The sequence below is a fragment of the Laspinema olomoucense D3b genome, from assembly GCF_025370785.1.
Classification (GTDB): Bacteria; Cyanobacteriota; Cyanobacteriia; order Cyanobacteriales; family Laspinemataceae; genus Laspinema; species Laspinema olomoucense.
Window position 1 is genome coordinate 1 of the sequence record NZ_JAMXFA010000045.1, and the last position, 52,968, is coordinate 52,968.

At 47.6% G+C, this 52,968-nt stretch carries 43 protein-coding genes, 2 tRNA genes and 1 pseudogene; 24 read left to right on the top strand and 22 right to left on the bottom strand.

What is annotated here, in order from left to right; all coding sequences use genetic code 11:
• Window positions 1–48 precede the first annotated feature (48 nt).
• The 5 genes from NG792_RS24250 to NG792_RS24270 form a co-directional block, all read right to left on the bottom strand.
• Window positions 49–3,216, bottom strand: a complete 3,168-nt coding sequence (locus NG792_RS24250; RefSeq protein WP_261237093.1) for a CHAT domain-containing protein — start codon at window positions 3,214–3,216, stop codon at window positions 49–51.
• A gap of 70 nt (window positions 3,217–3,286) precedes the next feature.
• Window positions 3,287–4,036: a hypothetical protein gene (locus NG792_RS24255; protein WP_261237094.1), complete on the bottom strand. Its 750-nt coding sequence runs from the start codon at window positions 4,034–4,036 to the stop codon at window positions 3,287–3,289.
• A 26-nt stretch (window positions 4,037–4,062) separates the two neighbouring features.
• The gene (locus NG792_RS24260) at window positions 4,063–4,791 is read right to left on the bottom strand and encodes a helix-turn-helix domain-containing protein (RefSeq protein WP_261237095.1); all 729 of its coding nucleotides are present in this window, start codon (window positions 4,789–4,791) and stop codon (window positions 4,063–4,065) included.
• Window positions 4,792–4,796: 5 nt separating this feature from the next.
• Window positions 4,797–5,198 carry a type II toxin-antitoxin system RelE/ParE family toxin gene (locus NG792_RS24265; protein WP_261237096.1) on the bottom strand — a complete coding sequence of 134 codons (402 nt, stop codon included), beginning with the start codon at window positions 5,196–5,198 and terminating at the stop codon, window positions 4,797–4,799.
• Between the two features lie 50 nt (window positions 5,199–5,248).
• The gene (locus tag NG792_RS24270) at window positions 5,249–5,620 is read right to left on the bottom strand and encodes a helix-turn-helix domain-containing protein (protein WP_261237097.1); all 372 of its coding nucleotides are present in this window, start codon (window positions 5,618–5,620) and stop codon (window positions 5,249–5,251) included.
• A 170-nt stretch (window positions 5,621–5,790) separates the two neighbouring features.
• Between NG792_RS24270 and NG792_RS24275 the strand changes: the two genes are divergently transcribed.
• Together NG792_RS24275 and NG792_RS24280 are read left to right on the top strand one after the other, a co-directional pair.
• Window positions 5,791–7,143: a DUF3370 domain-containing protein gene (locus tag NG792_RS24275; protein WP_435387613.1), complete on the top strand. Its 1,353-nt coding sequence runs from the start codon at window positions 5,791–5,793 to the stop codon at window positions 7,141–7,143.
• Between the two features lie 238 nt (window positions 7,144–7,381).
• A complete protein-coding gene (locus tag NG792_RS24280; RefSeq protein WP_261199188.1) occupies window positions 7,382–7,582 on the top strand; it encodes a hypothetical protein in 201 nt (66 codons plus the stop codon).
• A gap of 292 nt (window positions 7,583–7,874) precedes the next feature.
• Here the strand turns inward: NG792_RS24280 and NG792_RS24285 are convergent.
• From NG792_RS24285 to NG792_RS24295, 3 genes are all read right to left on the bottom strand, one after another.
• Window positions 7,875–7,946, bottom strand: a tRNA-Lys gene (locus NG792_RS24285).
• Between the two features lie 55 nt (window positions 7,947–8,001).
• Window positions 8,002–8,814 carry an alpha/beta fold hydrolase gene (locus NG792_RS24290; RefSeq protein WP_261237099.1) on the bottom strand — a complete coding sequence of 271 codons (813 nt, stop codon included), beginning with the start codon at window positions 8,812–8,814 and terminating at the stop codon, window positions 8,002–8,004.
• 49 nt (window positions 8,815–8,863) lie between these two features.
• Complete coding sequence (locus tag NG792_RS24295) at window positions 8,864–9,589, bottom strand: lysophospholipid acyltransferase family protein (RefSeq protein WP_261199190.1); 726 nt, start codon at window positions 9,587–9,589, stop codon at window positions 8,864–8,866.
• Between the two features lie 663 nt (window positions 9,590–10,252).
• Here NG792_RS24295 and metG point away from each other — a divergent pair.
• From metG to lptC, 3 genes are all read left to right on the top strand, one after another.
• Window positions 10,253–11,860, top strand: coding sequence for a methionine--tRNA ligase (gene metG, locus NG792_RS24300; RefSeq protein WP_261237114.1), 1,608 nt, complete (start codon window positions 10,253–10,255; stop codon window positions 11,858–11,860).
• Window positions 11,861–12,103: 243 nt separating this feature from the next.
• The gene (locus NG792_RS24305; protein ID WP_015146666.1) at window positions 12,104–12,715 is read left to right on the top strand and encodes a LabA-like NYN domain-containing protein; all 612 of its coding nucleotides are present in this window, start codon (window positions 12,104–12,106) and stop codon (window positions 12,713–12,715) included.
• Window positions 12,716–12,754: 39 nt separating this feature from the next.
• Window positions 12,755–13,897, top strand: a complete 1,143-nt coding sequence (lptC, locus tag NG792_RS24310) for an LPS export ABC transporter periplasmic protein LptC (protein WP_261199191.1) — start codon at window positions 12,755–12,757, stop codon at window positions 13,895–13,897.
• Between the two features lie 294 nt (window positions 13,898–14,191).
• On the opposite strand, the gene NG792_RS24315 is transcribed toward lptC, so the two are convergent.
• Entirely contained in the window at window positions 14,192–14,392 is a 201-nt protein-coding gene (locus NG792_RS24315) for a hypothetical protein (protein WP_261199192.1), read from the bottom strand.
• A 967-nt stretch (window positions 14,393–15,359) separates the two neighbouring features.
• Between NG792_RS24315 and NG792_RS24320 the strand changes: the two genes are divergently transcribed.
• From NG792_RS24320 to NG792_RS24335, 4 genes are all read left to right on the top strand, one after another.
• Complete coding sequence (locus NG792_RS24320) at window positions 15,360–17,864, top strand: MASE1 domain-containing protein (protein WP_261237100.1); 2,505 nt, start codon at window positions 15,360–15,362, stop codon at window positions 17,862–17,864.
• 490 nt (window positions 17,865–18,354) lie between these two features.
• On the top strand, window positions 18,355–19,746 hold the full coding sequence (locus NG792_RS24325; protein WP_261237101.1) for a malic enzyme-like NAD(P)-binding protein: 1,392 nt from the start codon (window positions 18,355–18,357) through the stop codon (window positions 19,744–19,746).
• A gap of 151 nt (window positions 19,747–19,897) precedes the next feature.
• Window positions 19,898–21,370, top strand: coding sequence for a 9,9'-di-cis-zeta-carotene desaturase (gene zds / locus NG792_RS24330; protein ID WP_261237102.1), 1,473 nt, complete (start codon window positions 19,898–19,900; stop codon window positions 21,368–21,370).
• 214 nt (window positions 21,371–21,584) lie between these two features.
• A complete protein-coding gene (locus NG792_RS24335) occupies window positions 21,585–22,034 on the top strand; it encodes an SRPBCC family protein (protein ID WP_261199196.1) in 450 nt (149 codons plus the stop codon).
• Here NG792_RS24335 and NG792_RS24340 read toward each other — a convergent pair.
• From NG792_RS24340 to NG792_RS24355, 4 genes are all read right to left on the bottom strand, one after another.
• Entirely contained in the window at window positions 22,025–23,875 is a 1,851-nt protein-coding gene (locus NG792_RS24340) for a CBS domain-containing protein (RefSeq protein ID WP_261199197.1), read from the bottom strand. The genes NG792_RS24335 and NG792_RS24340 overlap by 10 nt on opposite strands.
• Before the next feature lie 284 nt (window positions 23,876–24,159).
• Window positions 24,160–24,399 (bottom strand): 2Fe-2S iron-sulfur cluster-binding protein, encoded by a 240-nt coding sequence (locus tag NG792_RS24345; protein ID WP_261199198.1) that lies wholly within the window; start codon window positions 24,397–24,399, stop codon window positions 24,160–24,162.
• Between the two features lie 105 nt (window positions 24,400–24,504).
• Window positions 24,505–25,986: a cobyric acid synthase CobQ gene (gene cobQ / locus NG792_RS24350; RefSeq protein WP_261199199.1), complete on the bottom strand. Its 1,482-nt coding sequence runs from the start codon at window positions 25,984–25,986 to the stop codon at window positions 24,505–24,507.
• A gap of 28 nt (window positions 25,987–26,014) precedes the next feature.
• Complete coding sequence (locus NG792_RS24355; protein ID WP_261199200.1) at window positions 26,015–26,428, bottom strand: Npun_F0494 family protein; 414 nt, start codon at window positions 26,426–26,428, stop codon at window positions 26,015–26,017.
• Between the two features lie 410 nt (window positions 26,429–26,838).
• Here NG792_RS24355 and NG792_RS24360 point away from each other — a divergent pair, with 410 nt between their 5' ends.
• The 3 genes from NG792_RS24360 (at window position 26,839) to NG792_RS24370 (ending at window position 30,784) form a co-directional block, all read left to right on the top strand.
• Complete coding sequence (locus NG792_RS24360) at window positions 26,839–27,279, top strand: peroxiredoxin (RefSeq protein WP_261199201.1); 441 nt, start codon at window positions 26,839–26,841, stop codon at window positions 27,277–27,279.
• Window positions 27,280–27,700: 421 nt separating this feature from the next.
• On the top strand, window positions 27,701–30,064 hold the full coding sequence (locus tag NG792_RS24365) for a C39 family peptidase (RefSeq protein WP_261237103.1): 2,364 nt from the start codon (window positions 27,701–27,703) through the stop codon (window positions 30,062–30,064).
• Window positions 30,065–30,310: 246 nt separating this feature from the next.
• A complete protein-coding gene (locus NG792_RS24370; protein WP_261237104.1) occupies window positions 30,311–30,784 on the top strand; it encodes a Tic20 family protein in 474 nt (157 codons plus the stop codon).
• A 58-nt stretch (window positions 30,785–30,842) separates the two neighbouring features.
• On the opposite strand, the gene NG792_RS24375 is transcribed toward NG792_RS24370, so the two are convergent.
• Entirely contained in the window at window positions 30,843–31,634 is a 792-nt protein-coding gene (locus tag NG792_RS24375; protein WP_261199204.1) for a fumarylacetoacetate hydrolase family protein, read from the bottom strand.
• Window positions 31,635–32,291: 657 nt separating this feature from the next.
• Between NG792_RS24375 and rpsF the strand changes: the two genes are divergently transcribed.
• The 5 genes from rpsF (at window position 32,292) to NG792_RS24400 (ending at window position 36,288) form a co-directional block, all read left to right on the top strand.
• The gene (rpsF, locus tag NG792_RS24380; protein WP_261199205.1) at window positions 32,292–32,621 is read left to right on the top strand and encodes a 30S ribosomal protein S6; all 330 of its coding nucleotides are present in this window, start codon (window positions 32,292–32,294) and stop codon (window positions 32,619–32,621) included.
• 206 nt (window positions 32,622–32,827) lie between these two features.
• Complete coding sequence (gene rplU / locus NG792_RS24385) at window positions 32,828–33,211, top strand: 50S ribosomal protein L21 (RefSeq protein ID WP_254563386.1); 384 nt, start codon at window positions 32,828–32,830, stop codon at window positions 33,209–33,211.
• Between the two features lie 142 nt (window positions 33,212–33,353).
• The gene (rpmA, locus tag NG792_RS24390; RefSeq protein ID WP_015146648.1) at window positions 33,354–33,641 is read left to right on the top strand and encodes a 50S ribosomal protein L27; all 288 of its coding nucleotides are present in this window, start codon (window positions 33,354–33,356) and stop codon (window positions 33,639–33,641) included.
• 554 nt (window positions 33,642–34,195) lie between these two features.
• Window positions 34,196–35,185, top strand: coding sequence for a porphobilinogen synthase (hemB, locus tag NG792_RS24395; RefSeq protein ID WP_261237105.1), 990 nt, complete (start codon window positions 34,196–34,198; stop codon window positions 35,183–35,185).
• Between the two features lie 629 nt (window positions 35,186–35,814).
• Window positions 35,815–36,288, top strand: a complete 474-nt coding sequence (locus tag NG792_RS24400) for a GNAT family N-acetyltransferase (protein ID WP_261199207.1) — start codon at window positions 35,815–35,817, stop codon at window positions 36,286–36,288.
• On the opposite strand, the gene NG792_RS24405 is transcribed toward NG792_RS24400, so the two are convergent.
• From NG792_RS24405 to NG792_RS24430, 6 genes are all read right to left on the bottom strand, one after another.
• Window positions 36,245–37,270 (bottom strand): sensor histidine kinase, encoded by a 1,026-nt coding sequence (locus NG792_RS24405; RefSeq protein WP_261199208.1) that lies wholly within the window; start codon window positions 37,268–37,270, stop codon window positions 36,245–36,247. The two genes, NG792_RS24400 and NG792_RS24405, sit on opposite strands and share 44 nt — an antisense overlap.
• An 11-nt stretch (window positions 37,271–37,281) precedes the next feature.
• A complete protein-coding gene (locus NG792_RS24410; RefSeq protein ID WP_261237106.1) occupies window positions 37,282–37,893 on the bottom strand; it encodes an L-threonylcarbamoyladenylate synthase in 612 nt (203 codons plus the stop codon).
• A gap of 23 nt (window positions 37,894–37,916) precedes the next feature.
• On the bottom strand, window positions 37,917–38,846 hold the full coding sequence (prmC, locus tag NG792_RS24415; protein ID WP_261237107.1) for a peptide chain release factor N(5)-glutamine methyltransferase: 930 nt from the start codon (window positions 38,844–38,846) through the stop codon (window positions 37,917–37,919).
• 84 nt (window positions 38,847–38,930) lie between these two features.
• A complete protein-coding gene (locus tag NG792_RS24420; protein WP_261237108.1) occupies window positions 38,931–39,752 on the bottom strand; it encodes a Tic22 family protein in 822 nt (273 codons plus the stop codon).
• Between the two features lie 650 nt (window positions 39,753–40,402).
• A tRNA-Pro gene (locus tag NG792_RS24425) sits at window positions 40,403–40,476 on the bottom strand.
• 446 nt (window positions 40,477–40,922) lie between these two features.
• Window positions 40,923–41,141 (bottom strand): hypothetical protein, encoded by a 219-nt coding sequence (locus tag NG792_RS24430; protein WP_261199212.1) that lies wholly within the window; start codon window positions 41,139–41,141, stop codon window positions 40,923–40,925.
• A gap of 771 nt (window positions 41,142–41,912) precedes the next feature.
• Between NG792_RS24430 and NG792_RS24435 the strand changes: the two genes are divergently transcribed.
• Window positions 41,913–42,725 carry a carbon-nitrogen hydrolase family protein gene (locus tag NG792_RS24435; protein WP_261237109.1) on the top strand — a complete coding sequence of 271 codons (813 nt, stop codon included), beginning with the start codon at window positions 41,913–41,915 and terminating at the stop codon, window positions 42,723–42,725.
• 298 nt (window positions 42,726–43,023) lie between these two features.
• Entirely contained in the window at window positions 43,024–44,463 is a 1,440-nt protein-coding gene (locus tag NG792_RS24440) for a cation:proton antiporter (RefSeq protein ID WP_261199214.1), read from the top strand.
• 295 nt (window positions 44,464–44,758) lie between these two features.
• Here the strand turns inward: NG792_RS24440 and NG792_RS24445 are convergent, their stop codons facing one another.
• Window positions 44,759–45,145: a BON domain-containing protein gene (locus NG792_RS24445; RefSeq protein WP_261199215.1), complete on the bottom strand. Its 387-nt coding sequence runs from the start codon at window positions 45,143–45,145 to the stop codon at window positions 44,759–44,761.
• Window positions 45,146–45,706: 561 nt separating this feature from the next.
• Here NG792_RS24445 and ilvN point away from each other — a divergent pair.
• The 3 genes from ilvN to NG792_RS24460 all read left to right on the top strand — a co-directional run bounded on the left by ilvN (window position 45,707) and on the right by NG792_RS24460 (window position 49,583).
• Window positions 45,707–46,237 carry an acetolactate synthase small subunit gene (ilvN, locus tag NG792_RS24450; RefSeq protein WP_015146637.1) on the top strand — a complete coding sequence of 177 codons (531 nt, stop codon included), beginning with the start codon at window positions 45,707–45,709 and terminating at the stop codon, window positions 46,235–46,237.
• A gap of 632 nt (window positions 46,238–46,869) precedes the next feature.
• Window positions 46,870–48,306: a hypothetical protein gene (locus NG792_RS24455; protein WP_261237110.1), complete on the top strand. Its 1,437-nt coding sequence runs from the start codon at window positions 46,870–46,872 to the stop codon at window positions 48,304–48,306.
• A 113-nt stretch (window positions 48,307–48,419) separates the two neighbouring features.
• Window positions 48,420–49,583, top strand: coding sequence for an ARPP-2 domain-containing protein (locus NG792_RS24460; protein ID WP_261237111.1), 1,164 nt, complete (start codon window positions 48,420–48,422; stop codon window positions 49,581–49,583).
• Between the two features lie 445 nt (window positions 49,584–50,028).
• On the opposite strand, the gene NG792_RS24465 is transcribed toward NG792_RS24460, so the two are convergent.
• Complete coding sequence (locus tag NG792_RS24465) at window positions 50,029–50,517, bottom strand: hypothetical protein (RefSeq protein WP_261237112.1); 489 nt, start codon at window positions 50,515–50,517, stop codon at window positions 50,029–50,031.
• A gap of 186 nt (window positions 50,518–50,703) precedes the next feature.
• On the opposite strand from NG792_RS24465, the pseudogene NG792_RS24470 reads away from it, so the two are divergent.
• Window positions 50,704–51,360: pseudogene (locus NG792_RS24470) on the top strand (IS630 family transposase); the annotation flags it as partial.
• A gap of 131 nt (window positions 51,361–51,491) precedes the next feature.
• The gene (locus tag NG792_RS24475) at window positions 51,492–52,883 is read left to right on the top strand and encodes an ISKra4 family transposase (RefSeq protein WP_261237113.1); all 1,392 of its coding nucleotides are present in this window, start codon (window positions 51,492–51,494) and stop codon (window positions 52,881–52,883) included.
• Window positions 52,884–52,968 lie beyond the last annotated feature (85 nt).

The window sequence follows — 52,968 nt, forward strand, 5'->3', positions numbered from 1 at the left end:
CCAGACGGCTGTGCTCTAACTCTATAATTTCTCCTTGTCAAGTACAATTTATACCAAATTAGATGAGCTTACCCTGAATGTAATACTCCCATCGCTGAGAACTAGCTTGGATTCCAAGGGGCGATCAATCCGTAACTGAGCATGGTGGCTGCAATGTAGGACTTGGACTTGTTTAGCGAGTTCTCGATATTGACTAACCGTAGCTTGGTTCCCACCTCTTAAACGAAGACTGTCAGGAATTTCGTAGAGTTTGGAAATTTCTTCTCCTTCAAAGCTGGCACAAGCTAAATCTTCCGTTGCATTTTCTACAGTGCCATAAGCCAGCTTATCGCTTAAGGGTTCCCGTTCTTGACAAAACTTTAAAATTTGGCAGCTAGGAACGTAGCGAATAATAAACTTGTCACCCAAATACTTATGGTGTGCGTCTTGGAGCGGCAAAGCGGCAAAAGGAACCTGGTGCAGATACAAATAGGGGACAATAATCAATTCTTCAATGCTTTGAAGATGTAAATCAATCAACTCATCCAGTTGAAGCCTTTGGGCAATCTGACTCAAAATCGAACTGAGCGACTCTTTCCATTCTTCCCTGGCATACTGATACGGCACTACCCAGTTTTGACCAATCCAATTTTGCAGAGTTAGTTCGCCTTGTTCGTTAGGTCTCATAACCGCGAAATTTTCTTGTTTCGGTCCAGCTTCGGCTTCTTGGGGATCAACCCACCATCCTTGTCCAGTTAAAAGTCCTTCACCTTTACAAGTGTGGCACGAAATATTATCCTGTTTGATGACAAAAATGTAGGTATCTTGAAAAGTCGTATAAAAACTGAGAATTGCAGTGTTGGGTGTCTCGATCAGTCGTTGCAAACTACAAATATCCAGAGATTCTACCTGCACTTCTCCAGCTAACACTGGATCTAATTTACGGATTTCTTCCCAAACTTTTTGTTTTTGGGTTTCTAAAAATTTGATAGCTTCGTTAGATTGTTGTAAAAGTGCCCGAGTCATCACTTTTCGATCTGAAATTTTCCCGATCTCGGTTGATTCACTCTCATTAATCAAACCTATTTCATCTATTTGCTTTCGGATAGCGTCAAATTTTAGTAATAATTGATTAACTTCTGGTGAAACGGCTTCCTCTTGGCTAAAACTATGGCTTGCCATCAAATCCACCAGGCGCTTAGAACGGGAACGCTCTACATATTCAAATGCTTTGTCTAACTGTTCGTTTTTGATACAGGCTTCGACTGCCAATTTGTAAAGGTCGCTGTATGATTCGACCAGAGCTTGGCGATCAGATTCAGAACCGATCCAAGTCCGAAGCTGCTCAATTGCATCAATAGCAGCACCATAACCTTGAATTGCATCAGCCCACCGCCCTGCGTCCTTAGCTATATCGCCAAGTTGACGCCCGCAATCAACACAGCGCGAGGGAAAAGTCGTAGGCTGATAAATCGCTAACGCTAATTGAAAGCACTCAATAGCCTCTGATATTTTTTTCTGTTGTTTATACGCAAGACCAAGATATTGCTGAGTGCTGGCCCAGGATTCTGGAAGCGTGTCTTTTTGATACACTCGTAAGCTGTCTTGGTAATATTGAATGGCTTGCTGTAGATTCCATTCTGGATTTCCTTTAAGAACACTGGCATGAAGTAGACCTAAGCTAAAATGAACTCCTGCCCAATCTCGGGGAAAATTTTCCTCAGTATGAACCTGTAAGGCATTGTTATAGCACTGAATCGCTAATTCTTGATTGCGCCATTTATCTCCCATACGGCGCTGACTATAGGCATCTCCCAAACTGCTCTGAGTATTTGCCCACAAATGCGGGAATGTTTCGCGAGTCCGAACCTGTAAAGCATTTTGATAGCAGGCGATCGCTTTTTCTATATTCTCCGTTCTATCGGTCCAGACGTTGCTCAAATAAGCATTTCCTAGATTATGTAGGGTCATAGCCCATTTAACTGGAAATGCCTCTCGGGTACGAACTTCTAAAGCGCTTATGTAGTATTTGATGGCTTGTTCTACATTTTGAGATTGCAATCCTCGAACCCGCGAGATATAAGCTTTTCCCAGATTATGTTCTGCCATTGCCCATTTTTCTGGCATCGCTTGACGAGTCCGCACCTTTTGGGCATTCTTCAAGCACTCAATTGCTAATTCAACATTCTCGACTGGATTGCCCATGATTCGATCTAAGTAGGCATCTCCCAACGCATTTTGAGTCATTGCCCACTTTTGTGGAAGAGCTTCATAGGTCCGAAATAATAAGCCATTATGGAAGCAAGTAATGGCTTCCTCCAGATTGGTGGCGCGATCGCCTTTAATTCTCTCTTTATAAGCGAGTCCCAGGTTATGTTGCACCCTAGCCCATTCTTCGGGCTCAGTGTTTTTAGTACGCACCTGCAACGCATTGTTGTAGCAGGTTATAGCTTGCTCTAGATTTTCGGCGCGATTACCTGCACTAAGTTTTCTATAAGATTCTCCTAGATTATTTTGAGTGCCAGCCCATAATTCAGGGAATTTTTCACGAGTAAAAACTTGCAAAGCCTTTTTCAGGGCTTTAATAGAAATTTCAAAGTTTTCTGTCGGGTTGCCACGGATACGCTCGCTGTAATTATCCCCCAAATTAAGGTGAACCATAGCCCAGGCCAATGGAAAATTTTCAAGAGTATAAAAATCTAAAATGCTTTCTTGACCGGCAATTGCAATTTCTATATTGCTTGCTCTACTCCCCAAGGGGAAATTGCCAATCACTACGCTAAAATAATGAATGGCATTCGCCATTTCTTTGGCTTTTGTTGGGTCCGAACAGTCTACTACATTAATTTTCACCCATTGCCGCAAATCTTTGGCAAAATTTTCCGTTAATTTTGCTAAGTGTTTTTGTAAAACTTGGTAGAGGGCAGTGCTATCTAAGCTACTCTGCCGGGAAGCTGTTAAGGCTTCTTGAATTATTTGTTTCGATTCATCACTTATGCTATTAGCAGATAATTTACTGACAATATTAGCTATCTTTGAATATAATCCTTGAAGTTGATTATGGGTCTCCAAATCCCCAGATTCTAGTAATCCATCCGCGACTTCTTCTATCACTTGTAACAAGCCCGAGTCTAACAGGTGTTTGTTGCCTTTCAAAATCTCTGCTTCTTTCCCGGGTGACTCCAGAAGAGATTTAATCAGTTTTAGATAATCATTTTTGCGGTCCTGATTCATCATTATTAAGATTCGGATGTAAATTATTAAAAATCAATGATTGGACTGGTGGTCAATAAAACCGACAGACAAATTAATCGGTTAAAAAGAATTGTTTTCCCAAGATTGCTACCATATCATTTTTCATTTTAACCAGCGATTTTCTGACAAAGGAATCGGGAGTATCTACCGCTGAAAGAGTAACCCAGGGCAATTCCAACAAGACTTCTTTGCCTTGATCGCGCAAAATTTCTTCATCAGGCTCTCCTGCGGTAGAACCCCATCCCTGAATTGAATTCAAATAAGCTTTAGCTGCTCTTGGGGTGAGGGTTTGCTGTTTCAGCATCATCATAGCTCCCAAATGTTTTAATACAGACGGATCTTGGGCGGGCCAAAATGCTAAGACACTGTAAGGATTATCTGGGTTTAGATCCAAATCATGGTCTGTAACCCAGAGTTCACTATCATACAGTGCATATTTGATTGACAACAGTAGCGCATTGACTTGAATGGCAAGTTCAGCCTCTTTGAGCTTACCCGCTGGAGCCAAAACTTTATATACGCTGCTATAAAGAGCCGCCCAAGTCGGCATTTCCTGAAAGAGGCGATCGTAAATTTCTAAAGCAACATCAAATTCTCCTGCTCGCTTATGAGCAACTGCCTGAGAAACTTGGAGATAGGCACGCCTCCTATACCAAATATCTACATCTTCTTGATAAGATATGACGCTATGTCGTTCTTCAAGGGTTTTGGCTATCCACTGGAATGCCTCTTCTACAGGCAAGCTAAGAAAAGCTGGTAAAGAGAGGTAAGGTTTATTCGCTCTGACCAATTCTGATTTCATTTGTCTCCTGTTTAAATTAAAGTTGGCTATGGATATAAATTCACAATTTCGTCCAACTTTTTCTCTAAATTTTTCGCTAGGTTTAAGAGTTCCCTTTTATCAGACATTTCCGTTATAGAGCGTGGGTCGGTTGAAGAACGGGTAGCGCCTACTGCATTTACGCCTCCTCCCAAGAAAGTCGTAAGAGCCATAACGCGATCTTCTTTGGGTAAGCTATAGCATTTTTCTAGTTCTCTAGCTATTTCCTCAATCGATTTCCCTCCTAGCCTCTCCCGTACTCTTACCGCTACCTCTTCATCACTTTTCAGAAATGATTCTATGCCAGAGACAGTTTTCGGGGAGAAATTTTTGATCGCAGCATGAACGTACTCGCGCAATGTCATCCCCTCTGCTGCTGCTTTGAGTGCCACTTCCTCCGGTACGTCTACCAGCATCACCCCATCATTGTCGCTGACTTGATAGATTTCGTCCCCCTGCTTTACCGCCATCAGCAATTCTGCATCCAAGGTATGTAGGTACTGCAAAACCGATTCTAATTTCCGATCTTTGAGTGCTGATTCTAATTTGGATACCGCCGCTTGCTGCACTCCCAGTTTTTCGGCGAGTTGCGCCTGGGTCAATCCGGCTTTTTCCCGCAACTGGCGCATCGCATCGGTCAGGTACAGCCGCAAATACTCCAGTTTTCCGGCTAAGATTACCTCGGGATCGTCACTGATTTTTTGATTGAGCCAGTTTTGAAAGTTGTAGTGCGTCATTGTTTTTATCTACTCCTTAAATCGCGCAATCTTTGTCTGGCGGGTTCTATATCGCGATCGCGAATCCCTCCGTCATATTTCTTCATAAAAGCGTGAAGCACGATGAACCGTTGCGGTGTTTCCGGTGTCAGGATAAACCGAGGATTGTGTTCGCTTTTTGTCATCTTGAACTCATATAGCTCATCCTCTAGCTTGTCGAAAATATCACTGGCTAACGATGCCAGACCTTTATCACACAAATATCTGAGATTAACCTGAAGTCTCTTAGTTTCCGATGGGCTCAACACCGGCTGGGGCGGTTTTGGGGGCTGTTCGTCTTCTGGCATCAGTCTGATAAAGAATGCCAGCAGATCTTTAGGGATATCCCCAGTTGCATCCTGATACAGTTCCCATGTCCAAGCCATCATGCGCTTACCTCTTTCTACTCTATTATTCTTTCGGCGGAATGTCAAGGGGTTTATTCCTTTTGTGGAATATCGGCGGAACCCTGCTGCAATCTGGGGGTGAGGAACTCCCGTTCCCGTGGTTGTAAGTTCTCCACAAGGGGAATAAAGTTGACTTCACCGGCATAACCCGCAGCCGTCGCTAGTTTTTCCAAGGTTTCCAGTTTCGGAATGGACTTGCCCGATTCAATTTGGGCAATTTGAGATCGCTTCATGCCCACTCGTTCGGCAAATTCTCTCTGATTGAGTCCGGTAGAAGCTCTAATGGCGATCGCTCGATTAGCCCTTTCAAATTCATCCTCTAAAGCATCGTATTCGGCTTTTACTTCTGGGTTGGCTAAAACGCGATCGCGAATCGACTCCCAGGGAATCGGTTGCTGTTTCATGTTTAGGCTTATTTTTATAACTGACTATTTCTCGATTCCATGACTGCTATCATAACCACACTAAAGTGTCTCCAATCTAAAAAAAATTTTTTATAGTTAGATCCCTTCTATGCGCTGCCTCCCCTACAATAGAAAACCGATCGCATCCCCCTAATATCCACCCCATGCATATCCTTGCCCTCTTGTCAAGCATCTTAATTGCTCAAGCTCAACCTGCACCAGAACCGCAGGAAATTGTCCAACCCCAGGAAGTTCGCCCCTTACCGGGCGGCCTGGATAATGTGCCGATGTTTAATAGCAACAGTCCCGAAAAAATCGGCAGCGAAGGCATTTTACTCTCCACCTTCCCCCCCGATCGCAAAGCAGTTCCCTCGGCCCATTTAAACTTCCCCTTTCAAGGTCGCTTTGATATCTTTGCTCATCATGTGTTTGGAGACAGAGAACTGGCTGATTTAACCCCCATGTATGTGGGAATTCTTGTCCATAATCCCACCAATGAACCCGTTACCCTGAATATCCTCCAGGGGGCAAGTTATCTCTCTCAACCCGATGCACCGTTTGTGCAATTGCAGCCCTTAGTCGCCAATCCTCTGGGGGAGGTTTTCGCCGGACCTGGGGGGCGAGTGACCAATGAAATCTTGCGGGGACAACGCCAAGATATCTGGCCCGCGCAACTGGTGATTGAGCCCCAGTCGAGTCAAATGTTGATGAATCTTCCCATTCCAGTCCGTACTTTAGAACCGCCTCTGAATGGTCGTTCGACCTTACTGCGGTTATCCAGTAGTGGACGGGTGTATGTGGCGAGTTTGGCGATGTATGCGCGGCAGGATGCCAATGGGAATGAGCGAGCACCGACTCTGGAAGAATGGCAGCAGCTTTTACAGACGGCAGATGTGGCAACGCCGCGCGATCGCACTCCCACTCCCCCAGACCAAACCGAGGGCCAAAGAATCTACGGGCGAGTCGCTGGGGTGTCCCAGGGGTCTAGTTGGGTGGGTCAAGTGGTCGATCGCCCGGATATTCAAGGATTGAGTATTCCTCCCTCGGGAAAAAGCTTTTCTTATGCGATCGCTACCTTACCCGGAGGACAAATGGGAACGGATCAATCCCAAAGTGCGCCCATGTTGGTGCGTTACCCAGATACGGCCTATTCTGCTCATGGGAATTATGCCTTAGAATACCGTTTACGTTTACCCCTAATTAATGAAACGAATGCCACAGAAACCGTGACCGTGAGTTTACAGACGGCGTTAAAAGAAGAGACTTTAACTCAACAAGGGTTACGCTTTTTAGAACCGCCAGGACCCCAGGTATTTTTTCGAGGAACGGTGCGGGTTCGCTATACCAATGATTTGGACGTACCGACCACGCGCTATTGGCATTTAGTGCAGCGTCGGGGACAAATTGGGGAACCCTTGGTGACCTTGGAAATGCCCCCGGGCAGTCGCCGTCTGGTAGAGGTAGATTTGATTTATCCCCCGGATGCCACCCCACCCCAAGTCCTCACGATTCAGTCTCGCTGAGTCGGGGATCAACGCTTCTGTCTCTCATTCAGGGTGATTAATCATGCACTAAATTCGTGAATTTTAGGAGTTAAAATAGGGGGCGGCGATCGCGCCTCTTTTGCCCTGCACAGGGTGAGTTCACTTGTGATATAAATCACCCCAAATCTCGATGAACATCACCGCTGATTTTTCTTTAGATCACTGGATATTCCCTAGTTTTAGGTAATAGTCTAAGGATCACTTTTTATTGGTCGTGATGCCAGTTCACGCTATGCTTTATCAATCCAGAATTTCAGACGTATTTTTTCAAGCCTGGAAAGCCGGTTATATTACCCGGTATGAACACACTCAACTCATTAATGTGGGATTAGTAACTCGACTTAACGAAGAAGACCGGGCGGCCCTCCATCGCCTCTCCCACGCGATTAAGCGGGGATGGCTGGAAGTTATTGATTAATATCTTCAAGCTGTAGTTAAAGGGGGGATTTGATAACATTTCGGTGGTCTGCTTTGACTGCAAACGGGGCTTTAAAACTTTTTCGGTTTTTATTCAGTTAAACTCTGCCGGTTGTTTAGGCAATTTTTGATTGATTGAGGTCAAAGGGCTTCAACAACCTGAAAAATTCCTTAAAAACCAGGCATCCTTGAGGATGCCTGGTTTTTAAAAGCTGTGTAGGGTAGGGAATAAAGCCTAGAGATCAACCTTTTTCAGGTGGGGAGATCAGCCGGATGAATCGGGGGATAAAAAATGGGTCACCGGGGGCTCGAACCCCGAACCAACGGATTAAGAGTCCGATGCTCTACCATTGAGCTAGTGACCCAGATTAATCACAATAACATAGTTTTAGGCTTTAAGTCAAGAGGCCGATTCCCATCTCAGGCGACGGCGCTGATGGGTTTGGGATGGGTTAAAAAATCATGGTCTTTAAGGAGTTTGTAAAGATTGACATCAGTTTCCAGTAAACAGGCATGACCGCTATTAGGTAATAAAACTTGTTTGGCGTTGGGAATGCAATAGGCCAAACGAGTGGCTTCGGCAGCGGAGGGTAATAGCCGATCGTCGGTACTGGCGATCGCCAACACAGGTTGACGGATGCGACTTAACTCATGCGAGTCCATTTCAAACTCTCGGAGTAAATTGACGCGCCAAGTGCTAGTAGGCTGGGGAACGGACTGCATTGCCGCTAACAAATCATTGCGTTCCGAACGGGCGATGCGACCGAGGGAGGCTAAAAAGGGTAATAAACCCATGACTGATAAGGCGTAGATCGGGGGGGGTAACCATCCGGTCAAGTGGGAGCCAAAATGCAACCAAGCTTGGCCCATAAAACAAGAGGCGGGATTGATTAAAATCAGGCGATCGAACAGTTCTGGGGCATCAATGGCAATTTTCAGGGCCAAGCAACCGCCAAAAGACTCGCCACAGAGATAAACCATATCGGGGCGAGTGCGACGAAATTGCGATCGCAATAAACCCACGACTTTTTCGGTTATTTGGTCCCAAGAGGATAAATCATGGGCAGGCATGGCAAGACATTGGATATTAAAGGCGTTAGAGAGACCTTTATTAATTTGCGAGCGCAGGAGTTCTCCGGTTCCATCCATGCCCGGTAAATAAACAAACAATGGTAAGTCAGGTTGGAGAGTCGAGGGGGTTGAAAAATGAAACCGCTCGTTAAAATTGTGCATTAGTGAACCCATATCTTTCTTCCCTAAAATTCTTCCTTTTCAACCCCGTTTAATAACAGCCTTGCCGGAGTAAACCGGCAATTTCTTCGCGGCAGCGATCGGTAATTTCATTCACCACCCGTTTTCCCGATTTACCAGGATAGCCCTGTTTTTGCGCCTGAGTAATCCAAGAGGGGCGACCCACGAGGACATTAACGCGACGATAAATCACCATAGGGTGGAATCCGTCTTGTTGAAAATGAGGTTCAGTGGGGTCAAATAGACTCAACATCCGAACGGGGAGACCGGAAAGCACTTGTTCTTCCATCGAAGCGATCGCCACCGGCACGATCGCCAGTTCCGACACCTTGGCACTCAAGGCTAAATGAGCGAACCCGCGATGAAACTCCCCAACTTCTGACGGAGGGGTTAACCGGACCATTGGCGTTGCGCCTTCGGGAAAGACCCCGATCGCCGCTTGTTGTTGGAGCAGCTTGCTCCCTTGACGAAAAAAGCGATGCTGTTGTGGGCCGTATGCCTCTAAGACCAAACAGCCCAACTCTGTCACAAATTCTCGTAACAGGGGGACTTGGCCCATGTAATGATGGCAGGCAAAGTGGATTGAGCGACCTGTTCCGGCCATCAGTAAGGGGGCATCCATAAAGCTGCGATGATTGCTCACGATCAGCGCGGCACCTTCTTGGGGAATGCGATCCCGGTAGTAGAGAAAGGTGCGCGTGCCAAAGGCCGTGAGAAACCCGTGGGAAATTTGGAGTGGCCTATCTTTTAATGACATTTTCACCGGCGCGATCGATTAACAGCCTGGGGAAATTTTAGAACTTCCCAGCAGCTTTACGTTTCGTCAGAGGTTTTGTAAACAATTATAAAGTAAAAATCCGTTTGATTAGTTTTTAGACTGCCCGAATTCGCAGCCTGAACCCCCCATTCTGGGTCCTGAACTAACCCGCTGTGTCAGGGTCCAGGCGAAACAAAGCTTTGAGGTTTTGGGGTCACCATGCCCTAGAAGTTTCCCCCCTGGAACCACTGGGTGCGACGGGAGAAGGTGTCATTACCCCAGGAGCAAGGGAGTCGGGTCCGGGGTTCTAAAACTTGAGTAAAAGAGGGCAGCACCCCTGGGGTTTGCGGGTTCAATCTTTCTCCTTTTTTGATAAAAAAAGGATGAGCGCGGGGCAGTTCAAAACCGTTGATCGCCGGACAACCTATTCCCGAATCGACTGCCGTGGGGGTGTCATTCCTGGATAATCTATAGAAAATCTTTAAAAATCTAAGCAAGAAATGGAAACAATTTTTATAAAATCTTTATATCTTAGAGGCATAACTCCCTGTCCAACCCCGGAATCGTGGTAAAAATTTGGTGAAATGTCGAGTAGAATGGAAGTTTGCCGTCCCTCATGTTACCATCGAAATAAAAGAATGGGGGTCGTTTTTAACCGAATCCATGAACTCTACCAAGACCAGTAAGAATACATTTGCTATTACAACACCGCTTTACTATGTGAACGATTTGCCTCACATTGGCAGCGCCTATACCACGATTGCCGCCGATGTTGTAGCGAGATTTGAGCGACTTCGGGGGAAATCAGTCCTGCTGATTACCGGAACCGATGAACATGGGCAAAAAATAGAGCGGACGGCAGAAGCATTGGGGCGATCGCCCCAAGAACACTGCGATACAATTGCCGCCGGATTTGACCGATTATGGCAAAAGCTGAATATTGCCTACGACAGGTTTAGTCGGACCACTAATCCCCGTCATGGAGCGATCGTTAAGGAATTTTTCCAGCGTGTCTGGGACAATGATGACATTTATTTAAGCCAGCAAACGGGGTGGTACTGTGTGGCTTGCGAAGAATTTAAAGAAAAACGGGACTTGCTAGAAGACAATCGCTGTCCGATGCATCCTAACCGGGAAGTTGAATGGCGGGACGAGCAAAATTACTTTTTTCGCCTTTCCAAATACCAATCCCAGCTAGAGGCCCTTTATCAAGAGCGTCCTGACTTCATTCGCCCAGAGATGCGACGCAACGAAGTCTTGAGCTTTGTGCAACAAGGACTGCAAGATTTCTCTATTTCTCGCGTCAATGTGGCTTGGGGTTTTCCGGTGCCAGTGGATCCAAAACAGACCCTTTATGTGTGGTTTGATGCCCTATTGGGATATGTGACGGCCCTGCTAGAACCCGAGGAAGAACCAACCCTGGAGAATGCCTTATCCAAATGGTCGCCGATTAATCTGCACTTGATTGGTAAAGATATTTTGCGGTTTCATGCAGTGTATTGGCCTGCTATGCTAATGTCAGCAGGGGTTCCCATTTCCGGTGGGGTGTTTGGACATGGGTTTTTAACCAAAGACGGTCAGAAAATTAGCAAAACTTTGGGTAATATTATTGACCCGTTAGACTTAGTGGAACGGTATGGATCTGATGCACTGCGTTACTACTTTCTGAAAGAAATTGAATTTGGACGGGACGGGGATTTTAACGAAACTCGATTTATCAATATTCTCAATGCAGATCTGGCCAACGACTTGGGGAATTTACTAAATAGGACCCTGGGCATGGTGAAAAAATATTGTCAAGGTCAGGTGCCGAAGGTGAATCCCGAGGAAATTGGCGATCACAATGGGTTAAAAGCAGCGGGGGTAACTTTAGGCGATCGCGTCACCTGTGCTTATGATGGCCTGCAATTTAGCCAAGGATGTGAAGAAATTCTGTCCTTGGTGCGCAGTTGTAACAAGTACATTGACGAACAGGCACCCTGGAAACTTTATAAGCAGGGGGAACAGCAGGCCGTTGAGCAAGTGCTCTATGCTGTTTTAGAATCCGTGAGACTCTCGGCGTACTTACTCTCGGCGATCATTCCAAATATCAGCACGGCGATTTATCAGCAACTGGGGTATTCGATTGATTTTAATGACCAAACCTCGATCGCCAGTGCGCTGAACTTTCCCACTCATTCGAGTTGGGGGATTCTCAGCAGCGATCGCCTGCTGGGAGAAGCTAAACCCGTATTTGCTCGCCTGGAGTTGAGCAATCCAGCGTCTTCATAGTTGGGCGATCGCCAATGTTCACCCAAAAAGAGCGAGTAGAATTAGCGATTATAGGGGGTGGGGTTACAGAGGGGTCCCCATCCCATTGCCAAAGAAACGATGATCGGGGCGTTAGGGCACCGTTCCGGTATATCATCAATGGCCTGATGTTCACCACCTTCAGGTGACAACCGGGCGATTCCCTCTATCATAGATAATATGAAAAATCAATTTTCCGATAAAAAAAACTGAGGAATAACAACCATGTTGCATCATCATCCAGAAAACAACAACATATTTACCCCCGAACAGGTTTTAGAAAATCGCGGTCGAGTTGCCATTTTTATTGATGGCTCAAATTTGTTTTATGCCGCTTTGCAGTTGGGCATCGAAATCGACTATACCAAGCTGCTGTGTCGCTTAACAGCCGGTTCGCGACTCCTGCGTTCTTTTTTCTATACCGGCGTCGATCGCACCAATGAAAAACAACAGGGATTTTTATTATGGATGCGTCGCAATGGTTATCGCGTGATCTCGAAAGATTTAGTGCAGCTTCCTGATGGCTCTAAAAAAGCAAATTTGGATGTAGAAATCGCCGTGGATATGATGGCATTAGTCGGCTCTTATGACACTGCCGTATTAGTCAGTGGGGATGGAGACCTCGCTTATTCAGTCGATGCGGTGAGCTATCGGGGAGTCAGAGTGGAAGTAGTTAGCCTCCGTTCCATGACCAGCGATAGTTTGATTAACGTGGCCGATCGCTATATTGATCTAGAATCCATCAAGGAAGATATCCAAAAAACCCCAAGACAACCGAACTATACCTACCGACCCCTTTCTAGTATTGGCATGATGGATGATGTGGAAGACCGCTAAATCCTGGTGGATTGAGACATCAACACTACCTATTAAAAAGTGAAAAATTCTGGTTTTTTCCTTTTGTTTTTATACGCCTTACTGGGACTGGGTTTACCCAGTTGTTCCTTTTTTAAAAAGGGTGATACTCCAGTTGGAACCGAGGGAGAAGAAGGGCAGGATCAAGCGTTAACATTTAACGATGTGACCCTGGAACAAGCCAATGCGGAGGGGGAAATCGTATGGAAAGTGCGATCGCCCTCCGCTCGGTATAATGATGAACAGAAAATTACTTATTTAGAGACACCAACCGGAGAACTCTTCCAGGAAGGTCAACTGGTTTATAAGATCCAGTCCAAAACGGGCCAGGTGCATGGTGACGGATCGAAAATTGTTCTCCAGGACCAGATTGTTGCCACTGAACTCCAAAATCAAGCCGTACTCCGTGCTCAGGAATTAGAATGGTTACCCGGACAAGATTTACTAATCGTTCGGAATAACGTAAGCGGTACCCATCCGGACCTGCAAATTACCGCCAATGAAGCAAGGCTGAAAAGTCAAGCCCAGCGCATGGAACTGCTGGGGAATGTCGTGGCTACAACTCAAAAAAATCCCGCCGCCTTACAGATGCGTTCTGAGGCGGTAGTATGGCAGATGGAGACGGACCAAATCATCAGCGATCGCCCGGTGCAAATCGACCGTTATCTGTGTGAAAATCCCCAAAATTGTCCCGCTAGTGATAAAGCAGTGGGCGATCGCGGTGAACTGAACCTGGAAACAAATGTTGTGACCCTGGAACAAGAAGTTCAGATTACCTTGAGTAAACCCCCACTCACAATCAACAGCGACTTGATGCGCTGGAATATTGATGCTCAAAACGTCACCAGTGAACGTCGGGTCACCATCGTCCATCCGAAGCAAACCTTGACCTTAATGGGCGATCGCGGCACCCTGGAACTCGCATCTTCCATCATCTCTTTAGTGGGGAATGTCAGCGGAGTCCGCGATCGCCCCTCATCCGAATTCAAAGCCGATCGCATGACTTGGGTAATTCCTACTGAAGAGTTCCAAGCCGAGGGCAATGTCTTTTATCGCCAAGCCAACCCACCATTTACAGTCACTGGACCCAAGGCAGTGGGCAAACTTCAGAACCAAAGTATTGTGGTGACGGGGGGTGATGTGGTAACCGATGTAATTCCCTAGAACCTCCATCCACCACAGATTAGAAACTGGGTTGCTTGAGAAAATCTCTGCCTCAACAGTAACTTTCTGTGGGCCAGAAATCTGGTTTCTTCTCCTGGAAATCTAAAACTGTACTAATTCCTAACATATTCCCCTACAAATCGAGTGAGGGGTGAGTGGTGACATCCCCCGTAAAACTGATTACCTGTGATAACCACGCGTCCTTACTTTATTTAGATTTTATATCTTGTTTTTAAGCGGATGGGAGGCCCAAAAGGGACAGAAACAGAAGACCCGGAAATTGCTCAAGGCCATTTAGTCCGCTAATTTTAACCATCCCCGGCGTACAGCGTAGATGAGGCGATTAATTGAGCTTTGTTCTTCTTCGCTGAGACTATCTTTTAAAAGGGTCGCTCTGAGAGATTGTCGGTGCTCCTGGGTGAGCCGTCCTGACCAATAAATTTGAAAGAATAGTTCAGAAAGATTGCAGGGAGGAATCAAGGATTGAGTGTTCATGATTGAAGATATTAAATTTTTAATTTTCAATTCTAATATGGCCCTTATGTAAAGCTTTGACTGCGATCGCATCCCTTCTGCTCCGGTGATATCGATCGGCTCAGGGCGTGATTTGCCCCCAAGGCTCCCCGGGAAGTCTTCGACTCAAAACTATCACCGGGGATGATCTAAGGCCGCTCAAAACGGAGCAATTTCAGCCATAGAGATGAGAAAGGGAATTTGAGAGAGTGTGAAATTTTAAAAGTTAAATTTTGGGGGATAAATCCCTACCCAAATTTGAACTCTGGACGGTTAAATAGGAACCAAAAAATTCTTAAAAAGAGACAGGTTCCAAAGTAACGAAGCGAGGGAATATTAGGATCAGGTTTACCTGGACCCCAGGAAGTCCATGCTCGGGACCCTAGGGAGGCGGGGGAGTAAGGGGCCGAATAGACCTCTTGCTTTCATTCCCGCTTCATCCCCCTTTCCCCCCCTTATTAACGCCAATCCGCTTAAGAGATTTATGCAAGAGGTTTAATGAGTCAGTCAGAGTACAGTGAGGATTGACCCGGAGTCCAGAAAAGTTAAAAGTTGTTGTCAGGGAGAATTAAAGTTTGTTAGCCTGAAGAGCGCCAGTCTAAGGGTAGAAAGTTTTTGTCAGAAAGAATTAAGGTTTGTTAGCCTGAATATTCCAAGTCTAACTGAATGGAACAATTCTCCACCGGAGTGGAAGCATCTTGCTGCCTACTGCGGAGCGGGAGCAAGATGCTCCCCCGGATCAATTCGCGGCTCAGACTGCTGCAAGATGCGCTATAGAATGATCTGAATTCTATTACCTAAATCGGCTATCATAACCTTGAAGGGGGCGGTTTAAAGCGGGCGATGCACTGCCTATCCGCCCGCTCCAGTCTGGCGGCTTTCATCCCTAGTTCTCGTCAGTTAGCGTTTGTTTTTTCCCCTCTCTACTCACCCCTTGAATCGAAAACTTATGATTCGGACCCAGGGACGGTTCTGGCAATACTTGATACCCATAGGCATACTGGCGGCAAGTTACTTGATCGCGGCTATGTTAGCGAGATGGATTCCAGGATTGGATCAAAATCTATTACCGTTTGGACCCCCGGCGGGAGTTGCCTTAGGGGGACTGGTGTTATGTGGGGTGAAAGTGTGGCCCGGAGTGGCAATCGGGGCGTTTTTATTTGCACAATCCCAGGGATTACCCTACTGGGTAGCGGGTGTTGGGGCGATCGCCTGCGTTGTTCAAGCCATAGTAGGAACGCACCTCCTGCGAAAGGTTGAGTTTGATCCGGCCCTGGAAAGGCTGCGGGATGTGGGGGCATTCATCGGCATCGGCGCAATCCTTTCGACCCTAATTAACGCTACGGTGTCTGTAGTGCTGGTTACCCTAGGTGGACTGCAAACCTGGGCGGAGGCGGCGGCCCAGTGGGAAATGTGGTGGTTAGAAGATGCAATGGGAGTATTGTTAATTGCCCCAATCCCATTGACCTGGAGCCGATTCCGTAAGATTAATATCAAATCGAGAGGGTGGGTCTTACTTGCCAAAATCGTAGAAATCATCGTCTTATCAATCTTGCTGCTGGCGATCAGTTGGCTGGTGTTTTGTTCGCGAACTCGGGTTTATATTGCAGACTATCCCCTAGAATATTTACCCTTTCCCCTGGTGATGTGGGTGGCCCTGCGCTTTGAATTACGCGGGACGGTACTGGCGAACCTGTTAGTAGCGAGTATGGCAATTTGGGGAGTAGCCCGAAAAAGTGGACCCTTTCTCAAACACGCCAGTAATGTTGAACAGGCCATTTTCTCCCTGCAAATCTTTATGGGAGTGGTGGCGGGCACAGCCTTGATCTTTGCAGCAGTCATGGCTAGAAGGCGACAAGCTGAAGAGTTGCTTCGCCAAGGGGAAGAAAGGCTGAATAATGCTCAACGGATCGCTCAGGTGGGCAACTGGGATTTAGACCGCGATCGCAAAGTGCTCCATTGGTCCGATGAAATTTATCGGATTCTGGGAGAAGAACCTCACAGCTTTGTGCCCAGTCACGAACAGTTTCTGAAATACGTGCATCCGAGCGATCGCACCGAAGTCCGCAAAGCATTTAAAAACGCCATCACTCAGGATCAACCCTACTCCTTGGAATATCGACTCGTGCGCCGGGATGGGGAAGATCGCATCGTTCATGAACAGTGCGAAATTAGTTTGTTTCGGATTACGGCTACAGTTCAAGATATCACCCCTCGGATTCGGGCCGAAGCCGCCTTACGCGCCAGTGAGGAACGCTTCTCGAAAGCCTTTCAAGCCAGCCCCCTGGGCATCAGCATCACTACCCGAGATCAAGGCCGGTTTGTGGATGTGAATCACACCTTTTTACACCTGCTGGGATATTCTCCGGCAGAAGCGATCGGCAAAACCTGGGAAGAACTCGATGTCTGGGTACATCAAGGAGATTACCTTAACCAAGTTCTCAGTAAATTAGAGCAATTTGGCTCAATCCGTGACCTTGAACTCCAGTTTCGCACCCAATCGGGAGAAATTCGCGATGCACTGCTGTCCATTGAACCCATTGATCTGGAGGGAGAACCCTGTCTACTGACAATGGTCAGTGACAACACCGAACGCAAACGCGCCGACGAATTCCGCAAGGCGAAAGAAGCAGCAGAAGCAGCGAACCTAGCCAAGAGTGCCTTTCTGGCGAATATGAGTCACGAACTGCGCACCCCCCTCAATGCCATCATCGGCTACAGCGAAATTCTCCAGGAAGATGCGGAAGATTTGGGTCAATCTGATTTCATTCCTGACCTGCAAAAAATTCACGGCGCAGGGAAGCAGTTACTTTCCTTAATTAGTGATATTCTCGACCTTTCTAAGATTGAAGCGGGTCGAATGAGTTTGGAATTAGAAAATTTTGCCATTGATACCCTAATTTGGGAAGTAGTCACCACCATTCAACCCTTAATTGATAAAAATGGCAATCAGTTAGCGATTGAATGCCCGGAAGATATCGGCCCATTTCATGCTGATATTACCAAGGTGCGTCAAATGCTGCTCAATTTAATGAGCAATGCGGCTAAATTTACGAAACAAGGTCAGATTGAACTCCGGGTGAGGCGCACCCTAGAAAAACCATTAAAAGGGGAAAATTCCTCGCTCCAAGACCGTTCCCCTTATGAAGTGGAAGGTCAAGAATGGATTTTCTTCCGCGTTAAAGATACCGGGATTGGTATGACTCGGGAACAGTTGGAGCAAGTGTTTAAACCCTTTACCCAAGCCGATGCATCGACGACGCGCAAATATGGAGGGACGGGTTTGGGCTTGACGATTACCCAGAAATTCTGTCAAATGATGGGGGGAGATATTAAGGTTGAAAGCGAGTTAGGTCAGGGGTCTCAATTTACCCTGTGGCTACCGGCGACTGTGGTTGCTCCCGTAATATCAAGGGAGGATGAAAACGCAATGGTTGGGGGTAATGATTCGTGAGAAGAGTGAGGTGGGAGATGGGTTGAGTGCGGTGAAGAAAGCCTCAGCCTGAAAACCCATCCGTAGAGGTTAGAAACCCGGTTTGGGGAACCAAGTGGTGACGAATTAGCAGAAATTTAGTCAAGAAACCGGGTTTTTGGTCCTAGGAATTTAATGCTATGTCGAGGTTTTAAAATCGCCGAGCATTACGGAAATAGTTCTACCTGTTGTTGCGGATTTTTTTCGGGTGTGGCAGTAGGGATGGCGCGGGAAAATACCATCAAAATTTTAACATTTATTATTGTTCCATAGAAATACTTAATATTTTTTCTTAAAACCTGAGAAGAGCGGGGGTTTGGGAATTATCAAATTTAGGCCATAATTTAGAGTTTTGCTGACGTAATCGAGGAGCAAATCAGGGTAAAATATAAACCTTGATGGAAAAAACCACAGCAGGCGCGACGGAGCGTCTAAGAGGTTTGGTGAATTGTTGGAGGACAACAGCAGTAAGATGGTCGCATTAACACCCAATTCTAGCTTTAGTGTAACGATTCGCTTGCAACTTCTCAACCGAGCCGGAACCCTGGCAACCGTGACCCAGGCGATCGCCTCCGTGGGGGGGAATCTCGGCCAAATCGACTTGATCGAACAAACCCGTGCTCATACAACTCGGGATATTACCGTCGATGCTTCTAGTACGGAACACGCCGAAGAGATTGTCCAAAAAATCAAGGGCATCTCAGACATTAAAGTGCTTAACGTTTACGATCGCACTTTTAACCTGCATCGGGGCGGAAAAATTAGCATTGAAAATAAAATTGCTCTAAAAACTCAAGCCGATTTAGCGATGGCATACACCCCCGGAGTGGGGCGAATTTGTATGGAAATCGCCACCAATCCTGAACAACTCTACAATCTGACCATCAAGCAAAATACGGTAGCGATCGTCACTGATGGGTCAGCAGTGTTAGGCTTAGGAAATTTGGGTCCCGGTGGTGCACTTCCAGTCATGGAAGGCAAGGCGATGTTATTTAAAGCATTTGCGGGAATTGATGCATTTCCCATTTGTTTGAATACCCAAGATAGTGACGAAATTGTAGAAACCGTAAAACGGATTGCTACAGTATTTGGGGGGGTAAATTTAGAAGATATTAGTTCCCCCCGCTGTTTTGAGATTGAAGCACGATTGCGCCGGGAATTGGATATTCCCGTGTTTCATGATGATCAACATGGAACGGCGATCGTTACCCTCGCCGCCTCTATCAATGCCTTGAAATTAGTGGGTAAAGCGATGGAAGATATCCGGATCGTCATGAATGGGGCGGGGGCCGCAGGGGTGGCGATCGCCCGCTTATTACGCCAAGCTGGTGCACGCTATATGATCTTGTGTGATTCCAAAGGCATCCTCAGTCACGATCGCACTGATTTAAACGAGGAAAAACGGGAATTTGCTGTAGAAAAAGGCGGCAGTTTAGCCGATGCCATTAAAGGAACGGATATGTTTATCGGCGTCAGTGCCCCGGGAGTATTAACTCCGGAAATGGTGCGATCGATGGCACCGGATCGGATTGTCTTTGCGATGGCAAATCCCATCCCGGAAATTCAACCCGAATTAATCATGGATGATGTCGCCGTAATTGCCACGGGACGCAGCGATTATCCTAACCAAATTAACAACGTTTTGGCATTTCCTGGCATCTTCCGGGGCGCCCTCGATTGTCGGGCCCATACGATTACCGAAACCATGTATTTGGAAGCCGCTAAGGCGATCGCCTCCTTGGTTAAACCCTCGGATCTCAGCCGGGAAAATATCATTCCCTCGGTGTTCGACGATCGCGTAGTTACCGCCGTCTCGGCAGCAGTGCAACAGGCAGCGCGTCAAGAAGGTTCCGCCCGCCATTAAGTTTGCACAATAAAAACCCGCACCCTTCAGGGTGCGGGTTTTTTATAGACGCCTGGGCCCAAATCGCCATCACCTCGCAACCTGATCTGGGATGGTACAGCGATCGCGACTTATATTACAATCTGTAAAGAACCATTACAGGAAAGGCAGAATGCGGGTAGCGATCGCAGGGGCGGGACTAGCCGGAATGTCCACCGCCATTGAGTTAGTTGATGCGGGTCACGAAGTGGAAATCTTCGAGTCTCGTCCCTTTGTCGGCGGGAAAGTCGGCAGTTGGGTAGATGCCGAAGGCAATCACCTCGAAATGGGATTGCACGTCTTTTTCGGCTGCTATTACAACCTTTTCGACTTAATGAAAAAAGTTGGTGCAATCGACAGCTTGCGCCTAAAAGACCATACTCATATCTTTGTCAACGAGGGTGGCAAAACCGGGGAACTGGATTTTCGGTTTATTACCGGCGCACCCTTCAACGGTTTAAAAGCCTTTTTCACGACTTCTCAACTCTCGGTATCCGATAAACTCACGAATGCGATCGCCCTCGGTACTAGCCCCATTGTCCGGGGTTTAGTGGACTTCGATGGCGCGATGAACACGATTCGCAACCTCGATCGCATCAGCTTCGCCGACTGGTTCCGCAAACATGGCGGTTCTAATGGTAGTCTCAAGCGGATGTGGAACCCGATCGCCTACGCCTTGGGTTTTATCGACACGGAAAACATTTCCGCCCGCTGTATGCTCACCATTTTCCAGTTTTTTGCTGCAAAAACGGAAGCTTCGGTCCTGCGGATGTTAGAAGGGTCCCCCGATACCTACCTCCATCAACCGATTATTAAATATTTAGAAGCCAGAGGCGCTAAAATCCATACCCGCAGACGGGTCCGGGAAATTCTCTTTTCAGAAGAGACTGGGGAAACGGAAGTCACGGGATTGATTGTGGCGCAAGGGGAAACAGAAGAAACCATCACCGCTGATGCTTATGTCTTCGCCTGTGATATCCCCGGCATTCAGAAAGTCTTACCCCCGGCATGGCGCAAATGGCCGGAGTTCGATAATATCTACAAACTCGACGCGGTACCCGTGGCTACGGTGCAATTGCGCTTTGATGGGTGGGTAACGGAATTGCATGATCCGGCGAAGCGTCAGCAGGTGGAGGAAGCAGCAGGCATTGACAATCTGCTTTATACCCCGGATGCAGACTTTTCTTGTTTTGCAGATTTAGCCTTGACTTCGCCCTCGGATTATTATCGCCAAGGGGAGGGTTCGTTAATGCAATTGGTGTTGACGCCGGGAGATCCGTTCATCAAGCAGAGTAACGAGGCGATCGCCAATCATGTGCTCAATCAGGTGCATAAGCTATTCCCCTCGTCGCGAGACTTGAATATGACCTGGTACAGTGTGGTTAAGTTGGCGCAATCCCTCTATCGCGAAGCGCCAGGGATGGACCCCTATCGCCCCGCACAACAGACTCCCGTGGGGAATTTCTTCCTAGCTGGAAGCTATACCCAACAGGATTATATTGACAGTATGGAAGGGGCAACCCTTTCGGGACGGCAAGCGGCAAAAGCAATTTTAGGGCGAGTGAATGAACTCACCGCGAGTCCTAAACCCTTGGCGATCGGTTAATTGAAGGAAACGCCCACACCCTGAAGGGTCTGGCTCCACGGACGAAGCCCGCCTGCGCGGGCTAGTCTATAAAAACGACTTTTCATATCAAATCCGGTTGTCACAAACCCGCTTTATTCTTGAGCCTGCGTAGGCAGGCTTTGTCTGTATAGCCCCACCCTTTAGGGTGCGGGTTGTTACCCTATAAACTATCAATTTAAACCTTTAAATTCTGATGACAAACTGGTTAGAACATAGCGTCTTAGTAGAAGTCAATACCCCCATTGATCATGTGTGGAGTCTCTGGTCGGATTTAGAGCAGATGCCGCGCTGGATGAAATGGATCGAATCGGTGCATATTTTAGAGGAAGACCCAGAATTATCTCGCTGGAAATTAGCCTCGGGTGGATTTGAATTTAGTTGGCTGTCGCGGATTTTGAAAATTGTTCCGAACCAAATTATTCAATGGGAATCCGTGGACGGATTGCCCAATCGCGGGGCAATTCGCTTTTACGATCGCCATCAAGAAGGCAGTATGGTTAAACTCACCGTCGCCTATGCCATTCCCGGCCTTCTGGGGCAAATTATGGATAATTTATTTTTAGGTCGCGTCGTAGAATCTACAATTCAAGCGGATTTAGAACGATTTCGGGAGTATGCGATCGCGGACTATTCTCAACCGTAATCGACCCAGGAACCCTCAGCATTCTCCCTCAAATCACCCGCTGATTCTGGAGTTAAGGGTAAAGTTACGGTAAAGGTTGTCCCCACATTGACTTCACTCTCTACTGCAATCTCACCGTGATGAGCTTCTACGCAGTTTTTCACAATCGTCAGTCCTAGTCCCGTTCCCGGGATTGTACCCACATTTCTCGCCCGGTGGAAGGACTGGAACAAGCGTTTACGGTCCTCTACCGGAATCCCGATCCCACTATCACGAATTTTAAAAATAGCCTGATTGTCTTGACAAATTAAATCAAAATAAATGGGACTCGTAGAAGGGGAATATTTGCAAGCATTGGTGAGCAAATTGCCCAGAATGTAGCGCAGCAGCTTTTCATCCAGACAGGCATCCTGAGTCGCACCGACTGCCTGAAAGATAATAGAATGATTTTCGATATCGCTAAATTGCCGTTCTTCGACCAAATCCTGACATAATGTGACTAAATCCAGGGGCTGTGGTTCATACTCTAATTGTCGATTTTCCACCCGACCCAGAACCAACAAATCATTAATCATTTGTTCCATATATTCGGCAGTTCTCTGAATCATTTGCAGGTAATTAAACCGTTGTTCTTCGGTTATTTTATCGGCAAATCGTTCCAATAATTGGGAGGCACATAAAATCGAAGTGAGGGGATTTCGGAACTCGTGAGTCACCATTGAAGTGAAGCTCGATTTCAGTTCATTCAGTTCCTTTTCTTGAGCAAGGGCCCGATTTAATTCTTCCTGGGCCTGTTGACGTTCTAAAATCTCTTTTTGCAAGAGTTCGTTGGTCTCGGTGAGTTCAACAAGCTGTTCTTCAACGGATTGCTGCAAGATCTCAATCACCCGATACATTTCCATTGGATCAAAGGCTTGCAGCAGGGTAGATTGGGTGACAATTCCTAACAGTTCCCCCTGTTCCGAGACGACAACCAACCGGCGTACAGACCACTGTTTCATGATCTGATGAGCATTCCACAGGGAGTCATGGGGTTTGAGGGAAAATAAAGGTTGACTCATCACCATCGCCGCCGAGGTGTTGTTCAAATCCAGATCTAGGGCATGAAATTGCACGAGGTCCCGTTCTGTGACCATCCCGACGGCTAGGGCTCGGATTTCCCGGAAATTCTCGGCTTGAGGGTCCGATTTTGGGGGAGAAATGGGGACGCCTTGAACGGAACCCTCGGGTAGGTTAGGGTTCAGGGTGTCTGGCATCTGGGTAATCACCACACAGCTAACCTTGTGTCGAGACATCAATTCCGCCAGGGACAGCAAGGATGCAGTCGGGGGTGCGGTCACTACCCCGCGTATCATCACTTCTAAGACCGATCGCGCCTTGAGGAGATTGACCGGCTGTAGCACTTTTCGGATACTACCATGACTCAACATCCCTAACACTTGCCCTTGTTGGCTGACAATGGGCAAGTGACGAATACAATGTTTTTGCATCAGGGAGAGGACTTGAAACAGGTCCTGAAACTCTGACTCCAGTAAGGTAATTACCTCCCTCGTCATGACTTCGGCAATGGCGATATTGACAATTTTCACCCCTGCGGCACACAAATGCACCACATCGCGTTCGCTAAAAATTCCCCGTAATTGCTCACCCTCCATCACCAATACACAGCCGTCGCCCACATCATCCAGGGGGCTGAATGCCATTGATACGGTGACATCGGTGAGGGCGCAACTGGCTCTAGCGTGAGCCATTTGGGTAATGACATCAATCAGGGGGGTATCAGGAGAAACGACCATCGGCGATCGGTTGATCGCTTGTTCTAAGTCGGGGGAATAGAAGGGTAAATAATTAGGTTGCAGCATAGTAATTCGACAGGAGGCTGAAGGGGAGCCAGAGAAGGGCGATCGGAGTCTAAGGCATCGGTATCGCCTGGAGTGCTTCTTTTAAGATAAGCTAGAATTTTCTGAAATTTAAAATCTTTAACCCGTTAACCCAAGACCGGGGATTGTCAGTCAATTTACCACAATTTTGTTCTGAGGATACTAACCCTTTTCCCATTGGGTGAGATAGGGAGCAACATCAAAGACCCTCTCTGATTGTGGGAAAGGGATTTAGGATGAAGATTGCACCGGGTGAGATTTACCTTTTACCAGGTGGGATCGATATAGATATTAATGGTGACCTGTTCTTGGCCCCCAGGCACGCCAGAAATACAGGAACAAACGGTGCGATCGCCATTAATTTCGACTTCACAAGCATGACAAGACCCCATTAAACATCCCGTGGGAATCATAATTCCCGCCCGTTTTGCCACCTCTAACAAGGGTTCTCCGACCTCAGCTTTTACCGTAATGCGATCGGGTAAAAAAATAACATCTACACTCATAATTTTAGCGGCGGTGAAGGGTAACTTTTCATTGGGTTTTTCTCCAGGCGATCGGCCCCAGACTCATTGCGCTCTTTTCCCCTTGAACCCCTAGGGATTTGCTCGTTATAACAAGGGGGTTAAATCTAAATGCGCTTCCACAATCGTTGCCAAAGCATCAATAATTTCTTCGCGTTGGTCTCGGTAGTTAGCAATCCCTGTGGGTAAAGATTTTAACCCTCTTTGATTGCGGAGGCGATTTAACCAAGCCCGCCGCCAAGGTCCATTATCAAACAGACCATGCAAATAGCAACCCCAAACCGATTGCTCTTTATCCACCAGCCCCAAATTCAAATCATCAAATAGGGGTTTAATATCGGGAGATAACGCCCCATTGAACCGTTCGCTCGGTTGCGTCCGACCCTGATGAATTTCATAACCCGTAACGGGTAAACCCGGGGTGGGATAATTAGAATTAACCACCCGCTGTCGGGAGATTTTATGATTGGTAATTACCGTTTTAATCGGCAACAGATTCAACCCCTCAAATCGTCCTTCGACCCCTTCAACCCCTTCCGGGTCCGCCACCACTTGGCCTAACATTTGGTATCCGCCACAAATGCCTAAAACCGTTCCGCCCCCAGCCACATAGTTTTGCAATTCCTCGGCCATCCCCGTTTGTTTCAGAACGAGTAAATCGGCGATTGTTGTTTTAGAACCGGGGATAATCACTGCATCGGGATAGCCCAAAGATTGCTTGGGGTTGATATATTTGAGGGTTACACTCGGTTCGGCTTCTAAGGGGTCAAAATCTGTAAAGTTAGAAATTCTGGGTAAGCGAATTACTGCAATGGTAATTTCGCTCTCTTCTTTGTGACTAGGCGGATTTAATAAACTCAGGGAGTCTTCTGCGGGAAACATTTCTGTGATCCAAGGAATGACGCCGAGCACGGGAATGCCGGTGTATTCCTCTAACCAGGTAATGCCCGAGTCCAGGAGCGATCGCTGTCCTCTAAACTTATTAATAATAACCCCACGAATTAAAGCCCGTTCTTCGGGGTCTAATAAGGCTAAAGTGCCAACCACATGAGCAAATGCACCGCCTCGGTCAATATCTACCACCAAAACAGTGGGCGCGTTGAGATGTTTGGCAACGCGCATATTCGTTAAATCTCGATGTTTGAGGTTAATTTCTGCGGGACTTCCGGCCCCTTCGCAGACGATGATATCAAATTCTTTTGCAAGGGAGTTTAAGGACTCAACGATCGCACTCCAACCGCGATCAAAAAACTGTTCATAATATTCTGCTGCGCCGACTCTGCCCTCGGGTTTTCCTCGGAGAATGACTTGCGAAGTCATGTCTCCTTGGGGTTTTAATAAAATTGGGTTCATTTCCACTTCCGGGGCAATTCCGGCAGCCCAGGCTTGTACCGCTTGGGCGTAGCCGATTTCTCCCCCTTTGAGGGTAACGTAGGCGTTTAAGGCCATGTTTTGGCCTTTAAAAGGGGCAACGCGCATCCCTCGGCGATAGAGGATTCGGCACAGGGCCGTGGCGATCGCAGATTTCCCGGCGTGGGATGTGGTCCCCACAACCATAATGGCTTTCATAATGGCAGAAATTTCTGTTGTGGTTTTGCTAAAAGGTTGGAAATCGCACCCAACGATTGAGAAAATTATAAAGGCGATCGCTCCAAGATGGGGGGGGAATTTCCCCCGGGGACTGTTCCCATAAAGCCACCAGTTGCCGTCCCAAGGGAGTGAGGCGGAAACTATCGGTAATCCCTTGACCATCGACTTCTCGACGCAATACACCCAGTTGAATCAGCCACAATAGGCTATTTTCCACACTACGTTCGTTGAGAGGCGATCGCGCATAGTTGTTTTGGACTCCGGCTGCATCGACGATTGCCAATAACGGCACACTGCGATCGCGCATGGTCACAAATAATTTTAGTTTAAAGGGCAAACACTTCATTCCCCTAGCCGCCCGTTTTAAGGTGCGTTCGGGATATTCAATTCTGTGGGTTTTCTGGGGTTGAACGGCAGTCATGGCGATCCTAAGACTAGGGCATGGATAGTTTTAGATTAACTCCGATCTTACCCTCTCCAGCCCTGGAGTTGAGCTTCGTCGGACATAAAATATCCACCGGATTCCCCTGATTCACCGGATCAGACCCCTGGCCCGGGCCTACTTCATATTGACAAAATGACCCGAAACTGATAGATAGAATTCGGCATAATCGCCCCGGCGACTTTAGACCGGCTTTTGCCAGGATTCTCCCGGAAGTGGCTTCCCCCAGAGGCGATCGCCTCCCTCACCCTTTTCCTTTTTGATGAGTCATTCCCGATTCACATTATTCAGTACGGAAATCTCCCCCTTACCCCACTCTTTTTTCCTTGTGTAAATTGAGGTTTGATGATACAATTACCAGACATCAAACTTAGGAAAAAACACCATTTATGACCTTACCTGTCGGCACAGCAGCCCCGGCATTTACTGCCCGAGATACCAATGGCAACCTCGTCAAACTTTCTGATTTTGCCGGAAAAACCCTAGTATTGTACTTTTACCCCAAAGATGATACTCCGGGCTGTACCAAAGAAGCCTGTAGTTTTCGCGACTCCTATTCCGAATTTAGAAACAAAGATATCGGTGTATTAGGAGTCAGCCGAGATGATGAAGCTTCCCATCAACAATTTACCCAAAAGTTTAATCTTCCCTTTCCCCTCTTAGCGGATACGGATGGTGCCATTACCAAAGCCTATGATGTAGAAAAGGGCACCTATTCTAAGCGGGTCACCTACATTATTGATGCGATCGGCAAGATCTCCCAAGTTTACGAAGGGGACAATCTGAATACTGAAACACACGGTCCCGATATTCTTGCCGCCATCCATTAGAATTCACTAACAAAGGCGATACCGCAGCCCTGCTCAAAGTATTCTGGCAGCACTGCTCTAACTTCTAACTCCCTTGGGGGTAAAGTCCAGCTTAGAAACCGGGTTTTTTGACAGCATTTTTGCTAAGTTGCAGCAAATTTGGACAAAAACCCGGTTTCTGGTCTCCGGGATTCAATTTTGTAGCAACATTTTAAGGATGCAACTGACCAAACATCAGGGCATTGGAGACTTGAGTACCCGATGCCACCTCCAGACAGTCCCCTGGAGGTTTTTTTATGGACCTAACAATTAATCCCCTAAATTCATCAGGATAACTGAGGAAAAAAGATTATTCCGGATAGAATCTAGGCTCATAAGTAACAGGGTCTTATGGGGTAGGCAGGAAGTCTTCCTCCTGTTGATATTACTGTGAGCAGAACCGATGAGTTTAGGCAATTCCTTTACTTTAAAAATTCTCCATGACACTTTTTTAAAAGTGTCTCCTGCATCATCTTCTAGTTTAACGGCAAACCACAAGGTAGAGCTAAAAGCGGGAGAGACCGTTGAGATTAAAAGCTATGAATTGAGCGCCGGTCATTTCCGAGTCCAATTAGCAAAAGGAATCGCCCCAGTGGGTGAAACCGGCTACTTTTATGAAAAGCATATCGAACTCATTCCCAACCTGGTTAACTGTACTTTCAACAGCGGTAATTCCACCGAACCCCCCCCAGGTTTTGGGTTGCTAACCATCTTAGAAACCACCAAAATCAAAGCCAAACCCGAAGACTCCTCGCAATTGAGCGATCGCGAACAAGCGGAACTGCAAGCGGGTCAAACCTTTTTAATCACGGGCCATGCTTGCGTTCCCGGCCATTTTCTAGTCTCCCTCGCCGAAGAAATCCCCGGATTTGGGAACCGGGGTTATCTTTATCATCCCCATGTTAGCCTCAAAAAAGATGGCAAGGCGATCGACTACGACCCCAACGCCGTTACCCTGACCATTCTCCAAACCACCCCCTTCAAAAAACAACCCATTGACTCTAGTCAACTTCCCCCGGAAGATCTATACGCCCTCAAATCCGGCGAAATTTATGGCGTAGCCAGCTATGCAATGGAATCGGGTCATTTAAAAATTTCCCTGACAGAAAACCTGCCGCAATTTGGCAATACTGGCTACCTTTTCCCGGATTTTGTCCAACTAAATCGGGACAATACGCCAATTAGTACCGGGTTTGGCCTCACCTATCAAGGTCCGACGGAAGTTTTAGTCGAAAAACCTGTGATTCTTAAAGGCACTTATGAACCCCAGAAAATTGCCACTGTCACCGTATCTGCCGAAGATAAATTTTCCCTGCCGGTGCAATTAAATCCCAGTGCAGGCACTTGGCAAGTGAATTTAACTAACGGATTTAGTGGGGCGGGCGCTCGCTGGTTACGCCTCAAAGGAACCGATTCTCGGGGTCAATTGATTGGGTCTGACGTGATTAATATTAATGTCACCACAGATCCGGCAACGGTTGGAGAAGCTTTAACTTTAAAAATTCAGCAGGATACCTTTTTTAAGGTTTCTCCAGTGGATTCCGCCAGTCTGAATACCCAGCAAAAAGTTCTACTTAAGGCAGGGATGACGGTTCAAATTAGCCGTTATGGATTATTAGATGGTCATCTCAAAGTTACTCTCAATAGTCCGATTCAACCCATCGGTGAGTTTGGCTATGTTTATGAAGGCCATGTGCAACTGAGCAAAGGGAGTAAAGTTTTCAATTTTAATATTGAGGATGTCCAGATTGCTGGAACTCCCGCCCAAATGTTGGTCACCAAAACCACGTTAATTAAGGCGCAACCTGTTGATTCTGCGAATCTTTCTGCGGGTCAAAAAGCTGAGTTGCTGCTGGGTAAAACCCTGGGAATTACTGGCTATGCCTGTACCTCCGGGCATTTCCGGGTAACTTTGAGTGAGTCGATTCCCGGTTTTGGGAATGTGGGGTATGTGTATTGGCAGCACGTTCAAATTAAGAATCGGGATCAGGTGGTGTCGTTTGATTCCGATGCGTTGACAGCAACGATTCGGGAGACGACGGCGTTTAAGAAACAACCTGTTGATGCAGCGCGGTTGAGTGCTACGGATAAGGTGACTTTACCCCTGGGACGGGTGTATGGAGTGGCGAGTTATGCGATCGAATCGGGACATTTGAAAGCGTCGTTAACCGAAGAGTTTCCTGGGTTTGGAAATACGGGTTATCTGTTTCCGGGACATCTGCTGATGCAGCGTGGGGGTCGCACCTTTGATCCAGTCCCGAATCAAATCGAACTGAATGTGCCGTATTTTTCCCAACGGGATAATCCTCGCTACTATTGGTCTACCTGCAATGTGACCTCGATCGCGATGGTGTTTCATTACTATGGCCTCCGGTCCAAGCGGGGGGGTCAGTTGGAGGATGAACTGCTGCAATGGTGTTTCAACTATGGCGGAGTCGGGTCCCAAACGGATCACAGTGTTCTATCGGCGATGGTCCGCGCTTATGGGTTTAAGCATCGCTTTATCACCACCAGTACCTGGTCTGAGGTGAAGAATGAGCTAATCAATCGCCGTCCTGTGGTGATTGCCGGATACTTTACCGCAACGGGGCATATTATCACGATTATCGGCTATAACCGGCAAGGTTTTATTGTTCAAGACCCTTGGGGAGATGCGCTGACGGGTTACAGCCATACGGAAGGACGCCGGTTGATGTATCCCTACAGCTATATGGACCGGGTGTGCGGTCCTGATGGTAATGTTTGGATCCATTCGATTCAGAAGTAGGTCTGAACTACAGGAACTGTAGGATACCGATGCCCTATCCGGGGTACAATTTAGAAACGGGAGGGTGCGATCGCCCTCCCGTTTCTGTGGTGAGCAGCCCCCAGAGGCGGCGACGTGAGTCGGTATTGTTATCAAGGCACAGCCGATCCCGACTCTAAACTCTAAATCCTCAAATCCTCTACCTGCGTTATCCTGAGCTTAGAGGCCATGTAAGTATTAATCATTGAAACTCAGGAGATTAAAACGATGAGTTGGAACAGTTCTACCCCAGTACCTGATCGCATTTTTGCGAGTTTGCCCTACCTACTGCCCCTGATTGTAGGGGTGCAATTTGGCATTTTTTTGTTCAAAGAGTTTCCCTTTCTTGCCCTCTTCTTTGTCCCCCTACAACCTTTAATGAGCCTGTATTATGGCATTCCATTTGCGAGCCTGATTATCTTTTTCGTCCTGCTGTTTGCTGTAGTTAGAAACGACAATATCAGTCGCTTCATTCGGTTTAATACCATGCAGGCCATCCTGCTTGATATTATTTTAGCTATCACGGGTTTGGTGGTGGAACTGCTCGGGAAGGCCCTCCCTGCCTTGGCGGTGCAGACGCTGTTTAATATGCTGTTTTTGGGAACGATCGCAGCGGTGGTTTACTCGGTGGTGCAGTCCTTGTTAGGGCGCTATGCGGAAATTCCGACGATTTCTGAAGCGGTGCATATGCAGGTTCGCTAGAACGGACCAGCAGCCATTGGCTGCTGGTACAGCAATTAAAGCAGCCGACGACGACGGACTATAGAGCCGATGGGGTAAGGCGTTGCCTGACGGTATTTTCTAAGCTGCCAATGCCTTCGATTTCCACCCGGACGCGATCGCCCACTTGCAAGGGTCCTATCCCTTCCGGGGTTCCCGTCAATACCACATCTCCTGGGAGTAGGGTCATCACCTGAGAAATATAGGAGACCAATACATCCGGGGGAAAGACCATATTATCAATGATGCTCGATTGCACAGGTTCGGGGGCATTATTGACAAAAGTCTGTAAACCTGCTCCAGGACTGAGTTCTCGGACAATCCAAGGTCCTAAGGGACAAAAGGTATCAAATCCCTTGCCTCGGGTCCATTGACCATCTTTTTTCTGTAAGTCCCTCGCCGTCACATCATTGGCGATCGTGTATCCCCAAATTTTCCCCGTTGCCTCCTCCGGCGTACAATCGACGCACCGTTCACCAATCACAAGGGCCAATTCTCCCTCATAATCGACCCGCTCAGACTGAGGCGGATAGGCGATCTCGTCTCCATTGGCAATCACAGTAGTCGGGGGTTTCAAAAAGAGTAGGGGTTCTCTAGGAACTGGCGTTCCCATCTCAGCGGCATGATCTGCATAATTTTTGCCGACGGCGACAATTTTTGACGGAACGCAAGGCGCTAAAAGCCTGTACGTGTCTGGTTCTAGGAACCGCTCAGTCGGTTGTCCCTTTAACCAGGGGGGCGCATCAAGCAACTGAACGCCTCTACTCAATTGAAGTAATCCATAGTAAATCCGTCCCTCTGGGGTTTGGATTCGGACGTAGCGCTGTGCCATAACGTTGATTTATGCCCTCTGTCGTAGTGTGATGTTTGGCTCTTGTGACCCTAGTCTTAGGAGTTTTAGAATTAGTCTTCAGCAGTTCTTTAGCACCCTCTTCATCGCCCCAAATGGTATCCTGTCCTTGGGTTAAAAAGATCTCCTTTGGTCATCACATCTAAAAAAAATATCGCATCACTCCACTCCTGTTAAATAAAACAACTTTTTCTCCGTTGGGGTGGTTGTGACTACAAGAGTGAAGTGGCCAATTCGGAAGAGGGATCACCGAGCAGTTCCCAGGACTGCTGAGGTCAGATACATAGAGATCTCAGCACAGCAGCAGAGGACCTAGGGGTTAAGCCCAGCTCTGCGCCTCAGCGCTTTACGCAGGCCCAAGTTCTAACCCTCGGGGTCTGCACCTCACGGGACTGTCCAAGGCTAGAGGGTGCTATCAATGGCGCCGGACTTTTTTGGGCAAGGGTGCAGAAATGGGAAACCGATATGATAAGATAAAAAATTGCGCGTAAAATCAAGGCTATAGGGGAAAAACTCCCTGAACCTTGTCATGCCTTGCTTCTTCACAACAATGGCCGAACAAAAGCCAGTTTGACAAGATCGGCGGGCGATCGCGCCAAGAGCGAAGAAGCCATTTAGTCCATAAGGAGATTTCCTGCAATGCGGTATATTTACGAAACCATGTACATCCTGCGTCCCGACCTCGGAGAGGAACTCACCGAGGGGGCGATCGCCAAATATCAAGGCATCTTACAAGAGAATGGGGTCACCACTGTGGAGACTCAACACCGGGGTAAGCGTCGCCTTGCTTATGAAATCGGCAAGCATCGCGATGGCATCTACATTCAAATGAACTATGAATGTGATGGCAGCCAAGTGGCCCCCTTAGAACGAGCCATGCGGTTGAGTGAAGACGTGATTCGCTATCTCACCATCAAGCAAACCGTTCGGGAAGTCGAGGCGGAAGAAGAGGTTGAGGCAACGGCTTAATCCGGACTCAACCCGACCTGCTGAGGCGGTTGCATCCATCGCCCTTGCAGCAATTCATTGACAGGCGATCGGCGATCGTGCAACTATAAAAGATTGGCTGTCTATATTAAGCTCGGATCAGGTTCAGCCCTGATAAAAGCTGGGGCGATCGCTCATCTGTAGACCGATCAACCCGCTACCTGTACGGCACACTCCACCAGAATTCTATGACTTACGCAATTATCGAAACCGGCGGCAAACAACTACGAGTAGAACCCGGTCGTTTCTACGACATCGAGTTACTTCCCGTAGATGCCGAAGAAAGCATTACCCTGGAAAATCTCTTACTGATTCAGCATGAAGATCAGGTTCATATCGGTCAACCCTTTGTAGAAGGCGCGACCCTCCAAGCGACCGTCATGCAGCATTACCGGGGTCGCAAGGTGATCGTCTATAAGATGAAACCCAAAAAGAAAACCCGCAAAAAGCGCGGACATCGCCAAGAAATCACTCGGCTGATGATCGACTCCATCAGCTTGAATGGGGCGGTGTTAGCATCGGCTGAAAATAACACCCCAGCCTCATCTACCCCCTCAACTGAGGCAGAATAAGAACAGCGGGAATCGAGGAGTCAGTTGGAGGGGCATTAAGCGATGGCGCAGTCCGGACAACGGACCCTACCATTAGGCCCTTCCCAGGGCTACCCTTTCCCAAGATTCAATCCTGAAATTACCGAAGTAACACAGAGGAACTATGGCTCATAAGAAAGGTACGGGTAGTACACGCAACGGACGTGACTCTAATGCCCAGCGTCTTGGCGTCAAGCGCTATGGCGGTCAAGTCGTGCGCGCCGGAAATATCCTAGTCCGTCAGCGCGGCACCAAGTTTCACCCTGGACAAAATGTGGGTCGCGGCAGTGACGATACTTTGTTTGCCCTGATTGATGGGGTTGTCACTTTTGAACGTAAGGGCAAGAGTGGTAAAAAAATCAGTGTTTATGCAGTGGCAGCAACGGCTGAACCCGTGGCAGTTGAAGCATAAATGGCTTAATCCAGTCCAAGGGATTAAGAAAAGGGCAGATGCGATCGCGTCTGCCCTTTTTTTTCGGCTTTTTTCTGACCAACCATACGTTCAGCGGGATTGGCCTCACATTTAAGAGCAGATCCGGTCCCCTCCCCTTGGCAAGGGGAGGGTTAGGGTGGGGTGTTGGCGGTGACTTGCCAAAGCCACGTCAGGAGGAATGAGTGGGTGGAGGGTGTCGGCGGTGACTTGCTTAACCAAGTCACGAAGAAAGAGGTTGGCACCCGGCTCCATACAGGCGATTAAACCCGCAAGAGTGACGCGCAGTCGGAGGTAAGCGGAGCTATCCCGTAGGGAATCGCCCAAGAAGAACCCCACCCTAACCCTCCCCTTGCTAAGGGGAGGGGACCGGAGGTGGAGTTAAGCGTAAAAAACTTACTCTTGTAAGCCCCCAACAACTCACCGATCGCCCAGGAAACAAGATGTTACAAAACGTAACTAAATGCGCCAGCGATCGCCAGATAACTCTAGACTAAAGTCTTGAAACTGTCGCGCATTCCTTCCTTAATTCAGATATGTTTCCAACTCATCGCCCTCGCCGTTTGCGTCAGCACCCCCAACTCCGCCGAATGGTGCGGGAAAACCTCCTCACCACCAGCGACTTAATCTATCCCCTGTTTGCAGTCCCGGGGGAATCTGTCGCCAAGGAAGTCTCATCCATGCCAGGAGTCTATCAACTCTCGGTGGATAAAATTGTCGAAGAAGCTAAAGAAGTCTATGACTTGGGCATTCCTGCCATTATCCTCTTTGGCATTCCCGAGAATAAAGATCTTGAGGCAACCGGCGCATGGCATGATTGCGGAATTGTCCAGAAAGCAACCGCAGCGGTGAAAGCAGCGGTTCCCGACCTCCTGGTGATCGTGGATACCTGTCTGTGTGAGTACACCAGTCATGGACATTGCGGCTATTTAGAAGTAGGGGACCTAATGGGGCGGGTGCTCAACGATCCCACCCTGGAGTTGCTGAAGAAAACGGCGATCGCCCAAGCGAAAGCAGGCGCAGATATTATCGCACCGTCAGGGATGATGGATGGATTCGTTCAGGCGATCCGGTCTGGATTAGATGGGGCGGGATTTGAAGATATACCCATCCTGTCTTATGCGGCGAAATATGCCTCCGCCTATTATGGCCCGTTCCGAGATGCCGCAGATTCCTCTCCTCAATTTGGCGATCGGCGCACCTATCAAATGGATCCGGCCAATGGTCGGGAGGCCCTTACAGAAATTGAACTGGACATCCAGGAAGGGGCCGATATGCTCATGGTCAAACCGGCCCTTGCCTATATGGATATTATCTGGCGCGTCAAACAGGCGAGTAACCTGCCCGTTGCCGCTTATAACGTTTCTGGGGAGTATGCGATGGTCAAAGCTGCGGCCCTCAATGGTTGGATTGATGAGGAACGAGTGGTGATCGAAACCTTAACCGGCTTCAAGCGCGCCGGTGCGGACCTGATTCTCACCTACCATGCGAAAGATGCGGCCCGGTGGCTGGCAAACCAGTCCTAACCCATCGGTTTCTAAAAACCTTCTCTTAGCCCGCCTGTGCGGGCTTTATTCTTGCTGCCTCAACTCTAAGGGCATTCTGACGGTGGATATCGGAGTGCAGAATTTTTGGCGGGGAATGGTCTGAAACAGCCCAATCGTCACCCCCGCGCGACCCCGGATATTTACTGAACAAGAGGGGTAGAGAACTCCAGAAAACTGTCGGACTATTTGTTACCGCTTTTGGGCCAAAATGTCAAGAAATTATGATATAAAGAATTAGAATTAAGGTAGTTAATTTATCAGTTATGTTATAAAAAGAGTTATACGATTAAAAATTATCGCATTTTAGGAATCAACAGTAGAACCCTTTGGCTTAGACTTCAGAACGCAATTGCCCAGGGAAATAGGAAACAACCAGTCCTTGTGATCGGAGGGGGAAACTTATTCTCACCTTTGTTACAAACAAGGAAACCTCGGGGGAGTGAATGAGCGGAACTATACTACCCACTCATTCATAAAAGCTTATACCTTCCCATCAATACCCAGAGTTGGGGTCAAGTCAAGCCCGAGAGTGTTAAAGACCAGAAAGCACTCGATTTCAAAAGCGATTGGTCAATAAATTTAGACATCAAGTGAGTAGGAAAAGGACGATGGATTGCAGTCACATTCAATTTCGCGATCGCAAAGAAGACGTAGATATCCACCAGCTTCAAAGGCTATTTGAACTCACCGCTTTTTGGGCGAAAGAGCGAAAAATTGAAGATTTAGCTATTGCGATCGCCAACAGCGATCCTGTGATTACCGTTTGGGAAGGAGAGCGTCTGATTGGGTTAGCCCGCGCCACCTCTGACGGCATTTATCGAGCTACAATTTGGGATGTAATTATTCACCCCGAATATCAAGGCGTGGGATTGGGACGCAAATTAGTTGAAACCCTTTTAAGTCATCCCCGGATGAATCGAGTGGAGCGAGTTTACCTGATGACCACTCATCAGCAACGATTCTATGAGCGAATTGGTTTCCAGGAAAACTCAACCACGACAATGGTCCTCTACAATAACCAAAACTTCACTGAAGAACTTAAGACTCGCGAAGTGCTTGTGGAAGCGAGCATTGAAGTCTAGTTATTTCTGAACTCTCTACGGCTCGAAGCTCCTCCGGCACCGGACCCGCTTCAACTATTTCTAAATGGCCGCCCATCAGTTCCAAAATGCTCTGATTCATCATCAAAATCGTACCGGGTGACAGATCTACCTCAGTTTCGGGAGTCCGTTCCTTGCGGTTCTTTTGGAGTTGCAGGAAATCCAGGGGTTCGGAAAAACAATGAGGCGGAAGGGGAAGATCGATGGAGATGATCACATCACCCCCCGAGGTTTTACTCGGGGTTGATTTGCTTGATCCAGATAAGGGGGAAACTTTTGCACAAATGGCGATGCGACCATTCCCAACGGGATTAATAGCTAGATCAATAAAGGTAACGAGAACCTGAGTCAAACAGCGCTGGTCCGCAAAAATGGAAATTTTAGGGTCTGGTTGGGAAATTTGCAACGAGATATTGCGGTTAGCGGCTTGGAGTTCAGTTAAATAATGGACTTCTTCAAACACATCGGCAAGATGGAGGATTTCTAGTTTTAGGGGGTTGCGACCTTCCTCAATTCGAGAGACTTCGATAATGCGATCGAGCATTTGAATCATCTTGTGAACGGAGTTATTGGCCTGGACCAAAAACTCTCGTTCTTCTGCGGGATTATCGCACAAATCGCTTAAAATTAATTGATGAACGCCGATTAAACTATTCAAAGGCGATCGCAACTCATGGGAAATTCGAGACAAAAAACCAGCTTTAAACTGACACATTTGACGAGTCAGTAGATAATCAAGCTGAGTTTCTTTGAGGCGAGTCGATAGGTTAGAGTCTCCTAAATGTGTACCTTGACTTGCGGGTAAATTGGTACTCTGATCCGGTCTGTAGCGCGATCGCATCAGCCATCCACTTCCAAACCCAAACCCCACAGCACCGAGTGCATAGATCCCATAGATCCAGTCCATAGTTTGCCCGAAATTCCAACCTAATTCCTGAACGCTGATTGCGGTGGTAAGAGACATGGCATCCCCGCTCATCTTCCCCTATCCACGCTGTTTGAGTCTAACTCAACGACACCTTGACGGAGAATTTCCCAACTTTGCCCCGTCCACTTTGCCACGGTGGAGGGGACGCCACTGGCCGTCGCGTTCGGTTCCGACGGAGCCCATTCCAGAGTCACCACTTGGGGAAAGCGCGAACTAATCTCTGCCATTGTTTGCAACGGGGGCTCCCCACTGAGATTAGCGCTCGTCGTGGCTAAAGGGCCAGTTTGAGCCAAAATCCTGCGGGCGATCGCCTGATTGGGAACTCGAATCCCGATGGTACTCGGGTCCACTGGATTCATCACCGAGGGTACCGCAGCAGAAGCGGGTAAAACCAATGTTAACGCACCGGGCCAATGTCGGTTCGCCACCCCTTGCCAAATTTGCAACTCACTCTCCGTCCTTTGCACAAAAGGCCAGAGGTCAACTTCTGTGGCCCCCATCAAAATTAGGGGTTTATCCAGACTGCGTTGTTTGACGGCAAAGATGGACTCAGCGCGACTGGGCAGAACTGCTAATGCCGGGACCGTATCCGTGGGGAAACTCACGACCTGACCCCCCAGGGCCGCCTCAATCAACGCTTGTTCTGAAACTGATGTCATCGTGACGTTTAGGACCCTCAATGTTAACTACGGTAAGCTCGGGCAAATCGCTCAATCCCTGCTAAATCTGAGAATATCTCAATTTGGGAATAACTGCCTTGGTGTTGTAGTAACTCCATGACAGTAGGGGCTTGTCCTGCCATCATTTCCAAGAGCAAAAGCCCACCGGGACATAAATAAGTCGGTGCCGTAGCAATCAGATGGCGAATGCAGTCTAATCCATCGGGTCCGCCATCCAGGGCGATCGCCGGTTCATGGTTGGCGACTTCCGGTTCTAACTCCCCTAGCATGGCGGTGGGGATATAGGGGGGATTGGAGACAATGCCCCGGAGTCGGTTGAGTCCCTGGAAGGGATGTAATGGCTCAAACCAGGATCCGCAATAAAATTGAATGCGATCGCCGTATCCCAGATTGAAGGCATTCTCTCGGGCGATCGCCAGGGCAGCTTCTGAACGGTCCACCGCATGAAGGGTAACCTTTGGTAAGACTTCCGCCAAACCGAGGGCGATCGCTCCACTGCCGGTCCCCAAATCAGCCCAGTCGCCCTCCGTTAAGGGGGTGTCCAGATGCGGACGTGACTCGCATTGGGTTGAGCTCACCGCTAAATCAATGGCCCATTCAGTTTCCGGTCGGGGGATGAGGACCCCCGGACTGACCCCTAAAGAAAAATTTCGCCAGGGGGTGACCCCGGCGAGATATTGGACTGGAACTCGGTCTTGAATCCGTTGGTGCCACTGTTCCTGGAGTTGGACCCAGGGGCGATTGAGGGGAATTTGCAGTCGCCCTTTATAGGAGTCCAGACGCAGGGCTAACTGATCCAAATCGCTGACCGATAGCAGCAGCCAATCTAGCTCGTCCAGCGGCACATTGGCCGCTATAGCAGCGGCGCGAGCTTCCTGACGCCACTGCCACAGTTCTAACCCAGAAACTGCCGGATCCGATGAACGGCTCATCGATAGTTTGGTCCTTTATCCGCGATCGTTTCCCCTAGCATCAATCGTTCTGGGTGTTTTCGTCAAGGGTGCAACCGCCCGGAGTTAAGGTTGTGCCGGTTCGGGTTGGGGTCTGGACTGGAGATATTCCAAGGTTTCCGTGGAAGGAACCAGGACAATTTTGGTCACCGCTGGGTCATTATTGTTTTCTAACTCTTCGATGACTTTCTCCAGATTACTGACCCGAACATCAATGCTGGGCGCTAAATCGGGCTGTTGTTCCCGCACTCGGGTTAACATGGATTCCAACTGCTCGCGATTGAAAAAGATGGGAATCAGTTGCTCGCCATTTTGTTCAATGGTCAAATAGCCTTGTTCTGGGCCAACTGTCGCATAAAAGAGCGGTACGCCATTAAATAAAGGCATTCCATTGGATTGCGGAATTTCCTGACCTTCCTGCTGTAGTTCCTCAGCGGCAAATTGCACCTGTTGTTGGACGGGAATGAAGGCAAATTCTACGCGTTCGGGATTATCGGCATTGGCTTGTTCTAGTTCATAAACCTTAGCCAAAGAAACGGGGACAACTTGGGTATTGCCCGCTAAATCGGGATTTTGTTGTTCTATTTTTTGAACAAACTGCTGGGCATCCCGTTGACTCATAAAGAAGCTGGCGATCGAAGCCTCCTCGTTATTATTGGTGACCGATGCAATTAAGGGAGTGCCTTCGGTGTTCGTTATTGTAAAGACTAGAACGGATTCTAGTTTTTTCATAATGTCTTGGGCGGGTAATGCGATCGCCCGATTCATTCCTGGTAGCAATTGCCCCAGAAGAACGCTTCCCATTAAACCGAGACTTGCACTCCAGCGGACTAAGGATTTCATTTTGACACCTGATAGCGATACGAGTTGATTTACTTGCTCCAACACATCAAACCTCAATCGGTTTTAGGCTAATTTTTTTGAAAGATTTGGTTTTATCTTTCGCGGTTTTTGCAATAGCTCGGTAAGTTTTGGGTTATCAAGCTTGCGAGATTCAGTTGCTCCTGGCTCAATCTACAACAGATTTTCCCCTAATTACAGAATTCTGAGGGATCCGGGTTGTTATCTGTAGCGTTTCTAAGGGCAACCCCGTTGGTAGTGTCGAGGACTATTCTGAATAGGGAAGAGTTCCGTTATCTGTTAAGATATGCGTAAGCCCCCTCTCCTCGGATCTGGCTCGAATCTCCTTTCAGTACCTAGACTTGCGCTGGGGTTTGCCCAGTGCCCAATTATCCTAAACACCGACTTTAACCCTGTTTAGCTGCCTTCAAGCTGGCTTCAGCCTGAGCGATCTAGCCCTTTATTATCGCAGTCTATTATAGCAGCCTAGCTATCTCTTATCATCCTCTTGGGGATACTCATTCCCAGGGTTTTATTTCGGTGTAGCGACAAAATGAACTCAAAAAAAATAGGTGTAATTTTAGAAATATCCCTCTTCATGACCCGGGAAGGGCGATCGCACCCCTGGTGACGACTTACCCCCGCTACCGAAGAATACTCTAAACCCCTGGTTCATTTTATTGACGAAATAGATAGAATCGGGATGACAGGATTTGAACCTGCGACATCCTGCTCCCAAAGCAGGCGCGCTACCAAGCTGCGCTACATCCCGGACAGTTGTTTTTAATTATAGCATCATCCTCCCCGGAAAAGTCAAGACTTTATTTTGGTGAGGGGGAAAGAGGCAATGAGGCAGTGGCGATCGCTCCTCTAAGGGGGGCCTTTATCCATAAAACCTCGGTTCGACAGGGGCTTTAGGGGCTAAACCCCATTCCCTCAAACCTTTGGAAGTACCCCATCCACCGCTTAAACAGCCTTAGCAACCCCTAGGATGGGCGCAACAAATTAAAATCAAGACTAGACCATCAGTACCCTCTTCAATCAAAGGAACTGTTAGCAGGTTTCTGGCCCTTTCTTTGGGGCAAATTGCTCCAGATTTTTTTAGAAAATCTGGTTTCTCCCCCATGCTGTACCCCGGATTAGACCCCCTTTGCTCCTCAAGCCCCATCCAGGGCGAAAAAATCAATAACCTAGACATCCAGACTGCTTTGATTGAGGTTAAGCTGCGGCGCTTATGTGCTGATGAGATTGCCGTAACTCCCGGGACTCTTGCCTAACTCGACCTTTCATCGCCTCCTTTTGCAACAGCATAAACGCCTGAAAATCTTCGATATCATATTGTGTCTGTTGTAACAACAAACGGAGGCGTTCTTCGGCTTCCAGGGTCAGATAACCTGTCACTAATGCCTGCTGTGCGATTTGGCTAATTACATTCATGAAAATGTACTCCTCATTAGATCAGTTTATAAAAATACCGTGCTGCCAATTCATGACCAACACAGTTCCTTTGTTGTTTCATGACGGTAAATAAATCAGAATAAAATCTATCTTTAGAAAGAAGAGGGTGGGCTTATCCTCCTTTAGGTAGAGGTCGGGCGGATTAAGAGGCTGACTATTGACGCCACAAGTGGAATTTACCCCTGGAAAGTGAAGTCAAGGATTAAAAGCCATTCAATTTTTTGCGATTTTAGGAGAATAGAATAATAAAAAACCGGGGATTTGGTGAGGGAACAAATAAAAATTGAATATAAAAAAATGGCTGTATTAATGTGGATTTTTAATAAGAAAGGGGTTTAGTTAAGGCTTTTACATCCCATTTAGGCGAGTTTGAGGGGTTAAGACTTAAGGGGAATTTCGCGGCCTTAACTCATGGGGCGCAGGGGAGAGACAAAGTTATTGACATTCCGACAGTTTTATGATTAAAAATGGCAAATAATGGGGAACCTGGGAGAAAAAAGAGGGGTGGTTCTTGGGGGTGGAGGAGATAAGGGTTTAGGCGGTGAGGAGGCATTGTTTCGGTGGGTTAAATCTCTGATAAAATTGGGGATCAATTAGGAAGTCTATCTAGTCGGGGCGATCGCGCTTTTGGGGATTGTCCGGCGATCGCCAGCCCATCGGTATTTAGGCAATCTCGTCAGCGATCGCACCGCCTACCCAACCGACTAGAGCCAGACCCTCCTAACCTGCTAAAAATTTCGAGTTGCATAGATGAAATCTTACCTAGCTGCCGCGATTCAAATGACCAGCGTGCCGGACCTTGCCAAAAACTTGGCTCAGGCAGAAGAACTGATCGATCTGGCTGTGCGCCGGGGTGCCGAATTAATTGGGTTACCGGAGAATTTTTCGTTTTTGGGAGAGGAATCAGAAAAGGTTCACCAAGCTGAAGCGATCGCCGTTGAAAGCGAAAAATTTGTCAAAACAATGGCTCAGCGGTATCAAGTCACCATCCTCGGAGGTGGCTTTCCTGTACCCGTAAATCAAGCTCAAGTTTACAACACGGCCATCCTGGTAGAACCGAATGGACAGGAAGTGGCACGGTATCAAAAAGTCCATCTATTTGATGTCAACGTTCCCGATGGGAACACCTATCAAGAATCAAGTACGGTTAAAGCAGGAGAGGTCCTCCCCCCGATTTATCACTCCGAGAAACTCGGGAATCTGGGATTATCAGTCTGTTATGACGTGCGCTTTCCGGAACTGTATCGCCATCTTTCTTATAAAGGGGCAGAAGTTTTATTTATCCCGGCTGCCTTTACGGCTTATACCGGCAAAGATCATTGGCAGATCTTGCTACAAGCGCGGGCGATTGAAAATACCTGTTATGCGATCGCCCCGGCACAAACTGGGCGGCACTATGGCATGAGACATACCCACGGTCACGCCCTAATTATCGACCCCTGGGGTACAATTTTAGCCGATGCCGGAGACAAACCCGGAGTAGCGATCGCCGAAATCAGCCCCTCGCGCCTCGAACAAGTGCGTCGCCAAATGCCCTCTTTGCAACACCGAGTTTTTATTTAACTGAGCGGTCCTCCCCTTTGGACCCGGAACCTTAGTGGCAGAAGACATCTGGCCGGTTTTGCCCCTCGTCCTCGGGCCTGACAACCCTCGGTAATTATAGTAACCATAAGATTTTTTGCGATCGGACTCGCTGCTTATGGGAAGACAATAAATCCAGACTGACGCTTCAAATCCGATAACAACCGCCATCCGCATTTTGGACTGTGATGATGACTTTTGAAATTCGGTTTCTGAGTTCGAGGGCGTCAGTCTGGTGAACAAAACAGGTACATTAGACAGGACGAGTTCTGCAAAATAAATGGCAGAGAGCCTTATATGGGTGAATTCCCTCACCACAACACTTTTTAATTCCTTCCTGGACCAAACTCTTCCCCTGCTGGCAACAGCAGGAACCGAAGTGGCCCCAGCCGCTCACTCGGTGAAGGTAGACGAAGCGATCGTCGTAGCGGGAGTGCTACTGAGTTTAGTTGTGATTTACCTCGCCAGCAAAATTGGCGGCGAGATTTGTGCGCGGATTAACCTGCCTCCGGTTTTAGGTGACCTTGTGGGCGGTGTCATCATTGGGGTTTCCGTCCTCAAGCTGATTGTTTTCCCTGAAGGCGGGGAAGATGGCAGCAGTTCGGTGCTCATGAACTTCCTGCAAAGCACCACCAGTTTGGAACCCGAAGCCCTTGCGGCCACCTTTGCCGCCCAGAGTGAAGTCATTGCAATTTTGGCAGAACTCGGGGTGATTATTTTGCTGTTTGAAATTGGTCTGGAATCAGAACTCAAAGAACTGATTAAATACGGACCCCAAGCAGCAGTGGTGGCCGTGGTTGGGGTGGTTTTACCCTTTGGTGCGGGAACCCTGGGCTTAATTAGCCTGTTTCATGTCGCCACCATCCCAGCCATTTTTGCCGGGGCAGCCCTGACTGCGACCAGTATCGGCATTACCGCCAAGGTTCTGGCTGAAATTGGCCGTCTGGGTGACAAAGAAGGCCAGATTATTATTGGTGCAGCGGTGCTCGATGATATCCTCGGGATTATTGTCTTGGCCGTTGTCGCCAGTCTAGTCAAAACGGGTGAAATCGAAATCACCAATATTGCCTATTTGATTGTCAGTGCAGGCGCTTTCTTAATCGGTGTGATTATCTTGGGACGCTTTCTGAGTCCCTATTATGTGGCTTTTGTCAAAGAACTCAAGACCCGTGGACCTTTGCTAATTACGGCCCTAATTATTGCCTTTGTCCTCTCTTATGTGGGTGCGGCAATTCGATTAGAAGCCATTCTGGGGGCATTTGCTGCCGGGTTAGTTCTTGGGGAAACGGAAAAACAACAGGAACTGCAGGAAGATGTGGTTCCCCTGGCGGATTTCTTTGTTCCGATTTTCTTCGTGGTAGTCGGTGCCAAAACGAATCTGGGAGTTCTCAATCCGGCGGTTCCCAGCAATCGCGAAGGGCTGATTATTGCCGCCTTTCTGATTGTGGTGGCGATGATAGGGAAGGTGATGGCGGGGTTTGCCGTTTTTGGTCAACCGGGTATCAACCGACTGGCGATCGGCATCGGCATGATTCCCCGAGGGGAAGTTGGATTAGTCTTTGCTGGGGTGGGAGTCGCCAGTGGCGCACTCTCTCCGTCCCTAGAAGCGGCGATTATTATGATGGTGATTCTAACAACGTTTGTAGCACCCCCGTTGTTGCGCGTGGCGTTTAAAGATCCATTACCCGAACCGGAAAGTGCTGGATCTGCTCCGAAGTGATCTAGCAATTTTCAACCCGAATCGGGATTGTCGGGTGTGTCAGAGCGAACGGTTACCCCCGGTAACTGAGAGGTTCTGACGCACCCTATCCACTCCTTCGGAAGGGTCAGAATTAATTTGAGATGGGTTATCTAATTATTTTTTAGAGTAACCTGCTTTGGGAAATTCTCATTGCACCGATATTGTGGAAACGCAAACAAGATAGGGGTATAGCAATGCTATACCCCTAGAGTGAGACCTAGAAAGCTCGCTCGTTGGAAATTCGTTCTATTTTAAAGTTCCCGAAAGGGGAAAATTAGCCAACTTTTACTTCAGTTGTCTTAACATCCTTGGCCCCATAAACCCCACGAGCGATTCCCACCACTCGATCCAAATCGGCTTGGGAAGGAATTTCTCCTTTAAATACCACGGTACTGCTAGTTTGGGCGATCCAGAGACGGTCAAAATTGGTGGTACTGGGATTTTCATCCAGGGCCAGGGCCACACGCTTGGCGAGGCCGCTCTCGTCATATTCCCCATTTAATCCTAACCGTTCTGGGGGAATGTCTGGCTTTTGGGGTGCGGCTGGAACGGAATAGGTCTGTGCGGGAGCAGAAGGATTTGAGGCTGGGGGTGCTTGCACCGTTGTCTCTTTAGATTTGTCCGGTTTTCCGATATTGAATAATTTTTGTAACAAACCCATTTGTCATTGACTCCTAAATTTTCAAGGGTTTCCAGATTTTATGCGAACTTCAGAGTGGTTCCATTCCATCTCTAGGAGGATTTCTCAGTCAACTGTCAGCGTAAACTGGTAGAAATCCGGGTTCGCCTCCATCCTATCGTTTGATAGTCGCTATCATTGTAGCCTCGTTAACTCCCCAGGAGCCCAGCACCGAGGAGGATCTGGGTGGGGAATTAGGTCCCTGGGTGGGGAGACTGAGGCATTTTTCGGGGGAGATGCTGGGGATCCGGAAAAATGAGCAGCCCTCAAATTCAGTCTGCAAGGGTTTTAAAGGAAAACCGCCGAGGCTGGGTAATTTTAGAACGGGGTCAGAGTGGGGGATTTATCAATCTGTAACCCTTACGGAGTTTGCTTTTCGAGTTAAGGATGGAGGGGCAGCGGTCCCCTGGATAAATGACCAGAGTTGAGGATTTTGTTAAAAAATTGGGGTTACCCTGGCAGGGCAGGATAAAATTAGCTGGCATAGACTGAATGGAATACAAAAAATAGTAGCGATCGCCCTGGTGGGGTCGCTTTTGTCCTATGAAACATACTCTGTCTGTTTTGGTGGAAGATGAAGCCGGGGTCTTGAGCCGGATTGCTGGACTGTTTGCCCGTCGCGGGTTCAATATCGAAAGTCTGGCGGTGGGTCCAGCAGAACAATTAGGCATTTCTCGGATTACAATGGTGGTACCCGGGGACGATCGCGTGATTGAACAGCTTACGAAACAACTATATAAGCTGATTAATGTGATCAAGGTGCAGGATATCACGGAGACTCCCTGCGTCGAACGGGAGTTGATGCTGCTGAAGGTGAATGCGAACAGCAATAACCGCCCTGAAATTGTGGAACTAGCCCAAATTTTCCGGGCGCGGGTGGTAGACGTGGCGGAAGATTCGCTGATTATTGAAGTGGTGGGAGATCCGGGTAAAATGGTGGCGATCGTCCAGGTCCTCGCCAAGTTCGGTATCCGCGAAATTTCCCGCACAGGTAAAATTGCCCTGACTCGCGAATCGGGGGTGAATACGGAGTTTCTCAAGTCATTGGAAGCGAAAATGTTTCCAATTTCTTAATGCCGGTGTAGGCACTTCATCGCTGTCGGACAAAAAAACCTGTGGGTTGATAGAACCTATGCCTGTTGCACGGAGTTCAATCACCCACTCTTGGGGCGATCGCCTATTTATTGGAAGGCGATCGCTAAATTTTTTTCTCTTAATCAACTCAAAAAATTGTGTAACCCCTTAAGGCGCACCTGTGAGTCATCCCGCCTCCAGGAACGGTGATAACAAATTGCCCCTTATGCTGCCTGTTGTTGTTGTTGCTTCACAACCAACCATTTTCCCGTATCGGGGTCGCGATAGGTGATAAACGGATTCTGGCGGAGTGGTTTGGTTTGGTTTGCCATTGCAAAAACCTCCCTCAGTTTGTTCTATATTTATCTTATTCTGGAAATAATAAGGGAACCGTGATGAAACCGCCCCCAAGATACGATCGCGATCGCATCTTTCCGGTACCCTGCACACTGACAGTTATCTTCAAATGAGTATTTACCCCTGATGACGACTCCCGATTCATCATGTTAATCTCAAATCAGCTAACAAGCGGGACTTTGGTGCGACTTCCGGAAATAACCTGTAAAGTTAGACTCTACAAGTCGTGCCGTGACTCCCCTTGTTAGCCCTTTTTTAAATAGGACTGTTGTAGCGTGGACGCCCAGTGGTCAAAAGAGGTTTCCCAAGTTGAACGCCAAGATTTAGTCATGTTTATTAATGCCTGTCTCTCTTGTACAAGACAGCGGGAATTTTATAGTAATCATTATGGGACGGGTGTTTCTCTTGATTTTTTGCATGACTATATCTTAGGCAATTATCGGTTATTATATGCCCGCACCTTAGCCGCAGGCATCAATCATTTTAATCGCGCCCAAATCATTTTAAAACTGTTGGCGACGGGACGGGATACCTCACCGGAACATCGCCAGGAGGAAGGGGCGTTAATTGCCGCTGCCTTAAATCAATTGCCGCCACAACGGGCATGGAAAGTATTAGCAGAAATTCGCCGCCGGGGAATCAATAACCGGCGCAGTCGGGCAGTTGTGAGAGATTATATCCAATCTCGCCGGGATATCAGCTTTCAAGCGGTGAAATATCGCGCCAAATTACGGGCAGTTGCCATTCATAATCATCTCAAATTAGAGAGAGAACTGGCAGCATTTTTATTCGATCCGACGAAAATCAAAGCTTATCAAACAGCTATTTTCGAGGATTTTCGGAAAGCAAAATATGATCGCGAGGCGATTTATGCCTTACCCGTAACCGTTGCCGAAGGATTTGCGGCACAACATGGAATCAAACGTGAGATTTTCCTTGATCGCATTCAGCAACAAATGACGCCGGGGGAAAAATTACGCTTGCAAAAAACGGCCAATCGGGGGAAACAGGAAATTGCTGTAGATTTAGCCCAGATGCCCTTGACAAAGTTAGCTCTCTATGTGCTATCGTTATCCCGGGCCGAACGAGGCGATCGCTTTGCTATCCTAGATGACGCCCTCGACAGCGCCGCCCGTCGCACCTTACAACGCTCTCCCCTGCACCTGGGACGAGTCGCCACAGTCCTCGATTGCAGTTATTCCACCTCCGGTTCCTCAGAAAAGCGGCGGCGTCCCCTGGGGATTGCCTTAGCTGCCCATTATCTGCTAAAAGCCGCAGCGCAAGAGTATCGGGCATTTTGGACAGTACCCCAACCCGAGGCGCTGTTAGTCACTCCTCGGGGACAAACGGACTTAGCGACGCCGGTATTGGATGCCTTGGAATGGGGTGCGGATTTAGTGGCGATCGTCTCCGATGGATGGGAAAACGACCCTCCCGGAGGTGCGGCACAAGTGCTGGAAATTTACCGCACTAAGTTAGATGTTCAGGGACAGACTGCTATTGTTCATTGTAATCCCGTGTTTGATTCCGATGACTTTTTATTACGCAGTCTCACTCCCGCGATTCCTACGGTGGGATTGCGGGAAGCGGAGGATTTGCCCACCCTGCTGGGATTTGCCCGCTTTGCCGAGGGGGCTGCGGAATTAGCGGATTTGGAAGCATATCTCGCGGCTAAAGTGAGGCAATTGTTGGGGGAGGAACAGGACGGGTGATTGTATAAAATACCCCGCAGGCTGAAGCCCGGAGGCTATACGGACGAAGCCCGCCTGCGCGGGCTAAGAAAATTTTGATAATAGGATGGGGTATGAGTCACAAGGTATCATTGTTGGATAAATTATCCTTGCGCGGGTTAGAGATTGCGCCATCCCAGGTTTATGGAGGGATTCGGTTAGTGCCGTTGTTGCGATCGCATTTCCGCCCGGATTTACGCCTGCGACAGCGCCGCTACCGGGAAGATTTCTCCTCGGTGGCAGTGGAGGGGAAGATGCAGGAACCGGAGATGAGCTATATTTCCTATATTCCGCATGGGTTAGTGTTGTCCTGGGACGAAGGAACAACGGATGTGGCATTCGGGACACAATTGCAGGGACGGGATGGCAAAGTTGTCGATTATGGTTGTGCGAAAGTGCGAGTGATGCACCGGATGGCGAAACGGGAAAGCGAGAATTCCCTGAGATTTCTGCCCTTGCATTTAGCAATGGAGGGATTTTTGGGGATGTTTTTTTCGGGACCGGCGATCGCATGGCAGGAGTATTCCCGGCAAGCGCTATCCGAGGGATTGGGTTCGCGGGGGGAAATGTCATACAGTGGACGGGCAGTCGGAGGATTTGCCGACGCCTTGCGGGTGTTTGAAATTCACGAGAATCAAGTGGGAGTGTTGGTATTTGTTGCCGATGCGATCGCCTCTGCCTTTATCGTTCCCAACCCCCAAGATTATCGCGCCTTACATAGCACTTTATTAGAAGATTTTTATGGGGAATTGATATTTCAATATGGGTTACTTTATGATACAGTATTGCCGATGAATGTTGCCATTGAAGCGGATAAAATCCAGAGTTTGAAGGAGTTAAGGAAGGCCGTAGCTGAGATGCGATCGCACTGGGGAAAGTTCCCCGGATTTATGGCAGGGGATTTATTAGGGCGATCGTTAAAGAGTCAGCGAGTTTACACTTTAAAAAGCTTTGGACTACAGCGGTTTATCACCGACCTCGAAACCAAGGGAGAGAATCATATCGGAGAGGCGATTATTTCAGAAGACGGAGAGATTCAATATTTAAAAACCTATCGCTTATCCGCCGCCCAAACCCGCCGGGTCTATTTGTTAAGTCAGTTGGCAAAATATGATTGGAATTTAGAAATAACCGCCCGGGAATTGGGACAGAGTAAGGATGAGTTGGTCTTGCGGTTGGACAAGGCAGGGTTTGGGTATTTGTTGAAGCAAAATCTGTTAGAAGTAGCGCGGAAGAATCAGAAGAAAGGCAGGAGGTAGATAGGCGGATACTTTGAACGGTGCAACTGGAATGAAGCCAGTGGGCGCGGGCTAAGATAGAGTCGGGGTAAATTAGACTAGGAGTGGGAGAGTCTTGCTCACTTCTTCAAATCGCGACAGGACTTACGCATTTTTGAAGGGCAAACCCTAAATGTAGAGACTATTCGCGAATCGCCTCTACATTTAGGGTCAAATAGCGAGCAAGATGCTCGCACTCCTTACGTTACTCAAATTTCTCCCAGTTTGCCGATGCAATTTAGGGAGTAGATTGCCTTTCTCACGAAAGGGAAGAATTGTCTTTTACGTGCTGAGGCAGACAATCCGCGAGCGCCGCATATCGGAGCTATGCCTAATGCTTTAGGCATTCCTTCAACCAGGAAAATTTGGGAGCTACTATAGCCTCATTCATGTTACAATGAAGCGATTTAAAATAAATAAATGCCTCTTATTCTTCCACTGATTCTTCGTCTTCTTCATTTTCTTGAAAGTTTTCAACTCCAGCCAGAGAAATACTTTTTTCAATAGGTGCAGCTTGCCAATAAGTTACAACTCTTCTGTATTTTTCCTCTTGAATTATTAGTTTGATCTCTAAATCTGCCTTTTGTTTTCGCATAAATTTTATTTCTTCCTCTAAAGATATAACTTTATTTTTAAACATTTTTTCTTGTTTCTTCGATTGGTCAAGGTCGGTAATTGCCTCAGCCATTACCTTTAAATAATCCCGTAACATCTCTACGGTATCAAATTCTCCTTTGCACAAACTATATACACACTTCTTTTTTCGTAAACGGTAAGACAAACCTTTCCCAAGTCGATCTTTAAAAAAAACATCTGTTTCCTCATTCCATTTATATGGTTGATGAACAGTTTTAATAACCTTATGTTTTCCGGTATATCCACAATAAGGGCATTTTATTTCAAGAGCGTTTCCCATAGTCTTATTTCTTAATCCACTAAAAAGCATTGTGTTATATATTTTATTTTAAGAAATCTATTATGTCAAGTCAAGTAAAATGACGTTTTTGAATATAAAGCCATCTTTGCTACTAGCAACCCATAATATAAGCTGTTCAGCATTTAAATTGGTATAATAGTCAGACCTACCATAACAATCAAGCCCATGCCAGCTGCCAATTGTTTAACGCATGAACAAGTCAAAAAACTTCAAAAAGCCCTGAAAGAGGAACCCAATGGGAAGATCCGAGAAAGGATTTTAATGCTTCTCTTACTGAACGATGGGAAGACTCAAGCTCAAATTGCTCAATTTATCGGGGTCTCCATCAATACAGTATGCCATTGGTGTATTCATGGAGACCCGGATAATCGGGAAAGTTTAAAAGACAAGAGGATGGAAGGCAATAACAAAAAGGCCACTGAAGAGTATGTTAACCTTTTATTAGAAACCCTATCCAAAGAACCGACTGAGTTAGGATATGAATTTGGACGATGGACGGCTCATAGATTAGCTACTTATTTGCATGAAATAACCGGAATTCAACTGAGTGGCTCCCAAGTCAGAAGGATATTAGCTAAAAAAAAGTATGTCTACATTTGGGGAAAATATAGCTTAGAGTCTAAGAGGGATGAGGAAGAGAGAAAAGAGTTTAAGAAAAAATTATCCGAGTATTTAAGGATAGAAAAAGAAACCCCTGAGCTTTTGCAGGTATGGTTTTGGGACGAAAGTGGATTTAGTTTAAGAGTAATAAGAAGAAAAATTTGGTGTAAAAAAGGAAAGCGAAAGCAGCTAAGGGGTGATAGGAGGAATGGACGGGTCAATGGGGCGCATCCAGCAGTTAGGGGAGGGACCTTCACAGGGTTGGGTTCGGGAGAGGTCCAGGAAGGAGTAGAATAAAAAGAGGGAATGTGGTTGCACACATTCCCGGCTCACTAAAAATTTAAACTAAGAGTATGATAACACGGCTGGAAGGATTGATGGCTGAGGACCTCGACTGTCCAAGCTACTATTCAAAACTAGAAACAGCATCGAGTCTAGTTGCACTCGTGTGGGTAGCATGGGGCATTGGATTAGAATTGGCAAGGCCAGTAGTAGAGGGGGAGTTGACAAGACGAGCCAAATTACCGACCCAATGGCCTTCTTGTCCACATTGTGGGACTCGTTTGAATAGTAGAGGTTTTCAACAACGTTCAATGCTAACCCTTGTGGGACGAGTGAACTGGTCTCGCCGAGTGGGGCGTTGCCCGCTCAAGTGTCCTGGTAGTCTATATGTACCTCTTGACGAGTTGCTCTTAATCAAACCTGACCAAAAAACCTCGGATGAAGTGGTTAAACTGGGATGTTTATTAGCAATTTTTGTTCCGTTTGAAATCACTTCGCATTTACTCTCACAGTTAACTGGTATTAAAGTTTGCGCTCAAACAATAGCCAATTGGATTACTCAAAAGGGACGGTTGGCCACGTCCCAACGAGCGGAAGAACTCACCGGTTTTTCCCAAGGAGAAAGCCCCAGTCCTGAACAACTATCGGATGAGTTCCAGTCAATGGCTTTAGCTATAGCGGGTGATGGGGTGATGGTGCCTTTTAGACCCCAGGAAAAAAGTCCGTCTGGAGCAACGCAATGGAGAGAAATAAAAGTCGGGATAATAGCGAGATTAGGAGCGTATGTTACCCGCGAGGGTAAACCCGCAACCAGGCTACATAACCGTCGTCTAGTTGGGGTTCTCGGAAATATTCATGACCTAGCTCCCCGACTGATGGTAGAAGCCCTGCGCTCTGGACTTCAAACTGCCTCTAAGGTAGTCTGGCTATCTGACGGAGCCGTAGGATTCGGGAATTTATATTATCAATTTTTAGAGCCGTTAAACGTAGTAGGGGTTTTAGATTTTTATCATGCGGCTGGACATTTATGGTCAGCGGCGGCTGCATATAAAGATGGCCGGACTCGCGCTGCAAAAGACTGGTTTAAACATTGGCGGCATGAATTGAGGCATGGCAATTCAATAGGAGTAATCAGTGAGCTAAATACTCGGGCTAATTCTCCCTCTTTAAAAGCCAGTCAACGCCAGAGCATCCGACGAGTACATGATTATTTTAAGGCCCACGAAAAACACATTACTTATCAAGCCTTTGAAGAGCAAGGAATACCAAGAGGCTCGGGCATGGTCGAGAGTGCTTGTAAATGGTTGATACAACAGCGCTTTAAAGGGGTGGGTATGCGGTGGAGCAGTGAGGGCTTTAATCACCTGTTACATTTACGTCTGGCCTGGGTAAATAGTCGCTTTGATGACTTGTTTTCAGATGGGAGTTGTTTCTCCCCTTCTAACTCCTCCCCCAACTCCTAGATGCGCCCTATTAAGTACAGTAGTTATTTTTCGTATAACGATCCCAACCGGACGTTCGTCCTACCCGAAAGCGGTACTTACCGAG

Bases quoted from the DNA above. Each gene is read 5' to 3' on its own strand.
- NG792_RS24250 (WP_261237093.1), bottom strand. From the start codon at position 3,216: ATGATGAATCAGGACCGCAAAAATGATTATCTAAAACTGATTAAATCT.
- NG792_RS24255 (WP_261237094.1), bottom strand. From the start codon at position 4,036: ATGAAATCAGAATTGGTCAGAGCGAATAAACCTTACCTCTCTTTACCA.
- NG792_RS24260 (WP_261237095.1), bottom strand. From the start codon at position 4,791: ATGACGCACTACAACTTTCAAAACTGGCTCAATCAAAAAATCAGTGAC.
- NG792_RS24265 (WP_261237096.1), bottom strand. From the start codon at position 5,198: ATGATGGCTTGGACATGGGAACTGTATCAGGATGCAACTGGGGATATC.
- NG792_RS24270 (WP_261237097.1), bottom strand. From the start codon at position 5,620: ATGAAACAGCAACCGATTCCCTGGGAGTCGATTCGCGATCGCGTTTTA.
- NG792_RS24280 (WP_261199188.1), top strand. From the start codon at position 7,382: ATGCCAGTTCACGCTATGCTTTATCAATCCAGAATTTCAGACGTATTT.
- NG792_RS24290 (WP_261237099.1), bottom strand. From the start codon at position 8,814: ATGCACAATTTTAACGAGCGGTTTCATTTTTCAACCCCCTCGACTCTC.
- NG792_RS24295 (WP_261199190.1), bottom strand. From the start codon at position 9,589: ATGTCATTAAAAGATAGGCCACTCCAAATTTCCCACGGGTTTCTCACG.
- metG (WP_261237114.1), top strand. From the start codon at position 10,253: ATGAACTCTACCAAGACCAGTAAGAATACATTTGCTATTACAACACCG.
- NG792_RS24305 (WP_015146666.1), top strand. From the start codon at position 12,104: ATGTTGCATCATCATCCAGAAAACAACAACATATTTACCCCCGAACAG.
- NG792_RS24315 (WP_261199192.1), bottom strand. From the start codon at position 14,392: ATGAACACTCAATCCTTGATTCCTCCCTGCAATCTTTCTGAACTATTC.
- NG792_RS24320 (WP_261237100.1), top strand. From the start codon at position 15,360: ATGATTCGGACCCAGGGACGGTTCTGGCAATACTTGATACCCATAGGC.
- NG792_RS24325 (WP_261237101.1), top strand. From the start codon at position 18,355: ATGGTCGCATTAACACCCAATTCTAGCTTTAGTGTAACGATTCGCTTG.
- zds (WP_261237102.1), top strand. From the start codon at position 19,898: ATGCGGGTAGCGATCGCAGGGGCGGGACTAGCCGGAATGTCCACCGCC.
- NG792_RS24335 (WP_261199196.1), top strand. From the start codon at position 21,585: ATGACAAACTGGTTAGAACATAGCGTCTTAGTAGAAGTCAATACCCCC.
- NG792_RS24340 (WP_261199197.1), bottom strand. From the start codon at position 23,875: ATGCTGCAACCTAATTATTTACCCTTCTATTCCCCCGACTTAGAACAA.
- NG792_RS24345 (WP_261199198.1), bottom strand. From the start codon at position 24,399: ATGAGTGTAGATGTTATTTTTTTACCCGATCGCATTACGGTAAAAGCT.
- cobQ (WP_261199199.1), bottom strand. From the start codon at position 25,986: ATGAAAGCCATTATGGTTGTGGGGACCACATCCCACGCCGGGAAATCT.
- NG792_RS24355 (WP_261199200.1), bottom strand. From the start codon at position 26,428: ATGACTGCCGTTCAACCCCAGAAAACCCACAGAATTGAATATCCCGAA.
- NG792_RS24360 (WP_261199201.1), top strand. From the start codon at position 26,839: ATGACCTTACCTGTCGGCACAGCAGCCCCGGCATTTACTGCCCGAGAT.
- NG792_RS24365 (WP_261237103.1), top strand. From the start codon at position 27,701: ATGAGTTTAGGCAATTCCTTTACTTTAAAAATTCTCCATGACACTTTT.
- NG792_RS24370 (WP_261237104.1), top strand. From the start codon at position 30,311: ATGAGTTGGAACAGTTCTACCCCAGTACCTGATCGCATTTTTGCGAGT.
- NG792_RS24375 (WP_261199204.1), bottom strand. From the start codon at position 31,634: ATGGCACAGCGCTACGTCCGAATCCAAACCCCAGAGGGACGGATTTAC.
- rpsF (WP_261199205.1), top strand. From the start codon at position 32,292: ATGCGGTATATTTACGAAACCATGTACATCCTGCGTCCCGACCTCGGA.
- rplU (WP_254563386.1), top strand. From the start codon at position 32,828: ATGACTTACGCAATTATCGAAACCGGCGGCAAACAACTACGAGTAGAA.
- rpmA (WP_015146648.1), top strand. From the start codon at position 33,354: ATGGCTCATAAGAAAGGTACGGGTAGTACACGCAACGGACGTGACTCT.
- hemB (WP_261237105.1), top strand. From the start codon at position 34,196: ATGTTTCCAACTCATCGCCCTCGCCGTTTGCGTCAGCACCCCCAACTC.
- NG792_RS24400 (WP_261199207.1), top strand. From the start codon at position 35,815: ATGGATTGCAGTCACATTCAATTTCGCGATCGCAAAGAAGACGTAGAT.
- NG792_RS24405 (WP_261199208.1), bottom strand. From the start codon at position 37,270: ATGTCTCTTACCACCGCAATCAGCGTTCAGGAATTAGGTTGGAATTTC.
- NG792_RS24410 (WP_261237106.1), bottom strand. From the start codon at position 37,893: ATGACATCAGTTTCAGAACAAGCGTTGATTGAGGCGGCCCTGGGGGGT.
- prmC (WP_261237107.1), bottom strand. From the start codon at position 38,846: ATGAGCCGTTCATCGGATCCGGCAGTTTCTGGGTTAGAACTGTGGCAG.
- NG792_RS24430 (WP_261199212.1), bottom strand. From the start codon at position 41,141: ATGAATGTAATTAGCCAAATCGCACAGCAGGCATTAGTGACAGGTTAT.
- NG792_RS24435 (WP_261237109.1), top strand. From the start codon at position 41,913: ATGAAATCTTACCTAGCTGCCGCGATTCAAATGACCAGCGTGCCGGAC.
- NG792_RS24440 (WP_261199214.1), top strand. From the start codon at position 43,024: ATGGCAGAGAGCCTTATATGGGTGAATTCCCTCACCACAACACTTTTT.
- NG792_RS24445 (WP_261199215.1), bottom strand. From the start codon at position 45,145: ATGGGTTTGTTACAAAAATTATTCAATATCGGAAAACCGGACAAATCT.
- ilvN (WP_015146637.1), top strand. From the start codon at position 45,707: ATGAAACATACTCTGTCTGTTTTGGTGGAAGATGAAGCCGGGGTCTTG.
- NG792_RS24465 (WP_261237112.1), bottom strand. From the start codon at position 50,517: ATGGGAAACGCTCTTGAAATAAAATGCCCTTATTGTGGATATACCGGA.
- NG792_RS24475 (WP_261237113.1), top strand. From the start codon at position 51,492: ATGATAACACGGCTGGAAGGATTGATGGCTGAGGACCTCGACTGTCCA.